Annotated in this window: 56 protein-coding genes (1 of these 56 running past the window's edge); 18 read left to right on the top strand and 38 right to left on the bottom strand. The window is 56.0% G+C overall.

Annotated features, from left to right (window positions below):
• The 9 genes from hisD to RO22_RS08365 form a co-directional block, all read right to left on the bottom strand.
• Positions 1-477, bottom strand: partial view of a histidinol dehydrogenase gene (hisD, locus tag RO22_RS08405; protein WP_022523924.1) — the start only. It extends 840 nt beyond the left edge of the window; 477 of the gene's 1,317 nt are visible here — the first part of the coding sequence; its start codon is at positions 475-477; its stop codon lies off the left edge, out of view.
• A 25-nt stretch (positions 478-502) separates the two neighbouring features.
• A complete protein-coding gene (gene hisG / locus RO22_RS08400) occupies positions 503-1,156 on the bottom strand; it encodes an ATP phosphoribosyltransferase (RefSeq protein WP_022523925.1) in 654 nt (217 codons plus the stop codon).
• A gap of 61 nt (positions 1,157-1,217) precedes the next feature.
• Entirely contained in the window at positions 1,218-2,480 is a 1,263-nt protein-coding gene (murA, locus tag RO22_RS08395) for a UDP-N-acetylglucosamine 1-carboxyvinyltransferase (RefSeq protein WP_027959090.1), read from the bottom strand.
• 10 nt (positions 2,481-2,490) lie between these two features.
• Positions 2,491-2,742, bottom strand: coding sequence for a BolA family protein (locus tag RO22_RS08390; protein ID WP_022523927.1), 252 nt, complete (start codon positions 2,740-2,742; stop codon positions 2,491-2,493).
• A gap of 93 nt (positions 2,743-2,835) precedes the next feature.
• Positions 2,836-3,174: a lipid asymmetry maintenance protein MlaB gene (locus RO22_RS08385; RefSeq protein ID WP_027959089.1), complete on the bottom strand. Its 339-nt coding sequence runs from the start codon at positions 3,172-3,174 to the stop codon at positions 2,836-2,838.
• Positions 3,171-3,812, bottom strand: coding sequence for a phospholipid-binding protein MlaC (locus tag RO22_RS08380; RefSeq protein WP_081742670.1), 642 nt, complete (start codon positions 3,810-3,812; stop codon positions 3,171-3,173). The genes RO22_RS08385 and RO22_RS08380 overlap by 4 nt, the downstream gene beginning before the upstream one ends.
• Before the next feature lie 90 nt (positions 3,813-3,902).
• Positions 3,903-4,367 (bottom strand): outer membrane lipid asymmetry maintenance protein MlaD, encoded by a 465-nt coding sequence (mlaD, locus tag RO22_RS08375; RefSeq protein WP_022523930.1) that lies wholly within the window; start codon positions 4,365-4,367, stop codon positions 3,903-3,905.
• A 16-nt stretch (positions 4,368-4,383) separates the two neighbouring features.
• Positions 4,384-5,184: a lipid asymmetry maintenance ABC transporter permease subunit MlaE gene (mlaE, locus tag RO22_RS08370; RefSeq protein ID WP_035539165.1), complete on the bottom strand. Its 801-nt coding sequence runs from the start codon at positions 5,182-5,184 to the stop codon at positions 4,384-4,386.
• 67 nt (positions 5,185-5,251) lie between these two features.
• Positions 5,252-6,064, bottom strand: a complete 813-nt coding sequence (locus tag RO22_RS08365) for an ATP-binding cassette domain-containing protein (protein ID WP_041158050.1) — start codon at positions 6,062-6,064, stop codon at positions 5,252-5,254.
• Positions 6,065-6,390: 326 nt separating this feature from the next.
• Between RO22_RS08365 and RO22_RS08360 the strand changes: the two genes are divergently transcribed.
• The 10 genes from RO22_RS08360 (at position 6,391) to RO22_RS08315 (ending at position 13,588) form a co-directional block, all read left to right on the top strand.
• Complete coding sequence (locus RO22_RS08360) at positions 6,391-7,377, top strand: KpsF/GutQ family sugar-phosphate isomerase (protein ID WP_022523933.1); 987 nt, start codon at positions 6,391-6,393, stop codon at positions 7,375-7,377.
• 52 nt (positions 7,378-7,429) lie between these two features.
• Positions 7,430-7,972 (top strand): KdsC family phosphatase, encoded by a 543-nt coding sequence (locus RO22_RS08355; protein ID WP_022523934.1) that lies wholly within the window; start codon positions 7,430-7,432, stop codon positions 7,970-7,972.
• On the top strand, positions 7,973-8,542 hold the full coding sequence (lptC, locus tag RO22_RS08350) for an LPS export ABC transporter periplasmic protein LptC (protein WP_022523935.1): 570 nt from the start codon (positions 7,973-7,975) through the stop codon (positions 8,540-8,542).
• Between the two features lie 11 nt (positions 8,543-8,553).
• Positions 8,554-9,069 carry a lipopolysaccharide transport periplasmic protein LptA gene (gene lptA / locus RO22_RS08345; protein ID WP_009287774.1) on the top strand — a complete coding sequence of 172 codons (516 nt, stop codon included), beginning with the start codon at positions 8,554-8,556 and terminating at the stop codon, positions 9,067-9,069.
• Between the two features lie 11 nt (positions 9,070-9,080).
• A complete protein-coding gene (lptB, locus tag RO22_RS08340; protein ID WP_022523936.1) occupies positions 9,081-9,830 on the top strand; it encodes an LPS export ABC transporter ATP-binding protein in 750 nt (249 codons plus the stop codon).
• A 129-nt stretch (positions 9,831-9,959) separates the two neighbouring features.
• A complete protein-coding gene (locus RO22_RS08335; protein WP_041158049.1) occupies positions 9,960-11,372 on the top strand; it encodes an RNA polymerase factor sigma-54 in 1,413 nt (470 codons plus the stop codon).
• Positions 11,373-11,469: 97 nt separating this feature from the next.
• Positions 11,470-11,778 carry a ribosome hibernation-promoting factor, HPF/YfiA family gene (hpf, locus tag RO22_RS08330; protein ID WP_007114683.1) on the top strand — a complete coding sequence of 103 codons (309 nt, stop codon included), beginning with the start codon at positions 11,470-11,472 and terminating at the stop codon, positions 11,776-11,778.
• A gap of 4 nt (positions 11,779-11,782) precedes the next feature.
• Positions 11,783-12,253 carry a PTS sugar transporter subunit IIA gene (locus RO22_RS08325; protein WP_039859784.1) on the top strand — a complete coding sequence of 157 codons (471 nt, stop codon included), beginning with the start codon at positions 11,783-11,785 and terminating at the stop codon, positions 12,251-12,253.
• Between the two features lie 87 nt (positions 12,254-12,340).
• A complete protein-coding gene (gene rapZ / locus RO22_RS08320) occupies positions 12,341-13,273 on the top strand; it encodes an RNase adapter RapZ (protein ID WP_022523939.1) in 933 nt (310 codons plus the stop codon).
• A 45-nt stretch (positions 13,274-13,318) separates the two neighbouring features.
• Positions 13,319-13,588, top strand: coding sequence for an HPr family phosphocarrier protein (locus tag RO22_RS08315; RefSeq protein WP_027959080.1), 270 nt, complete (start codon positions 13,319-13,321; stop codon positions 13,586-13,588).
• Between the two features lie 16 nt (positions 13,589-13,604).
• Here the strand turns inward: RO22_RS08315 and pmbA are convergent, their stop codons facing one another.
• On the bottom strand, positions 13,605-14,945 hold the full coding sequence (pmbA, locus tag RO22_RS08310; RefSeq protein WP_041158048.1) for a metalloprotease PmbA: 1,341 nt from the start codon (positions 14,943-14,945) through the stop codon (positions 13,605-13,607).
• Positions 14,946-15,068: 123 nt separating this feature from the next.
• Between pmbA and yjgA the strand changes: the two genes are divergently transcribed.
• Positions 15,069-15,590: a ribosome biogenesis factor YjgA gene (gene yjgA / locus RO22_RS08305; protein WP_039859781.1), complete on the top strand. Its 522-nt coding sequence runs from the start codon at positions 15,069-15,071 to the stop codon at positions 15,588-15,590.
• A 37-nt stretch (positions 15,591-15,627) separates the two neighbouring features.
• Here the strand turns inward: yjgA and tldD are convergent, their stop codons facing one another.
• The 7 genes from tldD to RO22_RS08270 all read right to left on the bottom strand — a co-directional run bounded on the left by tldD (position 15,628) and on the right by RO22_RS08270 (position 25,554).
• Positions 15,628-17,079, bottom strand: coding sequence for a metalloprotease TldD (tldD, locus tag RO22_RS08300; RefSeq protein WP_041158047.1), 1,452 nt, complete (start codon positions 17,077-17,079; stop codon positions 15,628-15,630).
• Positions 17,076-20,927, bottom strand: a complete 3,852-nt coding sequence (locus RO22_RS08295) for a YhdP family protein (RefSeq protein ID WP_041158046.1) — start codon at positions 20,925-20,927, stop codon at positions 17,076-17,078. Before RO22_RS08295 ends, tldD begins: the two co-directional genes overlap by 4 nt.
• Positions 20,928-20,929: 2 nt before the next feature.
• Positions 20,930-22,393, bottom strand: coding sequence for a ribonuclease G (rng, locus tag RO22_RS08290; protein ID WP_041158045.1), 1,464 nt, complete (start codon positions 22,391-22,393; stop codon positions 20,930-20,932).
• Positions 22,394-22,463: 70 nt separating this feature from the next.
• Positions 22,464-23,045 (bottom strand): Maf family protein, encoded by a 582-nt coding sequence (locus RO22_RS08285; RefSeq protein ID WP_041158044.1) that lies wholly within the window; start codon positions 23,043-23,045, stop codon positions 22,464-22,466.
• Positions 23,042-23,530 (bottom strand): rod shape-determining protein MreD, encoded by a 489-nt coding sequence (mreD, locus tag RO22_RS08280; RefSeq protein ID WP_022523947.1) that lies wholly within the window; start codon positions 23,528-23,530, stop codon positions 23,042-23,044. Before mreD ends, RO22_RS08285 begins: the two co-directional genes overlap by 4 nt.
• Entirely contained in the window at positions 23,530-24,492 is a 963-nt protein-coding gene (gene mreC / locus RO22_RS08275) for a rod shape-determining protein MreC (protein WP_041158043.1), read from the bottom strand. The genes mreD and mreC overlap by 1 nt, the downstream gene beginning before the upstream one ends.
• A 24-nt stretch (positions 24,493-24,516) precedes the next feature.
• Positions 24,517-25,554 carry a rod shape-determining protein gene (locus tag RO22_RS08270; RefSeq protein WP_007114671.1) on the bottom strand — a complete coding sequence of 346 codons (1,038 nt, stop codon included), beginning with the start codon at positions 25,552-25,554 and terminating at the stop codon, positions 24,517-24,519.
• A 229-nt stretch (positions 25,555-25,783) separates the two neighbouring features.
• Here RO22_RS08270 and gatC point away from each other — a divergent pair, with 229 nt between their 5' ends.
• The 3 genes from gatC to gatB all read left to right on the top strand — a co-directional run bounded on the left by gatC (position 25,784) and on the right by gatB (position 29,070).
• On the top strand, positions 25,784-26,071 hold the full coding sequence (gatC, locus tag RO22_RS08265) for an Asp-tRNA(Asn)/Glu-tRNA(Gln) amidotransferase subunit GatC (RefSeq protein ID WP_022523948.1): 288 nt from the start codon (positions 25,784-25,786) through the stop codon (positions 26,069-26,071).
• An 84-nt stretch (positions 26,072-26,155) separates the two neighbouring features.
• On the top strand, positions 26,156-27,616 hold the full coding sequence (gene gatA, locus RO22_RS08260) for an Asp-tRNA(Asn)/Glu-tRNA(Gln) amidotransferase subunit GatA (RefSeq protein ID WP_039859774.1): 1,461 nt from the start codon (positions 26,156-26,158) through the stop codon (positions 27,614-27,616).
• Positions 27,616-29,070 (top strand): Asp-tRNA(Asn)/Glu-tRNA(Gln) amidotransferase subunit GatB, encoded by a 1,455-nt coding sequence (gene gatB, locus RO22_RS08255; RefSeq protein WP_009287767.1) that lies wholly within the window; start codon positions 27,616-27,618, stop codon positions 29,068-29,070. The genes gatA and gatB overlap by 1 nt, the downstream gene beginning before the upstream one ends.
• 172 nt (positions 29,071-29,242) lie before the next feature.
• Here gatB and sixA read toward each other — a convergent pair whose 3' ends face one another.
• The 4 genes from sixA to RO22_RS08235 form a co-directional block, all read right to left on the bottom strand.
• Positions 29,243-29,725 carry a phosphohistidine phosphatase SixA gene (sixA, locus tag RO22_RS08250; protein ID WP_041158042.1) on the bottom strand — a complete coding sequence of 161 codons (483 nt, stop codon included), beginning with the start codon at positions 29,723-29,725 and terminating at the stop codon, positions 29,243-29,245.
• A complete protein-coding gene (locus RO22_RS08245; protein ID WP_052475563.1) occupies positions 29,718-30,863 on the bottom strand; it encodes an NAD(P)H-dependent glycerol-3-phosphate dehydrogenase in 1,146 nt (381 codons plus the stop codon). The genes sixA and RO22_RS08245 overlap by 8 nt, the downstream gene beginning before the upstream one ends.
• 129 nt (positions 30,864-30,992) lie before the next feature.
• Positions 30,993-32,927, bottom strand: a complete 1,935-nt coding sequence (htpG, locus tag RO22_RS08240; protein WP_022523953.1) for a molecular chaperone HtpG — start codon at positions 32,925-32,927, stop codon at positions 30,993-30,995.
• A 151-nt stretch (positions 32,928-33,078) separates the two neighbouring features.
• Positions 33,079-33,411: a YkvA family protein gene (locus tag RO22_RS08235; RefSeq protein WP_041158041.1), complete on the bottom strand. Its 333-nt coding sequence runs from the start codon at positions 33,409-33,411 to the stop codon at positions 33,079-33,081.
• 139 nt (positions 33,412-33,550) lie between these two features.
• Here RO22_RS08235 and RO22_RS08230 point away from each other — a divergent pair, with 139 nt between their 5' ends.
• Positions 33,551-35,500 carry a transglycosylase SLT domain-containing protein gene (locus tag RO22_RS08230; protein ID WP_041158040.1) on the top strand — a complete coding sequence of 650 codons (1,950 nt, stop codon included), beginning with the start codon at positions 33,551-33,553 and terminating at the stop codon, positions 35,498-35,500.
• A 35-nt stretch (positions 35,501-35,535) separates the two neighbouring features.
• On the opposite strand, the gene RO22_RS08225 is transcribed toward RO22_RS08230, so the two are convergent.
• Positions 35,536-36,192 carry a LysE family translocator gene (locus RO22_RS08225; protein ID WP_022523956.1) on the bottom strand — a complete coding sequence of 219 codons (657 nt, stop codon included), beginning with the start codon at positions 36,190-36,192 and terminating at the stop codon, positions 35,536-35,538.
• A 133-nt stretch (positions 36,193-36,325) separates the two neighbouring features.
• Here RO22_RS08225 and RO22_RS08220 point away from each other — a divergent pair, with 133 nt between their 5' ends.
• Positions 36,326-36,529, top strand: coding sequence for a cold-shock protein (locus RO22_RS08220; protein WP_007114660.1), 204 nt, complete (start codon positions 36,326-36,328; stop codon positions 36,527-36,529).
• 69 nt (positions 36,530-36,598) lie between these two features.
• Here the strand turns inward: RO22_RS08220 and RO22_RS08215 are convergent, their stop codons facing one another.
• The 4 genes from RO22_RS08215 to RO22_RS08200 form a co-directional block, all read right to left on the bottom strand.
• Positions 36,599-37,459, bottom strand: a complete 861-nt coding sequence (locus RO22_RS08215; protein ID WP_041158039.1) for a hypothetical protein — start codon at positions 37,457-37,459, stop codon at positions 36,599-36,601.
• Positions 37,460-37,503: 44 nt separating this feature from the next.
• A complete protein-coding gene (yegS, locus tag RO22_RS08210) occupies positions 37,504-38,463 on the bottom strand; it encodes a lipid kinase YegS (RefSeq protein WP_022523958.1) in 960 nt (319 codons plus the stop codon).
• Between the two features lie 55 nt (positions 38,464-38,518).
• Entirely contained in the window at positions 38,519-41,149 is a 2,631-nt protein-coding gene (pepN, locus tag RO22_RS08205; RefSeq protein WP_027959069.1) for an aminopeptidase N, read from the bottom strand.
• A gap of 67 nt (positions 41,150-41,216) precedes the next feature.
• Positions 41,217-41,702 carry a YajQ family cyclic di-GMP-binding protein gene (locus tag RO22_RS08200; RefSeq protein ID WP_007114656.1) on the bottom strand — a complete coding sequence of 162 codons (486 nt, stop codon included), beginning with the start codon at positions 41,700-41,702 and terminating at the stop codon, positions 41,217-41,219.
• A gap of 248 nt (positions 41,703-41,950) precedes the next feature.
• Between RO22_RS08200 and cobO the strand changes: the two genes are divergently transcribed.
• Complete coding sequence (cobO, locus tag RO22_RS08195; protein ID WP_022523960.1) at positions 41,951-42,550, top strand: cob(I)yrinic acid a,c-diamide adenosyltransferase; 600 nt, start codon at positions 41,951-41,953, stop codon at positions 42,548-42,550.
• A 68-nt stretch (positions 42,551-42,618) separates the two neighbouring features.
• On the opposite strand, the gene RO22_RS08190 is transcribed toward cobO, so the two are convergent.
• The 11 genes from RO22_RS08190 to RO22_RS08140 form a co-directional block, all read right to left on the bottom strand.
• A complete protein-coding gene (locus RO22_RS08190) occupies positions 42,619-43,914 on the bottom strand; it encodes an adenylosuccinate synthase (protein WP_022523961.1) in 1,296 nt (431 codons plus the stop codon).
• Positions 43,914-45,110: an ATP phosphoribosyltransferase regulatory subunit gene (locus tag RO22_RS08185; protein ID WP_041158038.1), complete on the bottom strand. Its 1,197-nt coding sequence runs from the start codon at positions 45,108-45,110 to the stop codon at positions 43,914-43,916. Before RO22_RS08185 ends, RO22_RS08190 begins: the two co-directional genes overlap by 1 nt.
• 143 nt (positions 45,111-45,253) lie before the next feature.
• Positions 45,254-46,150, bottom strand: a complete 897-nt coding sequence (hflC, locus tag RO22_RS08180) for a protease modulator HflC (RefSeq protein WP_009287760.1) — start codon at positions 46,148-46,150, stop codon at positions 45,254-45,256.
• Positions 46,151-47,422: an FtsH protease activity modulator HflK gene (hflK, locus tag RO22_RS08175; RefSeq protein ID WP_027959067.1), complete on the bottom strand. Its 1,272-nt coding sequence runs from the start codon at positions 47,420-47,422 to the stop codon at positions 46,151-46,153. It abuts the gene before it with no gap.
• 149 nt (positions 47,423-47,571) lie between these two features.
• Positions 47,572-48,882 (bottom strand): ribosome rescue GTPase HflX, encoded by a 1,311-nt coding sequence (gene hflX / locus RO22_RS08170; RefSeq protein WP_022523966.1) that lies wholly within the window; start codon positions 48,880-48,882, stop codon positions 47,572-47,574.
• A gap of 37 nt (positions 48,883-48,919) precedes the next feature.
• Entirely contained in the window at positions 48,920-49,168 is a 249-nt protein-coding gene (gene hfq, locus RO22_RS08165) for an RNA chaperone Hfq (protein WP_007114649.1), read from the bottom strand.
• Between the two features lie 192 nt (positions 49,169-49,360).
• A complete protein-coding gene (miaA, locus tag RO22_RS08160) occupies positions 49,361-50,299 on the bottom strand; it encodes a tRNA (adenosine(37)-N6)-dimethylallyltransferase MiaA (protein ID WP_041158037.1) in 939 nt (312 codons plus the stop codon).
• A gap of 60 nt (positions 50,300-50,359) precedes the next feature.
• Positions 50,360-52,267, bottom strand: coding sequence for a DNA mismatch repair endonuclease MutL (mutL, locus tag RO22_RS08155; protein ID WP_041158154.1), 1,908 nt, complete (start codon positions 52,265-52,267; stop codon positions 50,360-50,362).
• An 18-nt stretch (positions 52,268-52,285) separates the two neighbouring features.
• Complete coding sequence (locus RO22_RS08150) at positions 52,286-53,749, bottom strand: N-acetylmuramoyl-L-alanine amidase (RefSeq protein ID WP_041158036.1); 1,464 nt, start codon at positions 53,747-53,749, stop codon at positions 52,286-52,288.
• Entirely contained in the window at positions 53,740-54,255 is a 516-nt protein-coding gene (gene tsaE / locus RO22_RS08145) for a tRNA (adenosine(37)-N6)-threonylcarbamoyltransferase complex ATPase subunit type 1 TsaE (protein WP_039859770.1), read from the bottom strand. The genes RO22_RS08150 and tsaE overlap by 10 nt, the downstream gene beginning before the upstream one ends.
• An 11-nt stretch (positions 54,256-54,266) precedes the next feature.
• Positions 54,267-55,739: a bifunctional ADP-dependent NAD(P)H-hydrate dehydratase/NAD(P)H-hydrate epimerase gene (locus tag RO22_RS08140; protein WP_041158035.1), complete on the bottom strand. Its 1,473-nt coding sequence runs from the start codon at positions 55,737-55,739 to the stop codon at positions 54,267-54,269.
• Positions 55,740-55,836: 97 nt separating this feature from the next.
• Here RO22_RS08140 and queG point away from each other — a divergent pair, with 97 nt between their 5' ends.
• On the top strand, positions 55,837-56,964 hold the full coding sequence (gene queG / locus RO22_RS08135) for a tRNA epoxyqueuosine(34) reductase QueG (RefSeq protein WP_411906188.1): 1,128 nt from the start codon (positions 55,837-55,839) through the stop codon (positions 56,962-56,964).
• A 4-nt stretch (positions 56,965-56,968) separates the two neighbouring features.
• Here the strand turns inward: queG and orn are convergent, their stop codons facing one another.
• Entirely contained in the window at positions 56,969-57,574 is a 606-nt protein-coding gene (orn, locus tag RO22_RS08130) for an oligoribonuclease (protein ID WP_039859766.1), read from the bottom strand.
• Positions 57,575-57,671: the final 97 nt, after the last annotated feature.

The following is a 57,671-nucleotide window of genomic DNA, read 5'->3' as shown; positions in this document are numbered from 1 at the left end:
CACATGAGCAGGAATCGCATTCATCAGCACTGACGAGGGATAGGCAGCTTTGCCGCCAGGAACATAAATACCGGCGCGATCCAGGGGGGCAACTTTCTGCCCCAGTACCGTGCCGTCTGCTTCTTCGTATTGCCAGGAGCTGGGCTTCTGACGCTCGTGGTAGCACTTAATCCGCTCGGCGGCGCTGGAAAGCGCCTCGCGCTGCTCAGCAGGCAAGTTATCGAACGCTCTTTTCAACTGCTCGGGCGTTAACTGCAATTCGTCCATCGAGGTAGCCGCAAGTCGGTCAAAACGATTCGTGGCTTCCACTACCGCAGCATCGCCGCGCTGCTTTACACTGGCAAGAATTTCTTCGACCCGCGCCTGCACCGCTTTGTCAGACACCCCTTCCCAATCTAACAGCGCATCAAGTCGATGGTTAAAGGCATCATCGCTTGTCGATAGGCGTGAAATCGTTGCAGTCGTCTGTTTGCTCATGGGTTCACTCATGGGTCACCTCACATCATTCGGCAAGCTGGGTCTGACGCTTTTTGACCGCACTGTCCAAGCGCTCTAGTAACGGCTTAATACGCTCATGCTTCATGGTCATGGCGGCCTTATTCACCACCAGCCGGGTGCTGATATGGGCAATAAGCTCACGCGGCTCCATACCATTCGCCCGCAGGGTATTGCCAGTATCGACGATATCGACAATTTCATCGGCGAGATTCATTAACGGCGCCAGTTCCATAGCGCCATAAAGTTTGATCACCTCAGCCTGAATTCCCTGCTCGGCGTAGTAGCGTCGCGCCACGTTAACAAATTTCGTTGCCACCCGACGCCGGGCACGGGCTGGCAACTGGCCGGTCACACCCGCGGTCATCAACTTACAGCGGGCAATTTCCAAATCCAACGGCTCATAAAGCCCTTCGGCACCGTGCTCAAGCAGCACATCTTTACCTGCGATACCGACATCGGCTGCCCCTAGCTGAACGTAGGTGGGCACGTCGGTGGCACGGATAATCACCAGTTTTACGTCGGGCAAGTTAGTATCAAATAGCAGCTTACGACTTTTGCTTAAATCCTCTGCAGGTGTAATACCCGCATCGGCCAGTAGTGGCAGCGTCTCTTCCAGAATACGGCCCTTCGAGAGGGCTAAAATCAGTTGCTTACTCATCGTGTTGCCCAGTGGTTATTAGCATGCAGGGGCTTAGCAGCAGAGACTCAGTAGAAATGGTCTAGCCAGGAATACGGCGAATGCGCGCACCCAGCAGCTGCAATTTCTCTTCGATACACTCGTAGCCACGGTCAATGTGATAGATGCGGTCTACTAGAGTTTCCCCCTCGGCCATCATGGCCGCAATCACCAGCGAAGCCGACGCGCGCAGATCGGTTGCCATTACCGGTGCACCGGAAAGCTTCTCGACCCCCTCGATCAAGGCGGTGTTGCCCTCCAGCACGATATTGGCGCCCATGCGGTTAAGCTCTTGAACATGCATAAAGCGGTTTTCGAAGATCGTCTCGACCACCCGAGAGTGCCCCACGGCCACTGCGTTCATGGCCACGAACTGCGCCTGCATATCGGTAGGGAACGCTGGATAAGGCGCAGTACGAATATTCACCGCCTTAGGCCGTTTGCCGTGCATATCCAGGGCGATCCAGTCGTCACCACTGGTGACTTCCGCACCCGCCTCTTCCAGCTTGGCAATGACCGCGTCCAGGATATCGGCCCGGGTGCGCTTGACCTTCACCCGTCCGCCAGTCATGGCGGCGGCAACTAGAAAGGTGCCTGTCTCGATACGGTCGGGCATGACATCGTGCTCGCAACCGTGCAGTTTTTCGACGCCTTCGATAGTAATGGTGTCAGTGCCTTGACCGCTGATTTTAGCGCCCATTTTGATCAAGCACTCAGCCAAGTCGACAATTTCAGGCTCGCGGGCAGCGTTTTCCAGAACGGTTTTGCCATCGGCTAGGGTCGCCGCCATCAGCAGGTTTTCGGTACCGGTCACTGTCACGGTATCAAAGTAGATAGTTGCCCCTTTTAGACGACCGTCCACCCGCGCGCGGATATAGCCAGCCTCAACGCGAATCTCCGCCCCCATGGCTTCTAAACCGCGAATATGCAAATCCACCGGGCGCGAGCCAATGGCGCAACCACCGGGTAGCGATACATCGGCTTTACCGAAGTGGGCAAGCAGAGGGCCCAACACCAGTATCGAGGCACGCATTTTCTTAACCAGCTCATACGGTGCGTGACACTGAGTGACTTGGGAGCCATCCAACTGAATACTCAGCTTTTCGCCCATCACCGGCTCAACGCCCATGCGGCCGAGCAGCTCTAAGGTGGTAGTAATATCCTGCAAGTGCGGCAAGTTACCAATCACCACGGGGCCATCGGCCAACAGGCTGGCACATAAAATAGGCAGCGCCGCATTCTTAGCGCCACTCACCCACACTTCACCGTCTACCGACCCATTGCCGGTAATGATTAATTTATCCATGGGGCGACCGTTATTGAACGTTTTCCGGTGCAGTTTGCCACTGCACCGGGGTAAACGTTTTGATGCTAATAGCGTGGAGCGCACCCGAGGCGATCTCATCGCTCAGCGCAGCGTAGACAAGCTGCTGACGTTTGACCGGAGAGAGACCTTCAAAGGCATCGCCAACCGCAATCACCTGAAAATTACAGCCTTCACCCTGGATATGGAACTGACATCCGTCGATACGGGATTCAAGCAGTGCTTTTACCTCGTTGGGTTGCATGGCGCAGAAAACTCCTTTGGGGTCATCGTTATTAATGAACGTAATTGGGTCGACATAATAAAGAAAAGCAGTGCGCTTGGCGATGCCGGAGCGTTAAACGGCCAGAGTAGCCGCAGGCTGATCGATCAAAGCATCCAACTCAGCCAGGGAGGCAAGTCGGCGTAGCGGCGCTGAAAAAAGAATGGCTTGGATATGGATACCGCGCTGCCGACAAATTCGAAGCCATTCAAACAGCACGCTAATGGCAGCGCTGCTAGCCTTCTCAATGCGACTAAAGTCTAAGCTAAGCGAAGTTAGCTCGGTGTGCTTGAGCCATTTAACACCACAGGCGGCCAAATCGGCCGCCAAGGATACCTCCACATCACCTTCCACCAGCAAGGTAGTGTTTTCTACACTAACCGTTACACTGGGGCGTGAAAACAGCACTGTCACGCATCGCCTCCCTGCTCAAGCTCTTCAACGCCCACTTCAGGTGACCATCCGTCAATAACCGCGTCATAATCACGATTGTTATCGCGCATGGCTTGGTCAAACTGATTGCGGAACGTCAGACCCAGATTAATACCGTTAACGATCACGTTAACCACCCGCCATTCGCCGTCGGAGAGTCTCAGGCTATAGCTTACGGGGTACACCTTGCCGTTATTGGCCACCACTTCCATGGCAACGCTGGCCTGGTCGTCATAGCGCTGAGCCTGCTGGGCATTCAGCACCCGCAGCTCATCATAATCAAACGTCACTAGCCCACGAGTATAAGTATCAATCAGCGTTTGGCGAAACACATCGACAAAACGACGGCGCTGTTCCGGGGAAGCGTTGCGGAAGTAGTTCCCCATCACGCTGGCCCCGATATAGCGGAAATCCGCCACTTGTTCGAGGTTGCTATCCACTAACGCCTCAAGCTCGCTAAGATTATTGGCGTAATAATCCTTGCGACCTTCGAGCTCCGACATCAGTGACTCAACGTTATCGCGAATCATTGCTTCTGGCGTCTGAGACTGCGCCTGTGACTGCAGTGGCACCATTAACGCCGCCATCATCATTACCACCAATAACCAACGACCCATCATCAAGTTCACTCCATTCATAACCATCATCTCCCCACCCGGTATTGCACTGGGCCCGTTATTACACTGGATTAGTGCCTGCCGTTTGAAACACTAGTTAGTTGCCATATTGGACACAAACTGCTGGATAAGTTCTTCCAACACCAGCGCCGACTGGGTGTCACGAATCGTATCGCCATCCTCCAACATTTCAGGGTCGCCGCCCACGCTAAGGCCAATGTACTGCTCACCTAATAAGCCTGCGGTCAGGATCGAGGCAATCGAGTCTTTGGAGAGCTGACCCTCAAGTTCGCTATCCAGGCTAAGAACGACCCGCGCATCGAACCACTGCGTATCCAGTTCAATGGCTTCTACCCGCCCCACTGTCACACCCGCCATGGTGACCCTGGCACGGGGTTTTAAACTGCCAATATTGGCGAAGTTGGCCTCTAACTGAAACGACTGCGTGGGCGCTGAGAGCGTCAGTCCACTCACACGTAGGCCGAGGAACACCAGCCCCAGAATGCCCGCCACCATAAACAGGCCCACACCGAACTCCATGGTTTTACTGCGTTTCATGAAACTGCTCCAGCCATTAAAGGCCGCCAAACATAATGGCGGTCAACACAAAATCAAGCCCCAATACTGCAAGCGACGAATACACCACCGTGCGCGTAGTAGCGCGGGAAATACCTTCAGAAGTGGGCACCAAATCATAACCTTGAAATACCGCGATCCAGGTCACCACCAAAGCAAATACGGCGCTTTTGATCATGCCGTTACCGATATCACTGATAAAGGCTACATTGGCCTGCATGTTGCTCCAGTAAGAGCCCTCGAAGACGCCTAGCCACTCCACGCCCACCAAGTAGCCGCCCCAGATGCCCACGACACTAAACCCAACCGTTAAAATAGGCAGTGACACAAAGCCTGCCCATAGGCGTGGCGCCACCACGCGGCGCAGTGGGTCAACACCGATCATCTCCATGCTGGTGAGCTGCTCTGTCGCTTTCATTAAACCGATCTCGGCGGTGAGCGCAGATCCCGCCCGGCCAGCAAACAGTAGTGCTGCCACCACTGGGGCTAACTCCCTCAATAGCGACAGTGCCACCATTTGTCCCAGCGCCTGCTCAGCCCCGAAATCGACCAAAATGGTATAGCCCTGCAGTGCCAGCACCATGCCGATAAACAGCCCCGACACCAATACAATGGCTAACGAAAGCACGCCCACAAAGTGCATCTGGTGCAACCATAATCGCCAGCCTTCCCGGGAAGGCACGCCGACCACCGACTGGAATAGAAACACGCCCGCTCGACCCAATGCTTCCATTAAGTCGCACCCTCGGCGCCCCAGCCGTGTAACACGTGCGGCGCTATTAGAGAACTTTGACTGCATTAACTCTGCCCTTTATTTACCCTGCTTTGGTGCATTTAAGCGCCTTATGTCACCCACTCTAGCGGTTCTATTTAACCGGAGCCCCGCCCAGAATATCGCGATAAAACGCCTCAGCGGGGTAGTGAAATGGTACCGGCCCATCAGGTTCGCCATGAATAAACTGGCTAACCCGGGGATCTTGATTTGTGTCCAGGGTTTGCGGTGTGCCATGGGCTACCACCTGGCCATCGGCGATCAGATAGAGATAGTCCGCAATGCTCAAGGTCTCCTTGATATCATGGGAGACCACCACCGAGGTTAGCTGCAGCGCTTGATTAAGGCGCTTGATTAGCTGCACCAACACGCCCATAGAGATGGGATCCTGACCAACAAACGGCTCATCATACAAAATCAGTTCTGGATCCAGCGCCACCGCACGAGCCAATGCGACCCGGCGCGCCATCCCTCCGGACAGCTCCGCAGGCGTTAAGTGTCGCGCTCCACGCAGGCCGACCGCCTGTAGCTTGAGCAACACCAGGTCACGCACCATAGTATCGGGTAAATCCGTATGCACCCGCAGCGGAAAGGCAACGTTTTCAAACACATCCAAATCAGAAAACAGCGCACCACTCTGAAACAGCATTCCCATCCGCTTGCGTAGCGTGAATAGCGCCTTCCGGGACAGTTTATGAACATTCTGCCCATCAATGAGTATTCGACCACTCTCCGGGGTTAGCTGGCCGCCGATCAGCTTCAGTAGCGTGGTTTTACCGGTACCACTTGGCCCCATGATCGCGGTTACTTTACCCCGCGGTATGGTCATATTCACACCACGGAAAATTTCGTGATCACCACGCGAAAAGTAAAGCTCTTCAATTTCTATAAAGGGTGCATCTGTCATGGATCAGTTGACTCTTAACGAGGCGCGACTAAAGCTGTATAGCATACCCTACTTGCGGCTATCGCAATTAGAAAACAGCGTTTCTAAAACATTATCGAACATTGTACTATAACGCTACAAGGCATTACTGCACGAATGGGCTTTCCTATTGTTCAGGGTTATCAAAGTTGCAAAGGCTTGCTTACCCTCGCCTAAACCTGCTCTCGGCCCTGGTGATGCGGGTATGCCCCCCAGGGAGTCGCCTCAATTACTGCCTATTAGAGGTGTCGAGATGTTATTCTTACCGGTTACTACTTTTATATTTTCATTTGTTAAGAGAAAACGCTATGCGCCAGCCTATCGCCCCCTCCAGCCTACTACGTGAAAGCGCACTGCGTACGCTACAAATCGAGCAGGCAGCGATTGGAGGCCTTCAGGCTAAGCTAGACGAAAGCTTTGATCGCGCCTGTGAGCTAATTCTCGCCTGCCAAGGTCGTGTAGTGGTGACCGGTATGGGCAAGTCGGGGCATATTGCTGGCAAGCTAGCGGCGACACTTGCCAGTACCGGCACGCCGGCTTTTTTCGTTCACCCCGGCGAAGCCAGCCATGGCGATCTAGGCATGATTACCCGCGCAGATGTAGTGTTGGCGCTCTCTAACTCGGGCGAAACTGCCGAAGTCACTGCTCTGCTACCACTGCTTAAACGCCTGGGCACACCGCTGGTCAGCATGACGGGGCGGCCCCACTCCACGCTTGCCAAGCACGCTGATGCGCACCTAAACAGTGGCGTCGAGCGTGAGGCTTGCCCGCTCGATCTAGCCCCCACCAGTTCCACCACCGCTGCCCTCGCCCTGGGTGATGCACTGGCGGTTGCGTTACTGGAAGCACGCGGCTTTACCGCTGAAGATTTTGCCCTCTCCCACCCCGGCGGCAGTTTGGGCAAGCGCTTACTGCTACGCGTTAGAGACCTCATGCACGACGGCGCACGCCTGCCCCAAGTCGCATTGGGCAGCCCGCTGCGCGACGCATTACTCGAAATTACCCGGCAAGGGCTTGGCTTTACCTGCGTAGTGGATAGCGAAGGACGATTAGCGGGGGTCTACACCGATGGCGATCTACGCCGCACGCTGGATCAATTCCATAATCTGCGCGACGTGCGCGTTGATGATGTCATGACCCGGCCGGGCAAGCGCATAGGCCCCGATATCCTGGCGGCCGAAGCGGTACGCATCATGGAAGAAAGCCGTATTACCGCGCTAGCGGTGGTTGATGAACAACAGCGCCCAATTGGGGCTCTACATATGCACGACCTGCTCGCCAGCGGCGTTATTTAACCCAGCGGCGCCAACACGACCTGCTTTACGAACTGATTGATATGGAGGTTCTATGACCCTACCTGCCTCGCTACTCGACCAACTCCGCCGTGTACGCCTGCTAGCACTGGATGTTGACGGCGTCCTTACCGATGGGCGCCTCTACTTTCAGGCCGATGGTATCGAAATCAAAGCATTCCACACCCAGGATGGCCACGGGCTAAAGCTTCTCAAACGCGTGGGCGTACATGTCGCGTTGATTACCGGGCGCGACTCCCCCATGGTTAGCCAACGCGCGGCGGCACTCGGCATTGACCATGTTCACCAAGGCTGTGAAGACAAGCTGGCCACACTGCGCGGGCTCTGCCAGCGCCTCGATATTGAACTAGAGCAGGTGGCTTATTGTGGCGACGACCTACCCGACCTAGCGGCTATCAAACGTTGCGGCGTCGGCATTACCGTGCCAAACGCGCCGGACTATATGCATACCCACGCCGACTGGACTACCGAACGCCTGGGTGGCCACGGTGCCGTACGTGAGATCTGCGATACGCTGCTTGAATCTCAAGGACACTGGGGCGCGGTGCTCGACACCTATCTGCACGGCCGCACGTAAATGTTTAAACGCTTTAAAGTACGCCTCTGGTTAGCCGGGCTAGTCATCGCGCTGGGGATTCTGCTGGTATGGCTTGACCCCCGCGGGCCTCAAGACACCAGCATCGATCCCGAAGCACAGGCTCAGGAACCTGGCCACGTGCTGGAAAATGCCGAGATTACCCTATTCGGGGATAACGGCAGTGTCATGCAGTCGCTAAAAACACCGCGCCTTATCCATACCCCGCAGCGCAGCGAAACCTGGACGGAAGAGCCCGAGGCAGTACTGTATGACAGCGAAAACCGTCAGTGGCTGGCCAGCGCCGATGTAGGCACGCTCAACACCGCTACCCAAGCCCTGCTGCTGTCAGGTTCGGCTCGACTGTTTGCACCAGATGAAGGCTGGCAGCTAGATACCGAGCTACTGCACTATGATGGCCTCGAGCAGCATGCCTGGAGTGACACACCGGTATTGATGCAGCAACCGCCGCAGCAAATGAGCGCTTCACGTATGGACGTTTGGCTTAACACCAGCCAGGTTCGCTTAACGGATAATGTGCGCGGCACGCACCCCCCGGCCACACAACGCTAATAGGAACCGCCATGAAAGCCATGATTTCCCCAGCCCTGCTCTACACTGCACTGTTCGGTTTAGCGATACCTTTATCAGTGTTAGCCCAAACCAACTCATCTTCCCAGGCCCCAGTGGAAGTGGAAGCCGACCGTTTAGATCTTGATCAGCGGGCAGGCACAGCTGTTTATACTGGGGATGTGGACATTCGCCAAGGCGAAATGCAACTGCGCGGCGAGCGGGTAGAGATCGAACGCAACGACGCGGGCGAACTCTCGACAGCCACCGCTACCGGTGAGCGCGCCTACTTGCGCCATCAAGGCGAAGGGCAAGAAGGCCCCACGGAAGGCTGGGCGCGGCGGATTATTTATCACGTCGCCGAGCGTCGCGTAGAGCTGATCGACCAAGCCGAACTGACCCAGCAAGAGGACACCTTTAGTGGCGGTCGCCTTGAGTATTTTATTGACCGAGAAGTGATTCAAGCGCGCTCTGACGTTGATGGCAGCGAGCCCCAGCGCATACGCATGACCCTTCAGCCTGAACAATAGGGAGCCTAGCTGTGGCCACTGCTGACACTGCGCCGATCAAAACCCTTTATGCCCACCACCTGGCTAAAAGCTACAAACGCCGCCGAGTGGTCAAAGACATCAATCTGGAGATATCCCAAGGCAGTGTCGTTGGCCTTTTGGGCCCCAACGGCGCGGGCAAAACCACCTCATTTTATATGATTGTTGGGCTGGTCAAATCCGACGCTGGCAAGGTGGGTATCGACGATGTGGATTTAACGCGCGCCCCCATGCACGAGCGCGCAGCCGCGGGGATTGGCTATCTACCTCAAGAGGCGTCTATTTTCCGCAAACTCTCGGTTGCCGAGAATATTATGGCGATACTCGAGACCCGCAAAGAGCTTAACCGCAGCGATCGCGAACAGCGCCTGGAAGCGCTACTCGAAGACTTCCATATCACCCATATTCGCGACAACCTGGGCATGAGCCTTTCGGGCGGCGAGCGCAGGCGTGTAGAAATAGCCCGCTCGCTAGCCACAGAGCCCGCTTTTATTCTGCTCGATGAGCCTTTTGCGGGCGTTGACCCCATCTCGGTAGGTGAGATTAAAACCATCATTCGTGCACTGAAACAGCGCCATATCGGCGTGCTGATCACCGATCACAACGTGCGTGAAACACTAGACATTTGCGATATCGCCTATATCGTCGGCGATGGGCAAATCATCGCCAGTGGCTCGCCCGCCTCGATTCTCACCAACCAAAAAGTAAGGGATGTGTATTTGGGCGCCGATTTTCGCCTGTAATGTTTTTGCCTTAATCGCCCCTAAATAGCGCTTTAAAACAACTTTACGACCAATGGCATGCTTATTGCACTTGCGCCAAGCACTCACTCGCACTAGGGTGGAGCATTCTGATTAACGAGTGGTTCTCAGATGGTCATGAAAGCTTCTCTCCAACTGCGTATCGGCACACAGCTGACCATGACGCCCCAGTTGCAGCAGGCCATTGCGCTGCTGCAACTCTCTACGCTAGATCTTCGTCAAGAAATTCAGCAGGCCCTCGATGCCAATCCCATGCTGGAGCAGGAAGATGAATTTAGTGAACAGGCTGTCAGCGAGCCTAAGGAAGAAGAGTGGTCAGAGAGCATCCCTACTGAGCTCTCGGTAGATAGCGACTGGTCAGATACCTATCAAGATATGGGAAGCCAGGGGGGCAGCAGCGAAGGCCCCGACTTTGAGCGCCAGGCAGCCGGGCAGAGCCTTCATGGCCACCTGCTGTGGCAACTCGCCATGACCGATTTTAGCGCTCGCGAGCAGCTTGTCGCGGAAAGTTTAATCGACGCGCTAGACGCCAACGGCTACCTGACCCAGCCGCTCAACGACATCCGTGAAGGGCTTCGTGCCCAGGGCATTGACGGGCTAAGCCAGCGCGAAGTGGAAACCATTCTACTCAAGCTCCAGCAGTTTGAGCCGACCGGCATATTTGCCCGTGACTTGCGTGAATGCTTGATGCTGCAGCTCGCCGCTCTCCCCGATCATACGCCACTGCTGGTTCCCGCCCGCCGCTTGGTGCGGCAGTTTCTCGAAGCGCTTGGCAAAGACGATATGCGTCTGCTGAAACGCCGTCTAGGGCTCGACGACGAACAGCTGGCCGATGTCATCCTGCTTATTCGCAGCCTAGACCCACGCCCAGGCAGCGCCTACGGCGACACCGATGACAGCTATGTCACCCCCGATCTAGTCGTCCGCCACGATAATGAAGGCTGGCATTTAGAGCTCAACCCCGAGGCCCTGCCACGGCTGCGCATTCAGCCCGACTACGCCAGCTTGATTAAGCGTGCGGATAAAAGCGATGACAACCAGTTTCTCAAAGAGCACTTGCAGGAAGCGCGCTGGTTGATCAAGAGCCTCTCTAGCCGAAACGATACGCTGCTGCGTGTTGGTCGCGAAATCATTACCCGCCAGATTGGCTTTTTAGAGCACGGCGAAGAAGCCATGAAACCACTGATACTGGCCGACATTGCCGAAGCCGTGGAGATGCACGAGTCGACTATTTCACGGGTAACGACGCAAAAATATATCCATACACCCCGTGGTGTGTTTGAACTCAAATACTTTTTCTCAAGCCAGGTGAGCGGTCAAGATGGCGACAGCCACTCCAGCACCGCCATCCGTGCACGACTCAAGAAACTGATTCAAGAGGAGCCGCCCGGCAAGCCGCTTTCAGACAGCCGCTTAGTGACGCTATTAGGCGAAGGAGGGATTCAAGTGGCGCGTCGTACGGTGGCGAAATACCGTGAAGCCATGGGCATTCCCTCTTCCAGTGAACGGCGTCGTTTGCGCTAACTTCGTTAACGTTTCAGGGAAACTCTCGACAAGGGCTTTGCAACGCGGCAAAAAGGGTTACAATCGAAGTACAGTCCGATGGATAAGGAGCACGTCAATGCAAGTAAATATCACTGGTCATCACGTAGAACTGACTGACGCCTTGCGTGACTATGTCAACGAGAAGCTTGAGCGTGTAGAGCGCCATTACGACAATATAACTACGGTGCAAGTCACCTTATCAGTGGAGAAAGAGCGCCAGCAGGCCGCCTGTACGCTGCACGCCGCAGGTGCTGACTTACATGCGGAAGCCCTAGACAGTGATATGTACGCCGCTATCGACGCACTAGCGGACAAAATCGACCGTCAACTCGTTAAACACAAGGAAAAAGCACAAGCTCGCGCCCAAGGCGCCGGTGTGCGTTAATTCAATGACGTTGGAAACCATACTCCCCCCGGAACGCGTTCTGTTCGACGTCCCCGGGGGCAGCAAAAAAAGGGTGCTGGAGTTTTACAGCACCTTTATCGCCCAAAATATCCCCAGCCTGGACAGCCAAGAAGTGTTTAGCCGTTTAATCGGCCGCGAGCGCTTAGGTAGTACGGGTATTGGTAACGGCGTGGCTATTCCTCATGCGCGTAGCCCCCACTGCAACGCCCCTATCGCTGGATTTTTGAAACTGGCTGAAGCGATCGATTTTGACGCTATCGACGGCGACCCGGTAGATCTGGTGTTTGTCCTGTTGGTACCCGAAGAGGCAGATGACACGCATCTCTCACTACTGGGTCAGGTAGCGACCATCATGAATGATGCGGACACGCGCCAGCAACTGCGTAAAGCAGCCAGCCAGCGCGAACTGCTTGAGCTGATTACCGCCAAAATTCGCGAGCAATCAGCGGCCTAAGGGTCTGAAACCCTGTTCAGGGCAGATCACAGCAGGTTATCCGCTCACCACCCTCAACGCAGCTTGATCAAAGCAAAGAGAGACTCTATGCAACTGGTGATCATTAGCGGCCGCTCCGGGTCAGGTAAATCTATCGCCTTGCAAGCGCTGGAAGATCTTGGCTACTACGCGATTGATAACCTCCCAGCTATGTTGCTGGGGTCGTTGGTGGATGAACTGCGTGACCAGGGCGACCGAGCACATTTAGCGGTGAGTATTGATGCCCGCAATTTGCCGGGAGCTCTGGAGCGCCTGCCCTCTTTATTAGACGAGTTGCGCCAGCGTAAAATCGACTTTCAAGTTATTTACCTGACCACCGATGCGCGCATACTGCTTGAGCGTTACTCAGCAACGCGTCGCCGTCATCCGCTGACCCGCGATAGCGAAATGACGCTGGAAGAGGCGATCAATAAAGAAGAGACGACGCTAGAGGATATTCGCGATCTGGCCGATCTATTGATCGATACATCACGATTATCGGTGCACGATTTACGCCGTCGCATTACCGACCAAGTAGCCCATCAGCGGCGCGACAAGCTGACGCTAACGCTGGAATCGTTTGGGTATAAACGCGGCGTACCGTTAGACGCCGACCTGGTCTTCGATGTGCGCTGCCTGCCAAATCCGTACTGGGATCCAACGCTGCGCCAGTTCACTGGCCGCGACGCGGAAATCGTGGCTTTTTTGAACAGCTATCCGATTGTTGATGCCATGAGCGACGACATCTTGGCCTGGCTAGAGCGTTGGCTACCCGCTTACCAGAATAGCCAACGTAGCTACATGACTATCGCGATTGGCTGTACTGGTGGCCAGCACCGCTCGGTCTATATGGCCGAGAAGTTAGCGGAAAAATTGACTCCTAGCATGGGCGAAGTTCAACTTCGCCACCGCGAACTGGGTCTGCACTACACCATAAGCGAACAGTTGGCCGCTCCCCTCGTCAGCGCTTCCACACCTAACGAGCGGCCAGAGACCTCTTAAGCGCGTCTATCCATTAATGACACCACTCGGCGAAAAGGAACCAGGGTGCCAGAACGCATACTTACACTTACCAATCAACGCGGGCTACACGCTCGCGCGGCGACAAAACTGGTCAAATGCGGCCAACAGTTCACGGCAAAAATACGCGTTTACAAACAGCAACAGGCCGCCGACGCCGCCAATATCATGTCACTGCTGATGCTTGCCGCACCTTGTGGCACCGAGCTTAGAATCACCGCCGAAGGCGATGACGCCGAACAGGCGCTTGAAGCGATTCAAGCGCTGTTCGACGCCCGCTTTGAGGAGGATCAGTAAGCCGCCGCTTGGCTTGTTAGTCCCCCGCCACGGTCATGGCATCAATCAACCAGCTACCCGTGTGAACACTGCCACGGGTATCAGTGTCATCGCCAATACCTACTAAGCCAGCAAACATCCGCTCCAGGTTTCCGGCAATGGTGAACTCTTCGACCGGGTACTGCACCTTTCCATTTTCGACCCAAAAACCTGCTGCACCGCGGGAATAGTCACCGGTCACACCGTTGACACCTTGGCCCATCAACTCAGTCACCCAAATACCCCGCCCCATCTCTTGCAACAAGCTTTCGCGTGATTGCAGTGGCGTTGCTAAACGCACGTTACGTGCCCCACCGGCATTGCCCGTGGTTTGCATATCGAGACGACGAGCGCTGTAAGAAGAGAGCATATAGCTGGCAATGCGTCCCTGATCGATAAAGCGATTATTGCGCGTTTGCACGCCCTCGCCATCAAACGGTGAGCTTGCCGTGGCGCCAATCTCCATTGGCCGCTCTTCGAGACTAAACCAGTCGGGAAACAATGGTGTACCGAGCCGGTCGCACAAAAACGAGGCCTGCCGGTAAAGCGCACCACCGGCTAACCCACCGAGCAGGTGGCCAATCAAGCCACTGGCCAACGATGGGTCAAACAGCACCGGAAAGGTGCCCGTTGGCGGCCGTTTAGCACCTAGCCTGCGCAGCGTACGCATCGCGGCTTCGCGCCCCACCTCAGCGGGGTCACGTAGCGCCTTGGGGTCACGGGCAGAGGTGTAGTCATAATCACGCTGCATACCGCTCGCGTCTTGGGCAATCAGCATGCAAGAAAGAGAGTGACTACTGCCCTTTTGGGTACCTAAAAAGCCGTGGCTATTGGCGTAAACGCGCACCCCTTCGCCACTGGAGAGAGACGCGCCATCTGACTGTGAGATGCCGTCAACGTCTCGCCCCGCCTGCTCGCAGGCAAGCGCTAACTCAATCGCCTCATCCGTTGTGAGCGCCCAGGTGTAGTGCACTTTTAGATCGGGCAACTCAGTAGCCATAAGGGAGGCATCGGCCAGCCCTGCGGCCGGGTCTTCGCCGGTATAGCGGGCAATCGCCAGCGCTTTCTCTACGGCTGCCTGGATCGAGGCACTGCTGGCATCAGTGGATGAAGCGCTGCCTTTACGTTGACCCACGTATAGCGTGACGGCAATGCCTTGGTCACGGGATAACTCAACCGTTTCAACTTCGCCCAGGCGTACGCTAACGCCTATACCCTGATCGACGCTTGCGCCTACTTCGGCAGCATCCGCGCCCAAGCGCTTCGCCAGCGCTAACGCCTCTTCGGCGCGCGCGGTCAATAGCGACTGCTGCGCGGATGCATCAAATGCCTGTGCCATATGGCCTCCTATTTCAACCGAATGCCTCTCAACCAAAGTCTTGCAAGAGAGTGTCATCGGCGAATCAATGTTGTACTCGCAGCTGGTATAATGCCGCCACGAATCTTGTCTGTGAGTCACACTATGCGTAAGCAACGTCCCGATCCCGTTGAAGTAGAAGAACAGGAAGAACGCCCTAGCAAGTCGCAACTCAAACGCGAAATGCATGCCTTACAGGCACTTGGGGAAACCTTAATCGCCATGCGACCGGCGGAACGCGCCCGTTTCCCCCTCTCTGACGATATGCTACGCGCTATCGAGGAAACCTCGCGTATTCGCTCCCATGAAGGTCGCCGCCGCCATATGCAGTATGTCGGTAAGCTGATCCGTAAAGAGGATCTTACCGCCATTCAAGCCGTGTTCGACTCCATCGACCAGGAGCAAGAGCAGCGCGACCACGCGTTCCACCGACTGGAAAAATGGCGGGAACGCTTAATTGACGAGGGCGATGCGGCAGTTGACCTGTTTATGGCGGAGCACCCCGACGCCGATCGCCAGACACTGCGTCAATTGATTCGCAACGCCCAGCGGGAACGCGAACAGGGCAAACCGCCGACCAGCTCGCGCAAGCTCTTCAAACACCTGCGCGAAACCCTTGCACTTTAAAAACAGCCTCTTTAAGACGGTTTTTCAAGACCGCCTATCAAGACTGCGTGCCGCCGACGGTCAGCTCATCCAATTTCAGGGTGGGCTGGCCCACACCCACCGGCACGCCCTGCCCTTCTTTACCACACACGCCAATGCCGGTATCCAGCGCCATATCATGGCCAATCATGGAAACACGCTGCATCGCTTCCGGCCCGTTACCAATCAAGGTGGCGCCTTTCACCGGCACCGTCACCTTACCGTCTTCAATCAAGTAGGCTTCGCTGGCAGAGAACACAAATTTGCCAGAGGTGATATCCACCTGCCCGCCCCCAAAGCTCACCGCGTAAATACCGCGCTTAACGCTTTTGATAATATCGCTGGGCTCATCTTGGCCCGCAAGCATGACCGTATTCGTCATGCGCGGCATCGGCAGGTGGGCAAAGGATTCGCGTCGCGCATTGCCAGTGGGGGCCATACCCATTAAGCGGGCATTGAGTTTGTCCTGCATATAGCCAGTCAAAATGCCGTCTTCGATAAGCGGCGTGTATTGGCCCGGCGTGCCCTCGTCATCCACGCTCATCGAGCCACGGCAATCCGATAGTGTCGCATCATCGACAATCGTCACACCTTTTGCGGCCACGCGCTCGCCCATTTTGCCAGCAAAAGCGGAACTGCCCTTACGGTTGAAATCCCCTTCCAAACCATGGCCGACGGCTTCATGAAGCAAAATTCCCGGCCACCCCGACGCCAGCACCACAGGCATTTGCCCCGCGGGCGCATCGACGGCTTCCAGGTTGACCAGTGCCTGACGCACCGCCTCTTTGGCGTACTGCTCGGCAACTTGGTCATCGCGCAGCTTGGCCATGGAGTAACGGCCACCGCCGCCCGCACTGCCGCGTTCACGACGACCATTTTTAACCGCGATAACGCTGACATTAAAGCGCACCAGCGGGCGAATATCCGCCGCCAAGGTGCCATCGCTTGCCCTCACCAGCACTACTTCGTAGGTACCTGAAAGAGAAGCACTCACTTGACTGATGCTCGGGTCTGCAGCACGCGCGATTTTGTCAGCCTGTTTTAGCATGGCGACTTTGTCTTCCGCGCTTAGCCCGGCCAGGGGGTCGATTCCCGCATAGCGCGACATGGCGGATACCGGGCGCACCAACTGTCCAGGCAGACGTTGACCGCTGCGGACGATGCCTGCCGCCGTGCGGCCGGTGTCCATTAGCGCATCGGCCGTTATTTGGTTGGAGTAGGCAAAGCCAGTCTTTTCACCTGCCAGTGAGCGTACGCCGACGCCACCGTCAATATTGTAGCTGGCCTCTTTTACCTCTCCATCCTCCAGTACCCAGCCCTCTTGCCAGGTACGCTGGAAATAGAGATCGGCATAGTCAATGCCCGCGCCCATGGCGTAGCCCAACCCCGTTTCCAGAGCCTCTAAATCGAGCCCTCCGGGGGTCAACAGAATGGCGGCGGCCGTATCTACATCACTTTTATATGCGGTCATTGGGGGCCTTCTAAAGTAACCTGCGGCGAAGTCCAAGGGCCTCGCACGCGATAATGGAGTGTCGTGGCGCGATCTAAGGCGTCGCCAAACAGCTGGTCAGCAAGGAACAGCGCGCCACCCACGATGGGTGCGCCAACGGCAATCGCCGCGATCGGTAAACTTTGCGTCACTGGTAGTGTGACGCCAAGCCGCTGGTCAAGTTCACGCGTCACCAGGTTGACACTGCCGGTAAGCGTTAGGGTGGTGGCCGGAGTATCAATTTGCAATGGCCCGCGCAGCGTCAGCAACTCACCAGTAACATCAGCCGTCCCCTTAACACGGTCAAATGCCGTGCCGCGGCCGGTAACGTCGGAAAAATCCAAGCGTAGACGACGTAAAATATTATCGAAATTGAGCAAGCCAATTAAGCGCGCAGGTGCCGATTCCAGAGTGACAAAGCGGCCATCACGAATGTCGGTACTGATATAGCCATCTGAGCGGCTTAACTCCAACTGCCAGGGCGCCCCCGGCCAATCAAGCGAAGCAGCCACATCGGTACTTCGGCTACGCATGGCCACCGGTTGGTCAAGACGCTCAAGGGCGGTGCCGATGTCGCCACCCTGAATCGTAATGTCCGCACGGGTATGACTGGAAACAGCGTCCCCCTCCCAGTAAAGCTCACCTCGCGCAGAGAGCTGACCCAGGGTTAAGCCAACGGGGGTAAGCGAAAAACGCTCGCCGTCAGTTTTCCAGTAAGCAGTCAAAGGGCCGAAGCGGCGCGGCCCCATAGCAATTTCGGCTAAGCGTAATCGTCCATTGGGCACATCGGCTAGCCAATCAGGAATGGCCACAGGCACCTTGCGCTGGGTATCGACCGTTTCCATCCAGGAGTCTGGCATCGGAGCATCGCTGTCGTGTTCAACATTGGCTAACGCCAGCAAGCGATCAAGCGCCAGCGCTTCAATGGCCACATCTAACGGTTGCGGTGATTGGGCATCGTACAGTAAATGCCCAGTGACCAGATTACCGCTTAGCCCCAAATCGATCCGGCTATCGTTCACGCCTCCCGACGCGTTAAGGCTGCCTAAACACTCCCTTTGGTAAACCACACAGGGTGTGGCTAACGAGACCGCCAACGGTATTTGAGTACCTCCACCCGACGCACTGAGCAACCCGCTGGGCATTAGCGGTGAAATCGCCTGCTGCCACGCTAGCGGGTCAATGCGAGGTAGGGCAGCATCGATACTAACCCCTGGCTGGGAGGGCCAGTCGGGCAGGCGCACCGCCTGGCTGCCTAAATTTAGCGTCCCGGCAAGCGAGCCATTAAGCTGTTGCAGTCGTGCAGAAGCGATATCGGCTAGGCGGCTTTCGATACGTTTTGTGTCCATATCGGCGGTTAATGTCCAGGGCCAGGCCTGCTGTGACGATTTTGCAAAGGGCTCGGGAAGATGACTGGTGACGCCGACTAAACGACTCTCCAAGCGCAGGATGGGCGTTGGCGTTAGGGCGACACGGCCCTGCCACTCTAGCGGTCCTTCTAGCGGCATACGCCCTTGACTATTCAACCCTGCAAGCCCAAAAAGCGCCCCAGTGGTGACACTCCCCTGCAGCTGTATGTCGTTGCGTTGAGTATCAATATCAGCGTTGATAGGGCCTCCCAGCAACTGCCCACTAACCTCACCGACGAGACCTGAACTCTTCCCGTTTTGAAGCCAGGCGAGATCCCCCTCAACCGATTGAAGACGTAGATCGAGCGGTTTATACACCACTTCCGGAAAGCGTGGCCGAGCATTGATTTCCAGTTGCAGCGCTTCAGGGTTTGCCAACGGCAACGACAACGCAATATCGCCGTTAACGCCACCCGTTACGCGCAAATCACTTAGTGGGGAAAGATCAATCTCGGGCATTGCCTGTAAAAATGATATCAGCGCTGGCCCATCCGATTTTAACTGCCCCGAAAGGTTGAGCGTCTCATCCTCCATCACCACCTCACCCTCTGAAGCAGTGATGCCATGGCTCTGGGCGTTATCAATTTCAGCTTCTAACACTCTGTTTTGCCACTTTAAGCGCCCCTCGACGTCGTCAAGACGTGGCCAGCCTGGCGCGATCGGCAAATGTCCTTGGGTCACCGCCAGAGCGAGCGTTGCAGTAAAGTCGTTGGCGGTCGCCCCTTCGCCTAACGGTTGGCTAAGCTGCAGAGAGCCCTCGCTCACGTAGCCACCAATATCATTAAGCAGCCATTCGCGAAGCTCGTCATCCATGACGCTGAGCGGCAACCACTGGGCCAGCGGACGCTCAACAGCATCCACGTCACTGAAATTGAGGTCTAAACCAAAATGCCCGCGCTGATTACCCGTCACCAAACCAAAGCCGCCCGCTATCTGGGCGCCGTCCCAGTCGACGCTTAGACGCTTGCCACTTACCATGGTATTGGGGCCGTCGTATACCCACTCCACTTCCCCTTCAGCACGTCGCAGTTGCATGGGAGCGGCAAAAAACTCAGGAAAGTAGAGGGTGCTTTCACCGTTGCTGCTAAACAGCACGCGGCCGCGTAAATCCCGCGCCTGTACCCAGGCATCCAGCGGGCCTCCGCCCGGTGCCTGCTGCCACGGTGAGACCTCCACGCCGGTTAGCGCCGCATCCACTCCCCAGTGGCCATCCTGCTGCCCCACGTGCAAACCCTCGACTTGCCCACGGGGAGCGAGGGTTTGCAATACCCGGGTGACGGATTCAGGGAGCAATACGTAGTCACGCCAAGCGGTCAGCGAGGCAAGCTCAAAGGCGCTGGTGCTCACTTCCCACTGTCCTGGTTGGTGGGTGGCATGCCAGTGGCGTGGCAACGCTGGCCCAACGTTACCTCCAGGGGGCTGGGCCCACTCAACGCTCTCCGCGTCGCCGCTTAGCCACGCCTCACCACCTTCGCCGTCGCGCTTCCACAGGCCATTGGCCTTAATATCTCTTAACACCGCGTACTGAACCTGGTGGCGAAGCGTCAACTGTGGAACGTCGACGGCAACACGAGCTTCCTCAAGGCGTCCAGCGCTCCAACGCCCCCATAGCCGCGCACTGCCACCGGCTTGCTCTAAATAGGCGGCATGATCAGGTCGAAACATATCCGCCAGAACCACTAACTGATCAAGCTGAATATCCAACTGCAGTGCTGCCGAAAAATCGCTAAAACCTCGTCGGCCGGGCTGCATTTCGACCTTCATTTCCGCCGCAGGAAGGTCTATATCGCGAGCCTGCTCTAACGATGGGGCAATATTGATGGCGCCCTCTAACCTTGTGCGCCGCTCATCACCGGTCAGCAGCAGTGTCTGAGCATGCAGCATCACGGTGTCGTCTTTGCCGTGCAGTACAACCCGCGTGTCATCCACCCACAGGCGTTGGCGTAGAATCAAGCCCGCCCAGCTATCAATTGTGGCCAGATCCACATCGGGTTCTGCCGCCATCAATAGCGGTAACTCCGCAGGCTCAGGCCACTGTAAAGACCTCCCCGAACCTTGATAGAGGTGAAACTGTGTACCACTGATACGCGCATCACTAAAAATCGGTGCCAGATTGGCAAACGACGCCCAGGTATCTAAGCGCAGCCCCGCATGCTCAAGGGAAAAGAGTGCTTGGCCATCGGGGGTTTCCGCGTTCACCCCGTCAAGCCGTAGCAGTAGATCGCTACGCGCTAGCGATAGCGATAAGCGCTCGATGGTCACCGGCACGCCAATGCGCGCCTCGAGTAACGCTTCAATGTGGGGGGTAAGGGCATCGGATTGGCTGATCGCTAGACGCAGCAGCAACAGCAGCACAGCCGCGCTGCCCAAAAGCCAGGCCGCTATCAGCAAACTCCAACGCACCAGCGAACGAGTCAGCATGGTTACATCAGCACAATATCGTACTGCTCTTGGGAGTAGTGTTGCTCAACCTGAAAACGGATCGTTTTATTGATAAACGTCTCCAGGTCAGCCACTGCCGCTGACTCTTCATCTAGTAAGCGGTCAACAACGGGCTGCGATGCAAGCACCATATAAGTTTCAGCACTGTAGGCACGCTCTTCGCGCAGAATCTCACGGAAAATTTCGTAGCAGACGGTTTCTGGCGTTTTAAGTGTGCCGCGCCCACTGCAGGTTGGGCACGCTTCACACATCGTTTGCTCTAGGCTCTCCCGGGTGCGCTTGCGGGTAAGCTGAACCAAGCCAAGCTCGGTAACACCGGTACACTTGGTTTTAGCGTGGTCGCGCTCTAAGGCTTTTTCCAATACTCGCAACACTTGCCGCTGATGCTCAACATCGTTCATATCGATAAAGTCGATAATGATGATACCGCCCAGGTTGCGCAACCGAAGTTGGCGGGCAATCGCCGTGGCCGCCTCAAGGTTGGTTTTGAAAATGGTCTCTTCAAGATTGCGGTGACCCACATAGCCGCCGGTATTAACATCAATGGTGGTCATTGCCTCGGTGGGGTCAATCACCAGATAACCACCGGATTTCAGCTGCACCTTGCGACCCAAGGCTTTCTGGATCTCATCCTCGACACTGTAGAGATCAAAGATGGGGCGCTCACCTGGGTAGTACTCAATCCGCTCAACGGCATCGGGCATAAACTCTTCGGCAAACTCGACCAGTTTGACGAAGTTTTCCCGCGAATCGATACGCACTTTTTCAATATCGTCGCGCATTACGTCGCGCAGAGTGCGCATAAAGAGCGGCAAATCATCATAAATGACGCTTTGTGGCGTCGCGGTGACTTTACGCTCACTCACCTTACGCCACAGCCGCAACAGAAAGTGCATATCGCCTTTTAGCTCTTCGTCACCTACGCCTTCCGCGGCAGTTCGGACAATAAAGCCCCCCGTCACTTCCAGCGTCTGCTCCGCCACGCTGTTATCCAGCAGGGCTTTTAATCGCTCGCGTTCACGCTCATCCTCGATGCGTTGCGAAACGCCGTGATGCGGCGAGTCGGGCATATACACCAAATAGCGGGAAGGGATCGAGAGGTGCGTGGTTAAGCGCGCACCTTTACTTCCAATAGGGTCTTTGGTCGCCTGCACCACCAACGCCTGGCCTTCATGAAGTAACTGGCCGATGGTCTGCTGCTCATCGAGCGGCGTGCCAGGTGGCATCACTTCGTGGGCATGAATAAATGCCGCCCGCTCTAAGCCAATATCAACAAAGGCAGCCTGCATACCAGGCAACACACGCACTACTTTGCCTTTGTAGATATTGCCCACGATGCCACGCCGACGGGAACGCTCGATCAGTGCCTCTTGCAAAACGCCATTTTCAACCAGCGCGACGCGGGTTTCCATTGGCGTTAAATTGATGAGAACTTCACCGCTCATGCAAAATTCCTTGTTGGTTGACGTATTCCTTGCCAGCGATACAGGCGGCGTTGCCCTCTATTCTAGAGAATTAAACACGCTGCCAGATAGGAACTCCCTGTCGGCATAGCAAGTGCGTCGTCTCATACAGCGGTAGCCCTACCACTGCTGAGTGACTGCCTTGAATCTGTTTTACAAATATGGCGGCTAACCCCTGTATTGCGTAGCCACCAGCCTTATCAGCAGGTTCACCCGTGCGCCAATAGGCAACGATTTCATCAGCGCTTATCTCACGCATTGTCACCTGAGTAGCCACGCAGGAGGAGAGCATACCTTCTGGCCCACTTACCGCCACAGCGGTAAGCACCTCGTGGCACCGCCCCGAAAGCAGCCGCAGCATCTCGGCGCCCTCCTCAGCATTCGCTGGCTTACCTAGGATACGCCCATCGACCACCACAGCGGTATCTGAACCTAGGATAGGCAAGTGGGTAAAAGGGGCTGCTGCCTCGGCTTTGGCAGCTGCTAAGCGCTGCACATACGCTTGAGCCGACTCACCCACCTGCGGTGTCTCATCAATATCACAAGGGTGAACCGTGACCGGAACACCAATGGATGCCAGCAAAGCTCGACGGCGTGGAGAGGCAGACGCTAAACACAAAACAGGCGCAGTCATGAAGCGGCCAACCGACGTTCTAATGCCTGGAACATCGTCGCTAGCCATGGCCATAGCAATGCACTGATCAGCGCGGGAATCAAAAAGGCTAAATGAATCGAAAAATCACCCACGATAGTGCGTAGCCATTGAGCGACTAGCTGCATCAAGCCCAACAGCACCAGCACCAGCGCGGATTGCTGTACCAGTGAATAAGCACGGAAGCGGGGATAGACCAGCGCACACAAGAAGGCCAGCAGTGCATAAATAAGCGCATGCTGGCCCAGCACGGTGCCTTCAATTAAATCCATCAAAATCCCCAGCACAAAGCCATGAAAAACGCCGACTCTGTCGGGTGTGCGCATACACCAGTAGATCAGCATCAGCCCTAACCACTCGGGGCGATATACCTGCCAGCCATCGGCCAGCGGCATCACCTGCAAGCAAAGAGCCAAGACCAAACTAAACCAAATAATCACTAGCGGAACAATCGGTGCTCGTGGCATCAGGGCACCTCTTGAGATGATGCATTTGAGTCGTGCAACGCATTGTTGGGGCTTGTTGAAAGCTGGAGCGAAGAGCGCAAGGCTTCTGCGGAGATATCCAGCGTCTCATCCCAGGCATGCTCTTCTACCTCCTCTCGCGGGGGCGGAAAAAGTAGCAAGAAATGACGCGAGCGCTGCAGTTGAGCCATCGGTTCGGCCGTCACGCGAGCAAAAGGCTGCCCCGGATCGTGAAACACCTCGGTGACTCGCGCCACGGGGTAACCCGGAGGAAAGCGTCCAGCCAAGCCCGATGTGGTCAGTAAATCACCTTCACGGATATCCGCCGTATCAGGTACGTGCATCACATTAACGCTGCTGTAACGCCCCGCTCCTTGGACGATAAAACGTAAGCCATTGCGGTTTAACTGAACCGGCAACGCATGACTGGCATCAGCTAACAGCAGTACCCGACTTGAGTAGGCAGAGACCGCGGTAATTTGCCCCACCAAGCCCGAGGCATCAATCACCGGCTGCCCCACGTAGGTGCCATTGCGATGGCCGCGATTAATCACCATCTGATGACTAAAGGGGTCGTTATCAAGCGACAACAGTTCGGCGGTGATATAAGGAATATCACGCCGCTTAGCGGCTTTTAGCAATTCGCGCAGCTCGCTGTTTTCCGCGGTCAAATTCGCCATTCGCTGACCACGATGGGAAAGGGTGAGAATCTGCTCACGCAGGCGACGGTTTTCATCCACCAACGCCTGCTGGTCAGAGAGCGCAAGCGACCCCCAATTCAACAGGTCGCTAGGCACACTGACGACCCATTGAATAGGAGCAACGACCATCGACATTTGCGCGCGCACTTTCTCCATACGCGTGAAATGCTGGTCGACAAACATCAATGCACTGGCGGCCAAGACGCAAAAAAACAGCCGGTAGCCCGGCAGTGGCCCGTGCGAAAACAGCGGTTTAATAGGCAATCCCCCCGCAATTAACCGCTGCGATTAGTCGCTCGACAGCAACTCAAAGGTGTGCTGATCAATCATTTCCAGCGCCTTACCACCGCCGCGAGCAACGCAGGTCAACGGGTCTTCGGCAACAATTACCGGCAACCCTGTCTCTTCAGCGATCAGCTTGTCCAGGTCGCGCAACAGCGCCCCACCGCCCGTTAGCACCAAGCCTCGCTCAGCGATGTCGGATGCCAACTCAGGCGGTGACTGCTCAAGGGCGCTCTTAATTGCGGCCACGATAGAACCCAGGGTTTCTTGCAATGCTTCCAGGGTTTCGTGGGAATTGAGCGTGAAGCTGCGTGGAATGCCTTCGGCCAGATTACGACCGCGCACGTCAATTTCGCGCAGTTCGCCACCGGGGTAGGCGCAACCAATCTCTTCCTTGATGCGCTCGGCTGTCGCTTCGCCTATCAGGCTGCCGTAGTGACGACGTACATAGGCGGTAATGGCCTCATCAAAGCGGTCGCCGCCCACCCGAATCGATTCGGAGTAGACCACGCCGTTGAGTGAAATAATCGCGATTTCAGTGGTACCACCACCGATATCCACCACCATCGACCCCTGCGCTTCATCAACCGGAAGGCCAGCGCCAATTGCCGCCGCCATGGGTTCTTCGATCAAGAACACCTCGCGGGCACCTGCCCCTTCGGCAGACTCACGAATCGCCCGACGTTCTACTTGTGTTGACATGCAAGGAACGCATACCAGAACGCGTGGACTGGGGGTTAAGAAGGTGCTTTGGTGAACTTTACGGATAAAGTGCTGAAGCATCTGCTCGGTGACGGTGAAGTCGGCAATAACGCCATCTTTCATCGGCCGAATCGCGGTAATATTGCCGGGCGTACGCCCCAGCATTCGCTTGGCATCAGTACCAACTGCCGCGACGCTGCGCATATTGCCAGACTGGCGGATAGCAACCACGGACGGCTCATCGAGCACGATACCGCGACCGCGAACATAAATCAGTGTGTTGGCCGTACCCAAGTCGATCGATAGATCGCTGGAAAACAGCCCCCTCAAACGTTTAAACATGGATGTTGTTACCTAGTGCAGACCGGGAACCCTGTGCGGATGCAAACGGTATCACCGCAACCCCCTGGCAGCAAGCACGAGTCGCGCCTAACACTGCCCGTTAAGGCCAAGATGTGGTACCTTTTGCGGCTATTTTCCACGTCTGCAACACAAGACGTTTTTTTGATATCGGTATGTATACCGCTTAAAGCCGATTATGTTCCATCACGTTTATGAGGAAATATCGATCATGGCGCTTGAAGAATCTCATGTGCGCCGGGCCGCTCACTTGGCCCGACTCGCTGTCAGCGATGACCAAGCCAGCGGCTTTGTAGACGACCTAAGCCGGATTCTGGACATGGTCGACCAGCTACAAAGCCTCGATACTGAAGGCGTTACGCCGCTCGCCCATCCGCTAGATGCGACCCAGCGACTGCGCGCCGATGAAGTGACGGAAACCAACCAGCGCGACACGTTTCAGCGCTGTGCTCCGGCAGTGGAAAATGGCCTGTATCTCGTGCCCCGCGTCGTTGAATAAGTACGCTGAGTAACAACGCACGAATATTTAATCAAGCCACCACTATTGCCTCTTTTTTTCTCCCCTGAACGGAGCTTCTGGGTCATGTACGAGAAAACCTTAACGCAACTCGCCGCCGCGCTAAAAAGCGGTGAGTTCTCAAGCCGCGAGCTGACCGCTCACTATTTGCAGCGTATCGAACAGGCTGACGGCAAGCTGAATAGTTTTATCAGCGTGACCGCCGAGCAAGCGCTGAAACAGGCTGAAGTAGCCGACAACGCCCGAGCGGCGGGCAACGCCGGGCCGCTGGCAGGCATTCCCCTAGCGCTCAAAGATATTTTTTGCACCCAGGGCGTGAAAACCAGCTGCGGTTCAAAAATGCTGGATAATTTTATCGCCCCCTACAACGCCACAGTGGTTGAAAAGCTCAACGCGGCGGGCACGATCAGCCTGGGCAAAACCAATATGGACGAGTTCGCCATGGGCTCCTCCAACGAAAACAGCTACTACGGCCCGGTCAAAAATCCCTGGGATCTGACAGCGGTGCCCGGCGGCAGCTCCGGCGGCAGCGCAGCAGCAGTCGCGGCTGGTTTGGTGCCCGCCGCCATGGGTACCGACACCGGCGGCTCGATTCGCCAGCCCGCGGCATTTTGTGGCATCACCGGTTTAAAGCCCACCTATGGTCGTGTGTCGCGCTTCGGCATTATTGCCTACGCCTCAAGCCTTGATCAGGCTGGCCCCATGGCGCGCAGCGCCGAAGATTGCGCCCACCTACTGGGTGTTATTGCGGGCCATGACGGCCGCGATTCCACCAGCGTTGCCCGCGGCGTACCCGACTATGTGGAAGGCCTCAATGCCCCCCTTTCGGGCCTCAAGATCGGGCTTCCCAAAGAGTATTTCGGCGATGGTTTAGACCCTGATGTCGAAAAAGCCGTCCGTGAGGCGGTAAAAGTTTACGAATCCCTAGGCGCGACGGTTCGTGAGGTCAGCCTACCGCATACCCACTATGCGATTCCGGCCTACTACGTGATCGCCCCCGCGGAAGCCTCTTCCAACCTGTCCCGCTACGACGGTGTGCGTTTTGGTCACCGCTGCGACAATCCCAGCGATTTGATCGATCTCTACACACGTTCGCGGGCTGAAGGCTTCGGCGAAGAAGTTAAACGACGCATCCTGATCGGCACTCACACGCTCTCTGAAGGCTTCTTTGACGCCTACTACACCAAAGCCCAGCAGGTGCGCCGTTTGATCCGTCAGGACTTCCTGGACGCCTTTGAAGACGTCGACGTGCTGATGGGCCCCGCCTCGCCTACCCCCGCGTTTGACCTGGGTGCCAAAAAAGATCCGGTGTCGATGTACCTGCAGGATATCTACACTATCGCGGTGAACCTAGCGGGCATTCCCGGCATCAGCGTGCCGGCGGGTTTGGCCGGTGGCCGCCCCGTTGGTCTCCAGATTCTGGGCACCCACTTTGCCGAAGCGCAGCTGCTTAACGTCGCTCACCAGTTTCAGCAAGCGACCGACTGGCACTTACAACGTCCTGCCTTTGCCGAGGAGTACGCCTAATGCAATGGGAAACCGTGATTGGGCTTGAAGTCCACGTTCAGCTCGCAACGCGTTCAAAAATCTTTTCCGGTGCCTCAACGGCGTTTGGCGCCGAGCCAAACACCCAGGCCTGCGCGGTGGATTTAGGCCTACCTGGCGTGCTGCCAGTGCTCAATGAGCAGGCCGTGGCCATGGCCGTGCAGTTTGGCCTGGCGGTGCATGCGGATATCGCCGAAGTCTCGGTGTTTGACCGTAAAAATTACTTCTACCCCGACCTGCCCAAGGGTTATCAAACCAGCCAGATGTACCATCCCATCGTCGGCCCTGGCGATGTTGAGATTACGCTGGAAGATGGCAGCACCAAGCGTATCCGCATTCACCATGCCCACCTTGAGGAAGATGCCGGTAAATCGCTGCATGAAGATTTTCACGGCATGACCGGTATCGACTTGAACCGTGCTGGCACGCCGCTACTGGAGATCGTCTCCGAGCCGGATATGCGTAGCGCCAAAGAGGCCGCGGCGTATCTCAAAGCGATTCACTCGATCGTTACTTACCTGGGCATTTCCGACGGCAATATGGCGGAAGGCTCCATGCGTTGCGACGTTAACGTCTCGGTACGCCCCAAAGGTCAGGAAGCCTTTGGCACCCGCGCTGAGATTAAAAACGTTAACTCTTTCCGTTTTGTCGAGCGCGCCATTGCCTTTGAGGTTGAGCGACAAATTGAGCTGATCGAAGATGGCGGCAGCGTGGTTCAAGAAACCCGCTTGTTTGACCCAGACCGTGATGAAACCCGCAGCATGCGTACCAAGGAGGAGGCCAACGACTACCGTTACTTCCCCTGCCCTGACCTGCTGCCGGTGGTGCTTGACCAAGCTTATCTTGACCACCTGCGTGGCCAGTTGCCCGAGCTGCCAGCAGATAAGCGTGAGCGCTTCCAGAACGAGCTGGGTCTGTCTGCTTATGACGCCAATGTCATCTCCGCCAGTCGCGATATGGCCGAATTCTTTGAAGCGGTGCATAGCGAGTGCGGCGATGCCAAGCAGGCAGCTAACTGGGTACAGGGTGAACTTTCCGGGGCACTTAACCGCGAAAACCTGAGCATTGCCAATAGCCCGATCTCAGCGCGCCAGCTAGGCGAGCTGATCAGCCGCGTACTGGATGACACCATTAACGGCAAAGCCGCTAAAGAGGTTTTTCAGGCGTTGTGGAACGGTCAGGGTGAGTCCGCCGACGAGGTGATTGACGCAAAAGGCCTCAAGCAGGTGACCGACACCGGCGCCATTGAAGCAATGATCGATCAAGTGATTGCCGACAGCCCCGCTCAGGTCGCCCAGTACTGCGACTCGGAGCCGGAAAAACGCGGCAAAATGATCGGCTACTTTGTTGGTCAGGTGATGAAGGCGTCACGCGGCACCGCCAACCCACAGCAGGTGAACGGCTTGCTAAAAGAGAAGCTCGACGCGCTGCTGTAACAGCAGTTTTGGACGATCCGAACAACTCTTGGCGGGGGCGCTGTAAACCCTTCCCTGGGCGCTACTTTCGCCATCCCTGGCGAAAGACCCCCGCTACGAGCTGATTCGGATCTGAAAGTTTCCAAATACTAGCGGCTGCCTAGGCAGCCTTTTTTAATGACACACATTTGAACTAGGCCAACTGGCTGGGCTGGGTAAATCGCTTCAACTGCGCACAACCTGCCGCCCATACGTCGGCCTCAAGCTCGGCGATGGCGGCGGTAGGGAAGCCAAGCCCCTGGGCAGGGCTGCCCTCTACTAACAACCCCGCCAGTTCGCCTACCAGCGGCATATGGCTGACCAGCATGATCGGCGCACCTTCAGGCTGTTCAAGCAACCAGTCGCTTACTGCATGGGGCGAGTCATCCGGAGTGATAAAATCCAGCGTTTCCAGCGAGGCTCCCAGCGCATCACATAGCGTTTGCGCGGTTTGCTGCGCGCGAGAATAGGGGCTGGCATAAATTCTCGGCATAAACAGCTCCCCATCAGCCACGCGCTCAGTCAGCCAACGGGCCATTTTTTTGACCTCCTGCTCACCATGAGGCGTTAATCGACGCGCTTGGTCGGGATACCCCGGTGCGGCCTCAGCGTGGCGCATAATCAACACATCAGGCATCCCTGCCTCCCTTGTCCTTAGAAACCTGGCCCTTAGAAGCCTGGTTCTTAGAAGCGTGGTTGTGAGGAGCTTGGTCTCGATGGGCCTGCTGTACGGCTTCACGGGGCAGAATAAACTCTACATCGCTACTCTGCTCACCCATCATAAGGGTACGCGCCATCTCCTGGGCAGGCACGCCATCAAACAGCACATGATTGAGGCCTTCCGCCAGCGGCATATAAACACCCATTTCACTCGCTTTAGCGCATACCAGCTTAACGGTATTCACCCCTTCTGCGACCTGGCCAAGGGCATCAACCGCCTCTTCCAACGTGCGCCCTTCGCCCATGGCGTAGCCAACACGGTAATTGCGCGATAGGTTAGACGAGCAGGTAACGATCAAATCCCCCMCCCCCGCCAGTCCTAAAAAGGTCATCGGGTTAGCACCCTGGGCAACGGCAAAGCGGCTCATTTCGGCTAAGGCGCGAGTCATCAGCATACTGCGGGTGTTTTCGCCCATGCCCAGCGCCGCCGCCATACCGGCGGCAATCGCATAAATATTTTTCAGTGCACCACCCAGTTCAACACCATGACGGTCATCGCTAGCGTACACACGAAAGTAACGGCAACCCAATACTTGCTGTACGCGGGTGCGGGTAAGCGGGTCAGCGCTGGCAATCACGGTAGCAGTTAACTGCTTATCGGCAATTTCAGAGGCCAGATTTGGGCCCGCAATCACGCCAATGTGACTAAAGCCCGTTTCCTGCTCGAGTACTTGGCTCATCAACAGAAAGCCTTCTTGCTCGATCCCCTTGGTGGTACTGACCAGTATCTGCTCGGGCCTCAACCACGCTTTCGCCGCCTGCACAACGCTGCGAAAGGCCTTTGATGGAATAGCGATGAGTACTAGCTCCGCGTCGGCCAGCACGGCTTGAAGGTCGGTTGAGGCCTCCACGGCCGGATTCATTGCATAGTGGGGCAGATAACGACCGTTACGGTGCTCTTGGTTGATTTGTGTGACCAGCGTTTCGTCACGCATCCACTGACGAACGCGGGCACCATTATCGGCGGCAATGCTCGCTAGCGCCGTACCAAAACTACCGCCTCCCAGCACCGCTACGTTGGTTGTCACTGGGACATTGGTTTGCTGCTCAGCCATGACGATATCCTGATCGTTAGTCTCTTACATTTACTGGGTACTTTAGCATCTTCACCCATAGCATCTTCACTAACAGATGCGGCCCGCTTGGAAATCCAAGCGGGCCGCATGTCTGACGTTATTGGCTCATTAAGCCGTCAAGACGCTATTCAGACGTTTCACGTAGGCAGCCGGGTCATCCAGATGGCCGCCCTCTGCAATAATTGCCTGATCGAGCAGGATGTGGGCTAACTGTCCAAATTGATCGCCTTCAGCCCCTTCCAAACGCGCTACCAGCGCGTGGCTAGGGTTAAGCTCAAGAATCGGCTTCACCTCGGGCAGCGGCTGACCGGCGGCTTCCATAATGCGGCGCATCTGGTAGCCCATTTCATGCTCGGGTAGCACGACGCAGGCCGGTGAATCGGTAAGGCGGTGAGTCACTTTTACCTCTTGAACACCATCGCCCAGCGCTTCTTTTACGCGCTTCACCAGTTCCTCTTTGGCTTTAGCGGTCTCCTCCTGAGCTTTTTTCTCTGCTTCGTCTTCCACATCGCCAAGATCAAGCTCGCCCTTGGCCACATCAGCAAAGGTTTTACCGTCGAATTCAGTCAGATGGCTCATCAACCAGTCATCGATACGGTCAGACAACAGCAGAACTTCGATGCCTTTTTTGCGGAAGATCTCGAGGTGAGGGCTGTTTTTCGCCGCATTGAAGCTATCAGCTACGACGTAATAAATCTTCTGCTGCCCCTCTTTCATGCGCTCGACATAGTCCGCCAGCCCGTGCTCCTGGGCAGCCGTATCGGTATGGGTTGAGGCAAAGCGCAGCAGGCCAGCAATTTTTTCCCGATTAGAGGGGTCTTCGCCCGGCCCTTCTTTCAACACGCTACCAAAGGTATTCCAGAACGTCTGGTACTGCTCTTTATCTTTGGCCAGCTTCTTCAACATATCCAAACCGCGCTTAGTAAGCGCCGATTTGATCTTATCAACATTGGGATCCTGCTGGAGCAGCTCACGGGATACGTTTAGCGACAGCTCGCGGGTATCCAGTACGCCTTTGATAAAGCGCAGGTAGAGCGGCAGGAACTGTTCGGCGTCGTCCATAATAAAGACACGCTGAACGTAGAGCTTAACGCCCCGGGCACCGTCGCGCTCAAACAGGTCAAAAGGTGCCCGACCCGGTACATAGAGCAGGCTAGTGTATTCGAGCTTGCCTTCGACCTTGTTGTGGCTCCAGGTCAGGGGGTCAGAGAAATCGTGGGCAACGTGCTTGTAGAACGCCTTGTACTCATCGTCGGAAACCTCGCTCTTGGGACGCGACCACAGCGCCGTCGCCTCGTTAACGGTTTCCCAGGTAGTCACTTCACTACCCTCGATAGGATTGCCCTCATCGTCCTTCGCCGTTTCTGTTTTCGGCATGCGCACGGGGACTTCGATATGATCCGAGTACTTACGAACCAAGCCCTGCAGCCGATAGTCGTCAGCAAACTCTTTGGCGTCCTCTTTCAGATGCAGAGTGATTTCTGTACCGTGCTGAGCACGCTCAATATCGGCAACGGTAAATTCACCTTCCCCTTTCGAGCGCCACTCAACGCCTTCTGAAGCGTCTGTACCCGCCTTGCGGGTGCGCACCGAAATTTCATCAGCGACGATAAAACCCGAGTAGAAACCAACGCCGAACTGACCGATTAGCTTGGCGTCTTTCTGCTGCTCACCAGAGAGCTGCTTGAGAAACTCAGCGGTACCGGAACGCGCAATGGTACCCAAGTTGGCGATCACGTCTTCCCGGTTCATGCCAACGCCGTTATCACGTAGGGTGATAGTGTTGGCATCGCGGTCGTGTTCGATTTCAATGCGTAGTTCGCTGTCGCCTTCGTAGAGCGCATCGTTATCGAGGGCCGCGTAACGTAGCTTATCGCAGGCGTCGGCGGCGTTTGAGATAAGCTCGCGTAAGAAAATCTCCCGGTTAGAGTACAGGGAGTGAATCATCAAATTCAGCAGTTGCTTAACTTCCGTCTGAAAGCCTAGCGTTTCTTCGTGGTTAGCCGATTTATCAGTCGCTTGTTCGTGGGTAGCTGTAGTCATGCGCTTAGCCCTTATCAATCACGTTGAGTCGCATCCCTCTGCGTTAACATGCAGCGGGATAAAATGGTTTCGTGGAGTAGATATGGGGATAGGCAACGATTTTTCAAGCAGCCTTGGTGAAGAAGCTACGGGGATTAACAAGCCGCTGAGGTCAAGAAGGCGTCATATCGGGATCGGTAAATTTCCAGGCCCGATAGTCTTCCAGGCGCTGATCGATGCGATTGAGCAACCAGCCGACAATCAGCACGTCATCCACCACGCCGATTAGCATCAGAAAATCGGGTATCAGGTCGAACGGCAGTACCAAATAACCCAGCGCTAATGCCATCATGCCGAATGCCGACCAGGGAATAGGCCGAAAATCGCCACGCATGACGTCTCGCGTCATGGGGATAAACAGTTTTAAAGCACGCACTATACGTTTTGTCGCCCAAACGCGTGATTTGAGTCGACGCAGCAACGACCAAGTGGATAATGGGGCCATAGGTAATTAAATCCTTTTAGTATCTGGGCTGTCAGATCATGACGGCTAATATTCGTTCAGTATAGCGGTTGCACCGCAAACTGCGTGGGCTGCTCCCGAGCCCCGATTAAGTGACACCGATTTACAGAGAGAGAGCACCATGTTGGTTTCGCCATTTCGCCATACCGCCCGCGTGCTGTGTACAGCACTACTGGCGGGATTACCTGCACTTTCGTGGGCCGCATCCGATAGTGAGTTACGCGATGCCCTCGCTGCTGCCCGCGAGCAGCAGTGGGCACGGGTCGATGAGCGCTCAATTGAAGACCACCCGCTGCGTGGCTATGTGGAGTACCACCGCTTAAGGGGGCAATTGCCTAACGTGGCTCCTGAAAGGGTGCATCAATTTATCGACCAGCACGCAGACTCTCCTCTAGCAGGGTGGCTGCGTGGTCAAGCGATCGCAAAGTATGGCCATGCGGGTCGCTATAGCGACCTGCTGGCAGTGGCCGATGGCGAGCCTGCGGGCACGGTTCGCCAGTGCTACTACTACACGGCGCTGCTGGATGAGCAGCCTCAGCAGGCGAGCGAAGCGGGGTTGGCTTTATGGCGCGTAGGCAGCTCGCAGCCTAATGCTTGCGACCCGCTATTTGCACGCCTGCGGGCCAATGGCACTATTGATGCCACAGCTATTTGGGAGCGTAAAATGCTCGCTTGGCAGGCGGGAGAAACGCGCCTATCGAGCTATCTTGGTGGGCTATTAAGCGGTCAGTGGCAAACCGCTCTAGAGACGGTGGATAGTGTCACAGCACGCAGCAGCGCCATTACCCAGGCGCCCAGTTGCCTAGGCCCCGAGTGTGCCGCCACGGCAAGCTTCTACCGGGCCGCCATGCAGCGCTACACCCGTGAAGATACGCCTGCAGCCTTTGCCGCCTGGCAGACGCTCTCGTCGCGTTTAAACCTGCTGCCCAGTGACCGTCAAGCTATTGAAGAAGAACTGGCTTTTTACGCCCTGGTGCGCAATGTACCGGGCACGCTAAGCTGGGTTGACAGCGTGCTACCGGGCCTGGAAAGCGAGCGCGTATTAGAGCTACGTGTCCGCAATGCGCTGGCTAGCCGGGATTGGAACGGAGTGCTCTACTGGATTGCCGAAATGCCCGCTATCCAGCAGGAGAATAGCCGTTGGCAGTATTGGCTGGGCCGCGCCAATGAGCAGCTTGGCAACCAGGCGGCCGCCGAAGCACGCTACCAACAGGCTGCGCAGGATCGCAGTTTTTACGGCTTTGCAGCAGCAGAAAAGCTCGGCCAACCCTATCAACTGAATCTTGAACGCAATCATTTTGACGAAGCGTCGCGTCAACGTATTGCCCAACTACCCGCCGTTCAGCGCACCGAGGCCTTGCTACGCATTGGTGAGGATGGTCTCGCCAACAGTGAGTGGCTGCACGCGGTGCAGAGCGGTTCGCCGCAACAGGCACGAGCGCTAGCCGACTATGCCGCTCAACAGCAGTGGCATGCGCGCCTGGTGCAAACCACCATTGCCGCTGAAATGTGGGACGCCTTGGATTGGCGCTTCCCCCAGGCCTACCACGACAGCTTTCAACATTGGGGCCGTCTCACCGGCGTGGATCCATACCTATTGATGGCCATTACCCGGCGTGAAAGCGCTTACAACCCTAACGCCCTTTCACCGGCCGGGGCGCGTGGATTAATGCAGCTAATGCCCGGTACCGCCAGCCAAGTCAGTCGCGAATTGGGCATTAGCGATCCTGGCCCCTACGGCGTTCTCGACCCAGAGCTTAATATTCGCCTGGGCAGCACCTACCTGCGCGACAAGCTGCAACGCTACCAGGGCAATCGACTGGCCGCCGCAGCGGCTTATAATGCGGGCCCTGGCCGCGTCGATCAGTGGCTGGGCGATGGCGTAGAGGCCTTTGATCTCTTTGTAGAGAGCATCCCTTTCCGCGAAACTCGCGACTACGTGCAGGCGGTGCTTAGCTATCGGGTGATTTTTGAAAGCCTCGCTAACGGTGGCAGCAGCGAAGGCGTTTCACTACTTAGCGATAACGAGCAGCAGGTACGCTACGACCGAGCCCTGCTGACCCGCCGCTAAGCCCTTCTCTACTTACCATATTACCAGCGCCTGGTTTATACCGGGCGCTGTGTTAATGCCAGCCGAATACCAAACACCACCAATACACTGCCCGTCACGGCATTAAGCGCTTGCGCAAAACGTGCGTTAGCCAACCATTTGCCGGCGCTTCCCACCATCATGACCACGCTGATTTGCCAAATATTGGCGATGATAAAGTGCACCCCTGCCAGCCATAGCGACTTCAGTAGCGCAGGATCCCCAGGAGCAATGAACTGAGGCAAAAAAGCCATGTAGAACACTACGGTTTTGGGATTCAACACATTGGACAAAAAACCCTCTTTAACCGGCTGCCAGCGCGAAACGGCAGGCACACCTTCTAGCACACCATTAACCGGCAGTGGCTGGCCTTTCCGCGCTGCTAACAAGCTGGTAATACCCAGCCAAATTAGGTAGCCCGCCCCCAGCAGCTTCAGCATATGAAACGCCCAGGCCGACTGGAGCAGGATCAACGAAATGCCCAATGCAGAAATCGTGGCATGCACAAACAGGCCGCAGCAGATAGCTAAACTCGTGGTGACCCCATCGCGGATGCCTCCACGGGCCGTATTGCGTATCACCAGCAACGTATCAACACCGGGGCTTATCGTCAGCAACGTGATCGCTACCAAAAAGGAAATAAACTGCGCATCAATAAAACCTAACTGCATCATTTGTGCTTGCTCGCAACCAAATAAAAAATCTTAGGAATGTCGCTGGACGACAGCCGTGTTTACATCTAGAGTAATTGTAGCGGGTGGACAATAGAGTTGCCCGTGATTACTAAGCACGTTAAGGAAATAGAAAATGGCAACTGGCACTGTTAAGTGGTTCAACGACACTAAAGGCTTCGGCTTCATCTCTCCTGATGACGGCGGAGACGATCTGTTCGCCCACTTCTCCGAAATTCAAGCTGAAGGCTTCAAGACCCTGCAAGACGGTCAAAAAGTCAGCTTTGAAGTGACTCAGGGTAAAAAAGGCCTTCAGGCTTCCAACATCCGCCCAGCTTAATTGCTAACGGATGGACAAAGGCCCGCATACGCGGGCCTTTTTTATTGCCTGACTATTGGCTAAAGAGAATCACTCAAGCGATCCTCTCTCACTCCGCGACTCTCCATTAGCACCGGTTTCCTGGCTATCTCCAGCGCTATCGACATCACGATTATCAGAATCACCGCTATCGGAGTCATTGCTGTCAAAGTCATTGCTATCAAGCTCGCCTGACGGCTCGACCACAGCACCACTCTCCGCCTCACGATTCTCCAACTCTTGGAATTGTTCCTCAAGCCGCTGCTGCGCTTCTTCAAAGCGACGTTCGGTGTCTTCAATCAAGGCGTCAACATCGGTTACATCACTGTCATCCTGCAAGGGTGTGCGCTCGGGCAGACTGCTTTCGGTGTCCCAGCTAGGCGGTACATCCTCGTTCTCCATCGGCTCCAAGGTCGGCGCCTGCTGCTCTACCTCCTGAAACTGCTCTTCCAAACGCTGCTCGGCCTCTTCAAAACGGCGTTCAGTTTCGGCAATGATGTCATCTACATCGGAACGTGTAGCTTCACCCGGCATAGCGCTCTCTTCATCGAGCACCTCTTCAGGATCCGCCGCCAGGGTGTCTTCACCAGCCTCAACCTCTTCACCGCCAGCCGTCGCACTGCCACTAGCCTGAGTGTCGCTATCCTCGCGCAGCGCTTCCGCTCGCTCAAGCTCCTCAGCAGCTTGGCGCTCCTCAATATCATCCTCTACTTCTTCAGGACTGGACATCTCAGTCGCGTTTTCAGCCGTGGCCGACGCTTCTTCGCCCGCCCCCTCATCGCGAGCCGTTTCTTCATCCGTCACCGCAGCATTATCATCGGGTGTCACGGTGGGATCTTCCTGGGAGTCACCGCAGGCACTCAGCAAAAGTGCCACGGCGGCGAGCGCGGGTATCCACACGCGATTTGCCATTTAATTCTTCTCCTTTATAACGTTAACAATGTGAGCCAAAAGAACTAAGGCCGGCTGGTCGAGGAGAGCAACGGGCACTCCTCAGGCAGTAACACACGCAGAGCAAGGGGCACTACTTCCGCGCAGAACTGGTCATAGTAGCGCGCTTCGCCGTCTAACGTGAGTGGCCAGGGCGAACCATTTGCCTGGGTGGTCACGGTTAGTTGGGTCGTGGTGAAGTAGCGCACGAATCGCCCGTCATAGGGGAAACTCTGCAGCTCGCTAATGAGTTTGGTCAGTTCCGTTATCGACCGAAAGTCTTTGACCAGCAGCACGTCCAGACGGCCATCATCCAGCTTGGCACGCGGCCCCAGTACCTGTCCCCCGCCCGACTGGCGGCCATTACCTAGCGCCAGTAGCAACAAAGACGCACTCTCCTCTTTTTCGTCCCAATGGAGCGTGCCGCGATAGCTGCGGTGGCGCCAAGCCTTCAGCGCGCCCATCACTGAGTAAGCCCCGCCCCCGAGCAGCCGCTTAAGCGTTTTCGGTGTCGACGAGGTAACTTCAGCGCCAAACCCACCGGTGGTCATGTTGATATAGTAGCTGGTGGACGATTCGCCACCTGCACCTGCGGTCACGCGCACAACATCAATGGGATAGGCGCTTAACTCCCGTGCAGCGGCCAAAGCGGCGCCTGGCTCCAGCGGTAAACCAACGGAGGTAGCAAAATCATTGGCACTGCCTAGGGGCACAATGCCCAACGCAGGACGCCGGTCATGAGGCAAGCGCATCAGCCCGTTCATGACTTCGCTGACGGTGCCATCGCCACCACAGGCAATCACGTGGGTAATGCCCATGGCTCCAGACTGCTCTGCAATATCCGCAGCGTCGCCCCCTTCCCAGGTAGCGCGAACCGTAATCAGCATCCCTGCCTGACGTTGTTCATTGACTGCTTCACGCAATGCCGGGTTACCGGCGGATTTACCATTGATAATCAGTAAATAGTGTTGCTGTGAGTCTGTCACTATTGTTATTCCTTTCCATGGTTTAACTGCGGTTGTTCACTACTGCGCTAAACGCTTATGCCAGTGCTTTCTCGACCACCTCGTATACATTTGAAGATAGCGGCTGTTGTTTGATCCGCTCAAGCTCAGACCGCATTAGTGCTTGGCGGGTTTCATCAAAGCGCTGCCAGCGGGTTAACGGGGTTATTAGCCGCGCGGCAATTTCCGGGTTAAGCCGGTTGAGCTCGATGACCACATCAGCCAGCAGTTGGTAGCCTTGACCATCCAAACGGTGGAAATTAACCCGGTTCTGAGCAAAAGCGCCGACCAATGCACGGACTCGATTGGGATTCTTGAGTGAAAAGGCGGGATGCTGCATCAGGTACTTCACCCGCTCAAGCACATCTGGCTGTGGGCGCGATACCTGGACGGTGAACCACTGATCCATCACCAACGGGTCATGCGCCCACTTCTCACCGAAGGCTTTGAGTGCTGGCGAAGCCAGGTCGTCGCGGTCGCTGTGCACCAGCAGGGTGAGCGCCTGACGCACATCGGTCATATTGTGGTCAGCAGCGAATTGGCTTTCACACAGTGCCAAGCCCTGCTCATCTTCAATCGACATAAGATAAGAGAGAGCCACGTTTTTCAGGCTACGCTGAGCTATTTGCTCCGGTGTCGGCGCGTACGCTTCTTCCGTCACATTGGCTTCATAGATAGCCAGAAACTCATCCCGCAGAGCCACGGCTAATGACTGACGGACAAATTCCCGCGCGGCATGGATAGCATCTACATCCACAATGGGCTGCTGCTCGGCGATATATGCTTCAGAGGGTAGCGTCAGCATCTCTGCCAATACCGCCTTATCGCTCATTGGCCCGCTCAGCAGCGCTCTAAAGGCATCGACGACGCGGCTATCCATGACCTTTTCGACGCCATTCCTATGGGCAGCAATCAAGTCATCCAAGGCCAAAAGCGCTAGGCGTTGCCCCGCATCCCAGCGGTTGAAACCATCGCTGTCATGGGTCAATAAGAAGGCGAGATCTTCCCTTGAATAGGGATAATGCAGCTTCACCGGGGCGGAAAATTCGCGTAGCAAAGAGGGCACCGGCGCTTCGGCAACATCGGTGAATACGAACGTCTGCTCATCGTCACGTAGATGAATAACCGCGTCTTTGCCGAGCTTTTCGCCATTGAGCGTCAGGGTGAGATCCTGCCCCGACTTGGTACCTACCAGCCCCATACGCACCGGGATATGCAACGGCAGCTTATCTGGCTGGCCGGGTGTTGCAGGCGTACGCTGACGCAGCGTCAAGTGGTACTCGCCCTGAACATAATCATACTCACCGTGGGCATCAATATCCGGCGTTCCCGCCTGGGAGTACCAGCGCATAAACTGGCTGAAGTCTTCACCGGAGGCTTCAGCCATACAGCCGACAAAGTCTTCAATGGTCACCGCTTGACCGTCGAACCGCTCGAAGTAAAGGTCTGAACCGCGACGAAAGCTCTCCTCCCCTACTAAATTACGCAACATGCGTACGACTTCGGCCCCTTTCTCATAAATCGTCAGGGTGTAGAAGTTGGTAATTTCGATAAAGTGGTCGGGACGAATCGGATGCGCCGTGGGGCCAGCATCCTCGGCAAACTGGGCCGTGCGGAAAAAGGAGACATCCTGAATGCGCTTAACTGGCGCTGAATTGGTATCCGCCGAAAAGCACTGGTCACGAAAGACCGTAAAGCCCTCTTTCAGCGAGAGCTGGAACCAGTCGCGGCAGGTGACGCGATTACCCGACCAGTTGTGAAAGTATTCGTGGGCGACTATGCCTTCCACGTTTTGGAACGCTGCATCGGTGGCGGTCTGGGGGTGGGTCAAGACCGCGGCGGAGTTAAAGATATTGAGGCCTTTGTTCTCCATCGCTCCCATATTGAAATCATTGACGGCCACGATCATAAACAGATCCAGGTCGTACTCGCGCCCATACGCCTGCTCGTCCCACTCCATGGCACGCTTTAACGAGGCCATGGCATGCTCGGTCTTATCCAGGTTCTCTTTTTCTACCCAAATCTGCAGCGTGACATCCCTTCCGCTCATGGTGGTGAAGTGATCTTCTACGCTATGCAGGTTGCCTGCCACCAAAGCAAACAGGTAACAGGGCTTGGGGTGCGGGTCTTCCCAAGTAACAAAGTGGCGACCGCCCTTCAGCTCGCCGCGCTCAATCGGGTTACCGTTAGCCAGCAAAATCGGCTCTTGCTGCTGATCGCCGATCACAGTGACCTTAAAGGTCGCCATGACGTCTGGGCGGTCAGGGTAAAAGGTAATCCGCCGGAAGCCTTCGGCCTCGCACTGGGTGCAGTACATACCGTTGGATTGGTACAGCCCCTCTAACGCCGTATTCTCCTGTGGGGCGATCTCCACCTCGCTCTCCAACACAAAACGCTCGGGCACCTGAGCAATGCGCAGGACTTCATCATCTAGTTCATAAGCAGCGACATCCAGCGGCGTTGCATCAATCGCCAGGGAGATAAGCTTTAGGTGCTCGCCATTTAAGACGAGCGGTGCCTTAGCGTCAGCTTCTGGATGTCGCTCAATCAACAGTCGCGCTTTCACACGGGTCGCGGCGGGGTCAAGATCAAACGTCAGCTCGGTATGAGTTACCCGGTAGGCGGGTGGCTGGTAGTCGCTTAAATAAACCGGCTGCGGATCAGACATAGTGCGTGACTCCTGTATAAAACGAATATTACATACTTCAAAATGTTCGACAGCTTAACACCGCTACCTAGTCGCGGAAGTTATCGAATTGGAGCGGTAAATCCGGCCCCTCTTCGCCGCGCAGCAATGCCATAACAGCTTGTAAATCGTCGCGCTTTTTACCCGTTACACGCACTTTCTCACCTTGAATTTGCGCCTGCACTTTGAGCTTGCTGGCCTTGATGCGCTTGACCACATCTTTGGCTTCCGCCGCGTCGAGCCCCTCCTTGAGAGCGACTTCCTGGCGTGCTTTCACGCCGGAGAGCACCGGGTCTTGAACATCCATACAGCGGGCATCGATACCCCGGGCGATTAAACGGGCTCGCAGCACATCGAGCATCTGCTTGAGCTGGAAATCGACTTCCGCCTCTAGCTGCACTTTGTCACCTTCAAGGGTGAAGCTGGCATCGACCCCCTTAAAATCGAACCGTGACTGCACTTCCCGGTTAGCTTGGTCTACGGCGTTAGCGCCTTCGTGTTTATCGAACTCTGAAACAATATCAAATGAGGGCATGATGTAATTCCTGAAAAGACATGACCACCTATTCTAGAGCAGCCAGCCCCCTAGGGGCCAATCCTGTTCTTTTTTGTTGGATTTTAGGGTGCATTATTGAGACAAATATTCACAAAACACCGAAAATACCTGTACAAAAATTATCTTCAAGTACCTCCATAAAGATGTTCAACCCTGTGCTGATAGCTTAGGCTAGCGGATTATGAATATTGGCTATTTTTCAGCTTTCCGCTTTATCAGGAGATACCATGAGTGACCGCGACACCCGCCACAAAGCCTCTATGGAGAAGCTTAAAACGCGCGTAGAGGAGAAAGTCGCCAGTGCTAACGAGCAGCGCGGCCTAATCATCATTAACACCGGTAACGGTAAAGGCAAAACAACCGCTGCCTGGGGCACGGTCACCCGCGCTTTGGGTTATGGCTATAAAGTGGGCGTAGTGCAGTTTATCAAGGGGTTGTGGGAGTGCGGCGAACGCAATCGATTGGAGGAGGATGCCAATCTAGAGGTGGCGATAATGGCTACCGGTTTCACCTGGGATACGCAAAATCGCCAAGCGGACACCGACGCCTGCCAAGCAGTGTGGAAAGAGGCTGAGCGTATGCTCGCAGACCCAGAGACCTATCTGGTGGTGCTCGACGAAATCACCTATATGCTCAAGTTTGGCTACCTGGAGATCGAAACCGTTAAACAAGCACTGGAGAATCGTCCTAAAGAACAGACAGTGATTATTACCGGCCGCAACGCTCACCGCGAACTCGTCGCTATGGCCGATACAGTGACTGAAATGCAGGAAGTGCGCCATGCCTTCAACAATGGCCTGCAGGCGCGTCGGGGTATCGACTTTTAAATAGCAAAAGGGGCAACTAAGTTGCCCCTTTTGCTCATCTGCTCACTAATGGCCCGCTTAAAGCGTGCTTAGCTATCGAACGGGTTACGTAGCACGATGGTTTCCATGCGGTCTGGACCGGTGGAGATAATATCGATACTGGTACCTACCTGCTCTTCAAGGTAACTGATATAAGCGCGGGCATTGGCAGGTAAATCCTCTACCTTTTTAGCCCCTAGAGTCGACTCTTTCCAGCCTGGCAGGTCTTCGTAGAGGGGTTCAACAGCTTCATAGCCTTCTGAATCCACTGGCGTTTCCAGCACGTCACCATCTTTACTGCGATAGCCAACGCACACGCGGATATTTTCCAGCCCGTCCAGTACGTCCAGCTTGGTCAGGCAGATACCGGTGACCGAGTTGATTTGCACCGCGTGACGCAGTGCCACAGCGTCAAACCAGCCACAGCGGCGGGCACGGCCAGTGGTAGCACCAAACTCGTGGCCACGCTCGGCAAGGTGGCGGCCATCGACATCGAACAGCTCAGTGGGGAACGGGCCTGAACCAACACGGGTGGTATACGCCTTGGTGATACCCAGCACGTAGTCCAAATAGAGCGGGCCGACGCCAGAGCCGGTGGCTGTGCCGCCTGCGGTGGTGTTAGAGCTGGTTACATAGGGGTAGGTACCGTGGTCGATATCCAACAGCGAGCCCTGAGCCCCTTCAAACAGGATATTCTCACCGGCTTTTCGCAGGTCGTGCACCATACTGACGGTATCGCACACCATGGGACGCAGCTCTTCGGCCATTTGCATCGCCGTGTCCAGCACTTCCTGGAAGTCGACCGCCGGTTCACCGTGGTAATTCACCAACACGAAGTTGTGGTAGTCGAGCACTTCGCCCAACTTGGAAGCGAAACGTTCGCGATGAAGCATATCGCCTAAGCGCAGGCCACGACGGGCGACTTTGTCTTCGTAGGCAGGCCCAATGCCCCGGCCAGTGGTGCCAATTTTGGCAATGCCACGGGCTTTTTCACGGGCCTGATCCAGGCGCACATGGTAGGGCAGGATCAGCGGACAAGCTGGCGACAGACGCAGGCGTTCGCGTACTGGCACACCTTTGGCTTCCAGCTCACGGATCTCTTTGATCAGCGCTTCCGGCGAAAGCACCACACCATTACCAATCACGCAGGTTTTGCCTGGGCGCAAAACGCCAGATGGAATCAGGTGAAGAACGGTCTTTTCACCGTCGATGACCAGCGTATGACCCGCGTTATGGCCACCTTGAAAACGCACCACGGCGGATGCGGATTCAGTCAGCAGGTCAACGATTTTACCCTTGCCTTCGTCACCCCATTGGGTGCCCAGCACTACGACATTCTTACCCATTATGATGCACTCGTCTCTTGTGTCAGGGCCGTTGGCTGCCAACGACCATCGATAAGCTCAAGACGGCGGTCACACTCATGTTCCGCCGGCCCAGTACGCTGCCCTGGCAGCGCTTGAATCACGCGTTCCCCCTGCTCACGCAGCGCGACAATGGCAGCGTTGAGCGACTCATCCTGCACAGCGGGCGACCAAATAGCCCCGCGACTCGGGGAGGCCAGCGCCAGCGACGCCAGCTGTTTCAGATCCATCGAGAAGCCGGTGGCCGGGCGCGCACGACCAAAGGCCCGCCCGGTATCGTCATAACGTCCGCCTTTAGCCAGCGCATGTCCATAGCCCGGCACATAAGCGGCAAACATCATACCCGTGTGGTATTGATAGCCGCGCAGTTCAGCCAAGTCAAAGTAGAGCGATACATCAAAGCGCGCCAGCACCCCTTGATAGAGCGCATCCAACTGATCCAGTGCCGCCGTGACCGAGGCCGGCGCGCCGGCAAAACGCTCCCGCGCCTGGCGTAAAACATCCGCACCGCCGTGCAGATCACCCAGAGCTAACAGCATGTCCGCTAAGGCCGGGTCGCTGACGCTGGCATCTACATGCTGCGCCAGTTGACTGGGTGATTTTAGCGCTAACGCCTCAAATAACGCACGCTCCTGCTCGTCACTGAGCACTGCCGCTTCTGCAAGGCTTCGATAGATACCGATATGCCCCAACGCCAAGTGAATCTCCTCAGCGCCCGCGGCCTTCATACTGGCCAGCGCCAAGTGAATTATCTCACTGTCCGCTTCTAGCCCGGCATGACCAAACAGCTCAGCGCCCACCTGCACCGGGCTACGGCCACCCTGATGCTGGTCTGCCTTAGCACGCAGTACATTAGTGCAGTAGCAAAGGCGCACCGGCCCCTGACGCTTTAGCGAGTGGGCATCCATACGCGCAACTTGCGGCGTAACGTCCGCCGAGGCGCCCATCATGCGACCCGTTAGCTGGTCGGTCAGCTTAAAGGTCTGAAGATCCAGATCCGTGCCGGTGCCTGTTAACAGTGAGTCCAGAAACTCCACTGGGGGCGGCATTACCTGGTCATAGCCCCAGCAGTGGTAAAGATCGAGCAGCGCGCGGCGCAGCTCTTCCATACGGCTTGCCTGAGGCGGGAGCACCTCATCCATGCCGTCGGGCAGTAGCCAGCGGTCAGCGATGGTCATGACGATTGCCTTGAACTTGAAGAAATAGGAGCCACAAAAAAACCGGGCGACGCCCGGTCAACAAATTCTATCACGTTTATTGGCCGGGTGAACCCCGCTTGGCTATCAACAAACCAAGACGAGGAGCACCGGCCAACGGCGGTTTACTCGCCGCTGTCTTCACCGCTTTCTGGTTCAGCGCTGCGCAAATAGCGGAAGAAGTCGCTACTCGGCTCCAGCACCATCAGATTGCCATCGTCGGCAAAGCTTTCGCTATAGGCATTAAGACTACGCCAGAAAGAGTAGAACTCCTGATCCTGACCATACGCTTCAGAGAAAATCGCAGCGGCTTGGGCATCACCTTCACCGCGCAGCGTCTCGGAGCGCTCATTGGCCTGGGCAAGCAGTACTTGGCGACGACGATCCGCATTGGCGCGAATACGCTCAGCCTCTTCCTGACCCTGAGCACGCCATTCACGAGCTTCACGCTCACGCTCGGAGCGCATCCGCTCAAAAACAGCGGCTGATACGTCTTCGGGCAAATCGATGCGCTTGATACGAATATCGCGAATTGCCACCCCGAGCTCTTCACGCATCAGCTCGTCGAGTTCTGCGGTGGGGCCCGTCATCAGGTCATCACGACGCTCGGCGATAATTTCCTGAAGATTCAAGCGACCAAATTCATTACGCAGGCTCTCATCCACCCGCGGCTGAATCAGGCGAATGGCCATCAACTCATCGCCGGCAGTCGCCTCGTAGTAGCGAGTAGGATTAACCACCTGCCACTTAACATAGGAGTCAACGATAACCGCTTTCTGCTCAAGGGTCAGATAGCGGCTGGTATCGGTGTCCAGCGTCAACAAGCGCGTATCAAACTTACGAATCGTTTGCGCGATCGGCACTTTGGCATGCAAGCCAGGCTGAATATTCTCTTCAATGACTTCACCAAAGCGCAGTTTAACGGCACGCTCGGTTTCGTCTACCACGTACAGAGTGTTGCTTGCCAGCCACGCCACGGCAGCTAGACCACCAACAATCAGCAGGGATCGATTATTAATCATTTACCGGCCCTCCCTGCGGATGGAGCTACTATTGGTATTCGATGAAGAGCTGGAACTGCCCTGGGTGTTGCGTAACCGCTCAAGCACACTCGGGTCTAGCTGTTCATCGCTATTGGCGCTTCCGCTGGAAGAGTTATTTCGATTACTGCTCCCACCGCTAAGCTGATCGAGGGGCAGATACATCAGCGGCGCGTTTTCGCTTACATCCAACAACACCTTCGGCGAATTACTAAACACTTCTTCCATTGTGTCCAGGTACATACGTTCACGCATGATATCCGGGGCATTTGTGTACTCGGAGAGTAGCGAGTTAAAGCGGTTGGCCTGACCCTGCGCTTCAGCGACTACTGACTCACGGTAACCCTGCCCCTGCTCAACAATACGCTGCGCCTGACCTTGCGCTTCCGGAATAATCGCGTTGGCGTAAGCAATACCCTGGTTGATCGTACGCTGACGATCTTCACGGGCCCGGATAACGTCATCGAAGGCGTCAATCACTGGCGCGGGCGCCGAAGTGGACTCGATGTTAATGGTTTGCAGGCGAATACCGGCACCGTAGTTGTCGAGATAGGACTGTAGACGACTAGCAACCGAGCTACCCAGAATCTCACGGCCAGAGGTTAGGATATCGATCATATCGGTACCGCCGACGACGTGACGTAGTGCCGAATCCAGCGCATTCTCAATCGAGATAGCAGGATCGCGTACGTTAAGCACAAAATCGCGTGGATTAGCTACTTGGTACTGAGCAGAAATTTCCACTTCGACAATGTTTTCGTCGCGGGTCAGCATCGACTGGGTCTGCGACAGAGAGCGCACACGGGTCACATTGACCATACGTACATCGTCAATCAGCGGCGGATTCCACTGCAGGCCTGGATCTACGATGCCCTGAAACTCACCAAACCGCAGCACAACGCCACGCTCGGATTGATCCACGAGGTAGAAGCCCATTGCAGCCCAAATAGCCAGCGCAACAATAATCAGCAGGCCTGGCAGCGCGAAAGGGTTGCGGTTCTTATCACTACCGCCACCACCGGTTTTCTTGCCGCCGCCTTTTTTGCCGCCACCCAACATGCTGTTGAGCTTGTCCTGAAACTTTTTCAGCGCTTCATCCAGGTCAGGTGGACCTTGGTTGTTGCCCCCTTTATTGCCATTGTTGCCGCCGCCATTATTACTGCCACGGTTTCCATCGCCGTCGTTTCCACCGCGTCGGCCGCCACTACTCCAAGGGTCGTGCTGGTTGCCACCACCAGGCTCATTCCAGGCCATACTTCGTCTCCACTAAGGTATTCGCTAACGCTAATGGCATCACACTTAGGCGGCACCACCGCGTTTTGATATTATTGCTCTATAAACCTTGTACCATTTTTATACAAAACTGCATACATGCAGCGTACTAGGATGGGTAATTAAGTCGCTTACCACTCATTGGTTTCACGCAGCGCTTCAGGTAAATAGGTGTTGGCTCGCTCGCCCAGTTGGGCCATCAACTGATTAAAGTCACGCCGCGGCAAACGCACATCAAGCACTGAATACCCCTGCTCATCAAAGGCTTCCTCGCGAACGGCATTGAGCTCGTGCAACCCTGCCCGCAGCTTACCCTGCTCGGGAGTCAGTGTCAGCGAAAAGCCAATGACATCATTTGCCAAGCGCTCGGTCAGCGCCTCATGGAGCAGCTCAAGCCCCTGGCCCTGCTGGGCCGAAAGCCAAACCACTTCGGGCACACCATGCCCATCACGCTCTATACGTGGGGCACTATCGAGCTTATCAATTTTATTCATGACTTTGAGTACCGGCACATCATCGGCGCCGATCTCTTTGAGCACTAGCTCCACCTGCTCCACGTTTAACTCGCGGTCAGGATCTGCGGCATCGATCACGTGTACCAACAACGACGCTTCAGAGGCTTCCTGGAGCGTCGCTTGAAACGCCTCAACCAACTTGTGCGGCAAGTGGCGAATAAAGCCCACGGTATCGGCCATCACTACCGGACCAACGTCTTCAATCTCAAGCCGCCGCAAAGTAGGGTCAAGTGTCGCAAACAGCTGGTCGGCTGCATACACCTCAGAATTGGTTAAGGCGTTAAATAGCGTTGACTTACCGGCGTTGGTGTACCCCACCAGCGATACGCTATGAATTTCCGCGCGCGCACGCGCTCGGCGATTCTGGTCGCGCTGGCTGCGCACTTTATCGAGCCGTTTGTGAATCGATTTGATCCGACCACGCAGCAGACGACGGTCAGTTTCTAACTGCGTCTCGCCTGGGCCGCGCAGGCCAATCCCACCTTTTTGCCGCTCTAGGTGTGTCCAACCACGCACGAGGCGAGTCGACATATATTCAAGCTGAGCAAGCTCTACCTGCAGCTTACCTTCATGGGTTCTTGCCCGTTGCGCAAAGATATCGAGGATCAAACCAGTACGGTCGAGCACTCGACACTTGAGCTCTTGCTCTACATTGCGCTCTTGAGAGGGACTTAAGCTATGGTTGAAGATCACCAGCTCTGCCTCATGAGCCGCGAGCAGTGCCCGCAGCTCTTCCAACTTACCTGACCCAATAAAGGTGCGCGAGTCAGGTCGGTGGCGGCTAGCAGTGAGAAGAGTCGCAGGCTCTGCACCAGCAGAGCGTACGAGCTCTAAAAACTCACCCGGGTCTTCACGTTTTTGTTCATCATGAAAATCGACGTGAACAAGAACTGCCGTTTCACCGGCGTCTGGGCGTTCGAAAAACAATCAATACCTCGTGGACTCTCTTGCTTCTCCAGCGGTGTTAAATCTCCGCATCCTGCTCTGCCGGGTCTTGCGCAGGCAAGCGTACGTTGCGAGATGGAACAACCGTGGAAATAGCGTGTTTATAAACCATCTGACTAACGGTATTGCGCAGCAGGATAACAAACTGGTCAAACGATTCGATCTGGCCCTGCAGCTTAATGCCGTTGACCAAAAAGATAGAGACCGGAATGCGCTCCTTGCGCAGAATGTTCAAGTACGGGTCTTGAAGGGACTGCCCTTTGGACATGTTGCTCTCCCTAAAACTGTCGTTGGGGTTAATTATCAAATGGCGTGCCCTACTGGTGCTACGCCGCACTATTTTATTACTGCCCGAAAGGCCGAATGATGCCCGAAGAGCCTAGTGATATTCGAAAGGCTCAAACACCCAGCCAATCGAAAACACACTACCTAAATTACCAGCTTAGCGAACTATCTTACGCTAAGCACTGCTGTCACGCACGAGTTTCAACACCTGATCCAGTGCATCTGAGCGCGGTGAATCTACCCAGTTAAGTTTTGGCCAGCTTCTTAACCAGGTTAATTGTCGCTTGGCTAACTGACGAGTTGCGATCACGCCTCGCTCAACGAGGGAGGCATAGTCATACTCACCTTCCAGGTACTCCCACACTTGGCGATAACCAACACTCTTCATCGCCGGTAGGCCTAAATGTAAGTCATTACGCTTTTTGAGGGCGGCGACTTCATTTATCAAGCCCTCACCCAACATTACTTCGAAACGCTGGGCAATGCGTTGATGCAGCAAGCTGCGATCACTGGGCGCCAAAGCTATCGACAACACGCGCCAGGGAAAGGTTTCCGGCTGCTGCTCCGCCCACAGCTCACTCATTGGCCGCCCACTGGCGTAGTACACCTCCAGTGCGCGCATGACGCGCTGCGGGTCATTGGGGTGAATGCGCTGGGCGGATAGCGCATCCACCTCTGCCAGGCGTTGATGTAGCGACAATAGTCCTTCGTTTTGCCACTGTGCTTCAAGCCGCTGGCGAATAGCCGGGTCGGCAGAAGGCAAGTTTGCCACCCCTTCGACCAGCCGCTTGTAGTAAAGCATAGTACCGCCGACCAGCAGGGGGACTTTGCCCGCCGCGCTGATTTGTCGCATAAGAGAAAGCGCATCTAAACGAAAATCGGCCGCCGAATAGGGCTCAGCGGGATCGCGGATATCGATCAAGTGGTGAGGCGCACGGGCAAGCTCACTCGCGCTGGGTTTGGCACTGCCAATATCCATGCCGCGATATACCATGGCCGAGTCAACGCTAATCAGCTCATGCCCCAGGCGCTCGTGTAGCGCCATCGCAGCATCGGTTTTCCCAGCGGCCGTGGGGCCCATTAAAAAAATCGCCCAGGGGCGGGTATCAGCCATGCGCGGTTCCATTAGCTAAGAAAATGGTGATTACTGATTGCGCAGCTGTTGTTCAAGCATCTATTGGCCGCGCAAGAAGAGCCGATCAAGCGCTTTGAGCCCCATCTGCGTCCAGGTGGGACGACCGTGATTACATTGGTCGCTGCGCTCGGTGCGCTCCATGTCGCGCAGTAGCGCGTTCATCTCGTCGATAGTAAGCCGACGGTTGGCACGCACGCTGCCATGACAGGCCATAGTAGAGAGTAGTTCATGCACCCTAGCCTCGACTTGATGGGTACGCCCATAGCGCGCCAGCTCTTCCAGCATCTGACGCACCAGCGCCTCAGGATCAGCCTGGGCAAGTAACGCCGGCAGTTGGCGTACCAGCAGCGTCTCTGGCCCGGCGATATCCAGCTCAATACCCAGCTTGGCAATTGCCTCTTGCTCGCTCTCTGCCGTGGCCACTTCGGCCCGGCTAGCAGCAATGGAGACAGGCACTAGCAGCGGCTGCGCATCCAACCCTTTGGCAGCGGCCAGCTGTGTCTTCATGCGCTCATAGACGATTCGCTCATGGGCGGCATGCATATCCACCAGCACCAATCCCTCAGCGTTCTGGGCCAGAATATAAATGCCGTGCAACTGCCCTAGCGCAAACCCTAGTGGTGGTGGCGCAGTGGGATCGTTATCAGGCATCGCCAGGGGCGCTTCACGCACCTCACTACCTCGCTCACTGGGAGGGCTCGGCTGAGGCGTTAACAGCGTTTCTTCGTGATTGGGGTGTAGCGCCTGATAACCCTGCATAAAGCGGCGCACGCGCTCAGCACCGGGGTGGCGATCCGGCGAGTGGGTCAGCGCAATCCCCTGCTGCTGCCAGCGGGGTTGTTCGGCACCCACTTCTGAAGCTTCGCCCTGTGGCGATGCGCCTGACGTATCAGCCACCTCGGCATCATGCTCCTCTGCACTCTCAGCGGGTTTAGCCGACGCCAGGGAGTGATGGAGGCTCGAATAGAGAAAATCGTGAACCATACGACCATCACGAAAGCGCACTTCATGCTTGGTGGGGTGGACGTTGACGTCCACAACGTCTGGATCAAGCTCCAGATAAAGCACAAAGACCGGATGACGGCCGTTAAACAGCACATCACGATAGGCCTGACGCACCGCGTGGGCGACCAAACGATCACGCACCACGCGTCCATTGACAAAAAAGTACTGTTGGTCAGCCTGTGAGCGCGAGTGGGTGGGCAAGCCAACCCAGCCGCTTAGCCGAATACCGCCCGCTTCGCGCTCGATATAGCGAGCATGCTCGATAAAATTCTTGCCCAGCAGCGAGGCAATACGCCGCTCCCGGGCCGCCGCAGAGTGACCGGCGGGCAACTGGTGAATGACTTTTTGGTTATGGCGCAATACCCAGGCGATGTCGTAGCGGGATAGCGCCTGACGGCGAAATGCCTCTTCTACATGGGCAAATTCGGTCTTTTCTGTGCGCAGAAACTTGCGCCGGGCGGGGGTATTAAAAAACAGATCGCGCACGCCAACGCTGGTACCACGGGGGTGTGGCGCAGGTGTCACCCGTGCTTCCATGCCCCGCCCTTCCGCAACCACCCGCCAGCCATGGCGGGGGTCGTCTTCGGCATTGGAGATCAGCTCCAGCCGCGAGACGGAGCTAATCGATGCCAGCGCTTCACCGCGAAAGCCTAGCGAACTAACGCCCTCTAAGTCTTCCAGGCTGCCAATCTTACTGGTGGCATGGCGGGCCAGGGCCAGCGGCAAATCCTCTTCGCCAATGCCAATCCCGTCATCGCGCACTTTGATCAGCCGCGCGCCCCCTTGCTCGATCTCTACTTCGATACGCTGGCTGCCCGCATCAATAGCGTTCTCTATCAACTCTTTGGTGACCGATGAGGGGCGCTCAACCACCTCACCGGCGGCAATCTGGTTGGCCAACCGTGGGTCGAGTACCTGTATACGCGGTGCGATAGCGGTTATATCAGTCAACACGGCACCTCATGAACGGGGAATCTGTAACACTTGGCCAACGCGAATCACGTCACCATTCAGGTCATTGGCCTGCCTCAACTGATTAACCGGCACGCCATGACGCACAGCAATCGCTGACAGGGTGTCTCCCGACTGAATACGGTACTCGTTACCCGAAGGGCGACGCTGATTATCACGCTGCCAGGCAAGCAGGCTGGCCGGCGGTGGGAAGCGCTCGAAATGCTCGCGCAAACCGCTGAAGATAGCCTGAGAAAGCCCTGATTGGTGGACTGGGTCGCGTAGCCGACGCTCTTCGTCAGGGTTAGAGATAAAGCCAACCTCGATCAACAGCGAGGGGATATCGGGAGACTTCAGTACCATAAACCCAGCCTGCTCGACCCGCGACTTATGCAGCCGGTTAATGCGGCCTAACTGCTCCAATACCTGACCACCGATCGAGAGCGAGTCATTCAGCGTGGCAGTCATGGTCAAATCCAACAACACGCCGCGCAGCACCTGGTCTTTATCACGCAAGGAGAGACTGCCATCGACACCGCCGATAAGGTCGGAGCGGTTCTCACTATCCGCCAGCCACTGGGCGGTTTCCGAGGTGGCGCCGCGCTGAGAAAGCGCATAGACCGAGCTCCCTTGGGGTCTTGGGCTGGTGAAAGCATCGGCGTGTATCGAAACAAAAAAGTCGGCTTTCTGCTCACGTGCCAGTGCGGTACGCTGACGCAACCCTATATAGTAGTCACCATCCCGCACCAGCACGGCTTTAAAGCCCTCAGTACCGTTCACTTCAGCGGCTAGGCGACGGGCAATTTCCAGCACTACGTCCTTTTCCCGTGTGCCTGAAGGGCCAATCGCCCCTGGGTCTTCACCACCATGACCGGCGTCGACGGCAATAATAATATCGCGCCTTGGGTGCGGCTTGGCTTCCTGCACTTCTGTCGGCGCTGCCTCGCTAGGCGGCGCCACGCTGTCCGACAGCTGGCCTTGAGCAGATGCCCGCTGGGCCTGAATTTCCTGGTCCCGAATCATCGCCTCAATGGGGTCAATCGGATTCTCGACGGCACTCTCACCAGGATATTCGAGATCAACGACCAGTCGGTGACCGTACTGGTCGTTAGGTGTCAGGGTAAAATGGCGTGGCTCAATTTCTCGATTGAGTTCAAGCACTACCCGCAGGCCCCCACCCTCCCGCACGCCGGTACGCACCGAGGTAATTGCACTGTCGTGCAAAGGCAGCGTACTGGGGTCGGTATCCATTTGGGTATCATCTAAATCAATCACCAACCGCGCCGGGTTCTCCAGCGAAAATACGTTGGCATTAGTCGCAGCGGAGAGATCAAACACCAGCCGGGCATGATCTGGCGCCGCCCAAAGCCGCATGCTCTCTACGCTGGACGCTTGTACATCAACCGCCGCCAGGGCAAAAAAACCGGCGGCTAATAAGCGATATACACCTGCCGCTATGCCCTTCATTTCCATTGAATCACACCGTTCTCCAACTGGTCAGAACCTTCTTTACTGACTGCACTTACCTTACTTCGCAATAATTCAAGCATACGCTGACCGTTATCACTACCCGCAGCTAATGAGACTAAACGCCCTTGCGCCACTACTTCCAAGGTTAGGCGCAGGTCAGGCGCTGGCAACCACCCTTCACCGCGGCTGGGCCACTCAATAATGGTGACTGCATCGTCGGCCAGCACGTCTCGACCACCAATAAACTCAAGCTCTTCTGGATCCGCTAAGCGGTATAAATCCAGATGATAAACCCGCTGATCGTTCAACTCATAAGGCTCTACCAAGGTGTAAGTGGGGCTTTTAACCGCCCCTTGATGGCCGTAAGCCCGCAGGATGCCACGCGTTAACGTGGTTTTACCGGCACCTAGCTCACCCTCTAGATAGACGAGCCCGCGTCCTTGCAATACGTGCCCGAGAGTTTCGCCAAAAGCGACCTGGGCCTCTTCGTTGTCTAATTGCACCTGCATGTGGGCTGCCTTCACGGATTAATCAATTTTCGCGCATAGGATGCCAGATCGCTGGCCAGCAGGCCACGCTCGCCTTCTTCCGCTGCCGCGCGATCGGCCGCTAACGCATGCACCATGGCACCTAGCCAGACACTAAACTCCACCTCGCCCCGCTGAGCAACCAACGCCCCCAGCATGCCGCTAAGCACATCGCCCATGCCGCCGCTGGCCATACCGGGGTTCCCGTAAGGGCACACCACCAAACCGCTAGGCCCAGCAATTAAACTGCCCGCGCCTTTTAAAATCACCACACCACCCCGAGCGCGTTGCAGTGCCTGGGCAGCAGCGGGCCGGTCGGATTGGATATCGGCAACGGAACAGTTCAATAGTCGCGCGGCCTCACCGGGGTGTGGAGTCAAAATCCAGTTATCACGGCTAACCTCCGGCCACTGGCGCGCCAGGAGGTTAAGCCCGTCGGCATCTACCACCAGCGGCTTATCTGCCTGCAGCGCACTCTGCAGCACCGCCTGCCCCCAGGCAGCTTGGCCAAGCCCTGGCCCGACCACCACAACGTCAGCGTTACTGGGCAGTTCAGCGGCCTCAGCGCCACCGCGTACGCCATGAGCCATCACCTCCGGGCAACACACCAAACTGGCGGCAATATGTTCTGGGGCAGTCGCCAAGCTTACTTTACCCGCCCCTAAGCGGGCAGCAGCCTGACAGGCCAGCAGCGCGGCACCTCCGAAACCAGGCGCGCCGCCCATGATCAGCACATGGCCCATGTCGCCTTTATGGCTGGTACGCAGGCGTGGTGCAAAAGCCTCTGCCAGCAGCGAATCATCCAGCCGCCAAGCCGTGGGGGGAATATCGAAATAGGCCTGGGCTTTGACACCTAGGGGTCGAAAGTCGATCTCGCCAGTATAGGCAGGGGCATCACCTGTATGTAATCCAACCTTATCGCCAATAAAGGTCACCGTGCAGGAGGCCTTCACAGCAATACCCGGTACCGCACCGGTGTCGGCAACCAATCCAGAGGGAATATCAATCGCCAGGACTGGCTGCTTTGCAGCGTTGATCGTTTCAATAGCACGCTTGAAGCGCCCCTCTACTTCACCGGTCAACCCGGTACCCAGCAATGCATCAACAATCACTTCGCCGGTGAGCTCAATCCCAGCGTGCCACTCCTCGCAGCCCACGCCCGCGGATGTTGCTAATTCTGCGGCACGGGCCGCGTCGCCGCTGAGCTCTTCGACGGACTTAAGGGTTATCCGCTGCACTTTGAGGCCCGACTGCATGGCTAGCGCTGCCAGCACGTGACCATCGCCACCGTTGTTGCCACTCCCACATAGCACGGTGATACTACGTGCTTGTGGCCAGCGGGAGCGGAAGCTGTGCCAGGCGCTTGAGGCGGCGCGCTGCATCAATGCAAAGCCATCGATACCCCCGGCGATCGTGCGCCGATCGAGTTCCTGAACCTGGGCGGCTTTATAGAGGGGGCGTAGCATGGAAGTATTCGGGACTGTCACGATCGCTCCTTTCACATGTTTTGATGGCTGCCAATGCGTTAGCATAGCGCGCTTAATGCCTTGCTGTTGATTGACTATGTCGAATTCCACTGCCTTTGCACGTTCTGATGGTGCAATGACTGACCAGAAACTTGCTCGCCTTGCCGACCTGATTAAAACCTGGGGGCGAGAGCTGGGTTTTCAGCAGGTGGGCATCACCGATACTGAACTGTCGGCTCATGAAGACCACCTCGACGCGTGGCTGGAAAAGGGCTACCACGGCGAAATGGGCTTTATGGCCAAGCATGGCACCAAGCGCACTCGCCCAGAGGAGCTGGAACCCGGCACTCAACGCATTATCAGCGTGCGTATGGATTACCTGCCCGCCGAGGTGGAGAGCACCAAGGTGCTCGGTCAGCCCAACCGCGCCTATGTATCGCGCTACGCCCTTGGCCGTGATTATCACAAGCTAATCCGCAAACGGTTAGCCCTATTAGCAAAAAAAATTGAGCAGGAAGTCGGCAGCTTCGGTTACCGCGCTTTTGTCGACTCAGCGCCGGTGATGGAACGCGCCCTGGCTCAAAAAGCGGGGCTCGGCTGGTTTGGCAAAAACGCCATGCTGCTCAACCCCAAGGCGGGTTCGCTGTTTTTTGTTGGCGAACTCTATACTGACCTTCCATTGCCCATTGACGCACCGTTTGAGCACGAACACTGCGGTAGCTGTAACGCGTGCAAAGTGGCCTGCCCCACCGGTGCCATTGTTGACGATAAAGTGATCGACTCGCGCAAGTGCATTTCGTATCTCACTATTGAGTTGCACGGGGCGATTCCAGTCGAGTTTCGTCGCGCCATGGGCAACCGTATTTACGGCTGCGATGACTGCCAATTGGTATGCCCTTTTACGCGTTTTACCCATATTACCCAGGAAGATGACTTTGCGCCGCGCCATGACCTGGATCGCGCATCGCTTATTAGCCTGTTTGGCTGGGGCGAAGCGGAGTTTCTGGATAAAACCGCTGGCAGCCCCATTCGGCGCATTGGCTACCAGCGCTGGCTGCGCAATATCGCCATTGGCCTGGGCAACGCGCCCTGGAGCGAGGCCGTTGAAGCCGCGCTCTTGGCGCGCAGAGCCTACCCAAGCTCGCTGGTGCGTGAACACGTCGCCTGGGCGCTTGAGGAGCAGCGCCTCAAACGCGGTGAGCTAATTACTACTGACGGGCCTTAAGCGCTTACTCTTCTTCGTCGCTGCGCTGATCAACGCGTAAAAATGTATTGCGGTAGTGGGCCAGCTCAGCAATCGACTCTTTAATATCGTCCATGGCCAAGTGCACATTCTGTTTACTAAAGCCCGCCAGCGCACCGGGGTTCCAGCGTTTGGCCACTTCTTTTATGGTAGACACATCAAGATTGCGGTAGTGGAAAAAGTTGAGCAACGCAGGCATTTCACGCTCGAGAAAACGACGATCCTGATGGATGCTGTTGCCACACATGGGCGACGAACCTGCCACTGCGTACTGCTGCAAAAACGCCAGGGTTTGCTGCTCAGCTTCAGCGGTTTCCACTTGGCTTGCCTTCACGCGTGCGACTAAGCCTGATTCGCCGTGGGTTTTCTGGTTCCAGTCATCCATCTGCGCCAGCAGACTATCGGGCTGCTTCACCGCAATAACCGGCCCCTCGGCGACCACATTCAAATCCGCATCTGTAATGAGCGTGGCTACTTCAATGATGCGCTCTTTATTAGGATCGAGACCGGTCATCTCTAGATCAATCCACACCAGCAGATCATTCCGCGGCGCTGTTTTTCCTTCTGTTGCACCCGTCGTATCGTTGCTCATTACCGTTATCCTTTTGCCTAAATGGCTATTCAAATCATGCCATTGTGCCTTAAATTTACGCTTACAGTTAAACAAGGGCCTGTGGACGTTTCAGCGT

The organism is Halomonas sp. KHS3, from assembly GCF_000830495.1.
GTDB lineage: Bacteria > Pseudomonadota > Gammaproteobacteria > Pseudomonadales > Halomonadaceae > Vreelandella > Vreelandella titanicae.
Note: the sequence above shows the minus strand (reverse complement) of the source record. Positions and strands in the feature narration are given on the sequence as shown.

Excerpts from the sequence above, each read along its gene's own strand:
- hisG (WP_022523925.1), bottom strand. The coding sequence starts at position 1,156 with ATGAGTAAGCAACTGATTTTAGCCCTCTCGAAGGGCCGTATTCTGGAA.
- murA (WP_027959090.1), bottom strand. The coding sequence starts at position 2,480 with ATGGATAAATTAATCATTACCGGCAATGGGTCGGTAGACGGTGAAGTG.
- RO22_RS08390 (WP_022523927.1), bottom strand. The coding sequence starts at position 2,742 with ATGCAACCCAACGAGGTAAAAGCACTGCTTGAATCCCGTATCGACGGA.
- RO22_RS08380 (WP_081742670.1), bottom strand. The coding sequence starts at position 3,812 with ATGATGGGTCGTTGGTTATTGGTGGTAATGATGATGGCGGCGTTAATG.
- mlaD (WP_022523930.1), bottom strand. The coding sequence starts at position 4,367 with ATGAAACGCAGTAAAACCATGGAGTTCGGTGTGGGCCTGTTTATGGTG.
- mlaE (WP_035539165.1), bottom strand. The coding sequence starts at position 5,184 with ATGCAGTCAAAGTTCTCTAATAGCGCCGCACGTGTTACACGGCTGGGG.
- RO22_RS08365 (WP_041158050.1), bottom strand. The coding sequence starts at position 6,064 with ATGACAGATGCACCCTTTATAGAAATTGAAGAGCTTTACTTTTCGCGT.
- RO22_RS08360 (WP_022523933.1), top strand. The coding sequence starts at position 6,391 with ATGCGCCAGCCTATCGCCCCCTCCAGCCTACTACGTGAAAGCGCACTG.
- RO22_RS08355 (WP_022523934.1), top strand. The coding sequence starts at position 7,430 with ATGACCCTACCTGCCTCGCTACTCGACCAACTCCGCCGTGTACGCCTG.
- lptC (WP_022523935.1), top strand. The coding sequence starts at position 7,973 with ATGTTTAAACGCTTTAAAGTACGCCTCTGGTTAGCCGGGCTAGTCATC.
- lptA (WP_009287774.1), top strand. The coding sequence starts at position 8,554 with ATGAAAGCCATGATTTCCCCAGCCCTGCTCTACACTGCACTGTTCGGT.
- RO22_RS08335 (WP_041158049.1), top strand. The coding sequence starts at position 9,960 with ATGGTCATGAAAGCTTCTCTCCAACTGCGTATCGGCACACAGCTGACC.
- hpf (WP_007114683.1), top strand. The coding sequence starts at position 11,470 with ATGCAAGTAAATATCACTGGTCATCACGTAGAACTGACTGACGCCTTG.
- RO22_RS08325 (WP_039859784.1), top strand. The coding sequence starts at position 11,783 with ATGACGTTGGAAACCATACTCCCCCCGGAACGCGTTCTGTTCGACGTC.
- rapZ (WP_022523939.1), top strand. The coding sequence starts at position 12,341 with ATGCAACTGGTGATCATTAGCGGCCGCTCCGGGTCAGGTAAATCTATC.
- pmbA (WP_041158048.1), bottom strand. The coding sequence starts at position 14,945 with ATGGCACAGGCATTTGATGCATCCGCGCAGCAGTCGCTATTGACCGCG.
- yjgA (WP_039859781.1), top strand. The coding sequence starts at position 15,069 with ATGCGTAAGCAACGTCCCGATCCCGTTGAAGTAGAAGAACAGGAAGAA.
- tldD (WP_041158047.1), bottom strand. The coding sequence starts at position 17,079 with ATGACCGCATATAAAAGTGATGTAGATACGGCCGCCGCCATTCTGTTG.
- RO22_RS08295 (WP_041158046.1), bottom strand. The coding sequence starts at position 20,927 with ATGCTGACTCGTTCGCTGGTGCGTTGGAGTTTGCTGATAGCGGCCTGG.
- rng (WP_041158045.1), bottom strand. The coding sequence starts at position 22,393 with ATGAGCGGTGAAGTTCTCATCAATTTAACGCCAATGGAAACCCGCGTC.
- RO22_RS08285 (WP_041158044.1), bottom strand. The coding sequence starts at position 23,045 with ATGACTGCGCCTGTTTTGTGTTTAGCGTCTGCCTCTCCACGCCGTCGA.
- mreD (WP_022523947.1), bottom strand. The coding sequence starts at position 23,530 with ATGCCACGAGCACCGATTGTTCCGCTAGTGATTATTTGGTTTAGTTTG.
- RO22_RS08270 (WP_007114671.1), bottom strand. The coding sequence starts at position 25,554 with ATGTTTAAACGTTTGAGGGGGCTGTTTTCCAGCGATCTATCGATCGAC.
- gatC (WP_022523948.1), top strand. The coding sequence starts at position 25,784 with ATGGCGCTTGAAGAATCTCATGTGCGCCGGGCCGCTCACTTGGCCCGA.
- gatA (WP_039859774.1), top strand. The coding sequence starts at position 26,156 with ATGTACGAGAAAACCTTAACGCAACTCGCCGCCGCGCTAAAAAGCGGT.
- gatB (WP_009287767.1), top strand. The coding sequence starts at position 27,616 with ATGCAATGGGAAACCGTGATTGGGCTTGAAGTCCACGTTCAGCTCGCA.
- sixA (WP_041158042.1), bottom strand. The coding sequence starts at position 29,725 with ATGCCTGATGTGTTGATTATGCGCCACGCTGAGGCCGCACCGGGGTAT.
- htpG (WP_022523953.1), bottom strand. The coding sequence starts at position 32,927 with ATGACTACAGCTACCCACGAACAAGCGACTGATAAATCGGCTAACCAC.
- RO22_RS08235 (WP_041158041.1), bottom strand. The coding sequence starts at position 33,411 with ATGGCCCCATTATCCACTTGGTCGTTGCTGCGTCGACTCAAATCACGC.
- RO22_RS08230 (WP_041158040.1), top strand. The coding sequence starts at position 33,551 with ATGTTGGTTTCGCCATTTCGCCATACCGCCCGCGTGCTGTGTACAGCA.
- RO22_RS08225 (WP_022523956.1), bottom strand. The coding sequence starts at position 36,192 with ATGATGCAGTTAGGTTTTATTGATGCGCAGTTTATTTCCTTTTTGGTA.
- RO22_RS08220 (WP_007114660.1), top strand. The coding sequence starts at position 36,326 with ATGGCAACTGGCACTGTTAAGTGGTTCAACGACACTAAAGGCTTCGGC.
- RO22_RS08215 (WP_041158039.1), bottom strand. The coding sequence starts at position 37,459 with ATGGCAAATCGCGTGTGGATACCCGCGCTCGCCGCCGTGGCACTTTTG.
- pepN (WP_027959069.1), bottom strand. The coding sequence starts at position 41,149 with ATGTCTGATCCGCAGCCGGTTTATTTAAGCGACTACCAGCCACCCGCC.
- RO22_RS08200 (WP_007114656.1), bottom strand. The coding sequence starts at position 41,702 with ATGCCCTCATTTGATATTGTTTCAGAGTTCGATAAACACGAAGGCGCT.
- cobO (WP_022523960.1), top strand. The coding sequence starts at position 41,951 with ATGAGTGACCGCGACACCCGCCACAAAGCCTCTATGGAGAAGCTTAAA.
- RO22_RS08190 (WP_022523961.1), bottom strand. The coding sequence starts at position 43,914 with ATGGGTAAGAATGTCGTAGTGCTGGGCACCCAATGGGGTGACGAAGGC.
- RO22_RS08185 (WP_041158038.1), bottom strand. The coding sequence starts at position 45,110 with ATGACCATCGCTGACCGCTGGCTACTGCCCGACGGCATGGATGAGGTG.
- hflC (WP_009287760.1), bottom strand. The coding sequence starts at position 46,150 with ATGATTAATAATCGATCCCTGCTGATTGTTGGTGGTCTAGCTGCCGTG.
- hflK (WP_027959067.1), bottom strand. The coding sequence starts at position 47,422 with ATGGCCTGGAATGAGCCTGGTGGTGGCAACCAGCACGACCCTTGGAGT.
- hfq (WP_007114649.1), bottom strand. The coding sequence starts at position 49,168 with ATGTCCAAAGGGCAGTCCCTTCAAGACCCGTACTTGAACATTCTGCGC.
- miaA (WP_041158037.1), bottom strand. The coding sequence starts at position 50,299 with ATGGCTGATACCCGCCCCTGGGCGATTTTTTTAATGGGCCCCACGGCC.
- RO22_RS08150 (WP_041158036.1), bottom strand. The coding sequence starts at position 53,749 with ATGGAAATGAAGGGCATAGCGGCAGGTGTATATCGCTTATTAGCCGCC.
- tsaE (WP_039859770.1), bottom strand. The coding sequence starts at position 54,255 with ATGCAGGTGCAATTAGACAACGAAGAGGCCCAGGTCGCTTTTGGCGAA.
- RO22_RS08140 (WP_041158035.1), bottom strand. The coding sequence starts at position 55,739 with ATGCTACGCCCCCTCTATAAAGCCGCCCAGGTTCAGGAACTCGATCGG.
- queG (WP_411906188.1), top strand. The coding sequence starts at position 55,837 with ATGTCGAATTCCACTGCCTTTGCACGTTCTGATGGTGCAATGACTGAC.
- orn (WP_039859766.1), bottom strand. The coding sequence starts at position 57,574 with ATGAGCAACGATACGACGGGTGCAACAGAAGGAAAAACAGCGCCGCGG.